Source organism: Streptomyces sp. LaBMicrA B280 (assembly GCF_049222185.1).
Classification (GTDB): Bacteria; Actinomycetota; Actinomycetes; order Streptomycetales; family Streptomycetaceae; genus Streptomyces; species Streptomyces murinus.
The window spans coordinates 109,001-164,983 of sequence record NZ_JBMJCT010000007.1; the positions used below are offsets into that span (position 1 = coordinate 109,001).

Consider the following 55,983-nt stretch of genomic DNA (forward strand, 5'->3'; position numbering starts at 1 on the left):
AGCTGTGCGTGGCCGAGCCCGCCGTGCCGGTGACGGTCAGCGGGTAGGTGCCCGGTGCCGTGGAGGCGGCCGTCTGCACGGTGAGGGTGGAGCTGCCGCCCGCGGTGACCGAGGTGGGGCTCAGCGTCGCCGTCACCCCGCTCGGCGCGCCGCTGACCGCGAGGCCGACGGACTGGGCGCTGCCCGAGGTCACCGACGTCTTCACGGTCGCCGTGGTGGAGGCGCCCGGGTCGACGGCGGCGGTGCCGGGGGAGAGGGAGACCGAGAAGTCGTTGGCCGGCGGGGTGGTCGTACCGCCCGAGAACGGCGCGAAGGTGTGCGTGAAGTACCAGGTGTCCTGGCTGATGCCGGAGCAGCTGTCGGAGCCGCCGGTGCCGGGGCAGCCGCCGTTGTCGCGCTGGAGCGCCCAGAAGGAGAGGGTGTTCAGGCCCTTGGAGACCGCCCAGTCGTACACCGATGTGGCGTCGGCGGTGGTGAAGGTCTCGGCCGCGCCGTAGTCGTCGATGCCGGGCATCTCGGTGACGCCGATCATGTTCCACAGCTGGCTGTCCGACAGGTTCGGGTACAGCGAGGCGAGCTGGTCGTGCAGCCCGGTCGCGGCCGTCTGGGTGTCGGTGGCCATGTGGTGGGTGGCGCCGTCGTAGTAGTCGAACGTCATGAGGTTGACGACGTCGACCTTGGCGCCCGCGCTCTTGGCGCTGCGCAGCACCGCGAGCCCGCTGTCGGCGAGCCCGCTGGTGGTGGTGGGCAGGGTGTACGAGAACTGCACCGAACGCCCGTTGGCGGCGGCCCAGTCCTGGACCTTCTTGATCGCCTGGTTGCGGCGGTCGATGCCGGCCTGGTTGGTCAGCGAGTTGTCCTCGACGTCCATGTCGAGCCGGGAGACGTCGTACGTGGTGATGATCTTCTCGTACGCGGCGGCGATGGAGTCGACGTTGGTGCAGCTGTCGGCGATCTCGGTGCCGCCGTCGTCGGCGGCGTACCCGCCGAGCGAGGGGATGACGTCGCCGCCGCGCGAGCGGATGGTGCTGAAGTCGGAGCCGTAGACCGAGGAGGTGATGGGGGTGCTGGTGTCACCGTCCCAGTAGGGCGTGCAGGAGCCCTTCTTCTCGGTCTGTATGAAGGCCATGGTGAGGTACTTGGCGCCGGAGGACTGGGCGAGCGCGGCGGGGCTGTCGCCGTTGTATGCCTCGAAATAGGGGGCGAAGACATGCGCGGGCAGCGGGGTCGCCGCGTGCGCGGTGCCCCCGATCCCCAGGGCCAGCCCCGCGGACGCGGCCAGGGTGGCCACGCCGGTGAGCAGGGCGCGTACGGATCTCGGACGTGTCATCGGGTACTCCCGGTTGGCGAACGACAGTCGATCGAGCGGGGGTGGCGCACGGTAGGGCCCGGCCGGGGCTACTGGTCTAGGCCATAATTGGTCTGGACCAAACCCCGGTCAAGGTGCGGGAGCCGCCTTTTTGCGTGTTCATGAAAGAATCAACTGTTCGTTCGGGCACCGGAACTGACCATGGGTCAGGTCGCGCGGGTGCCGCCACCTCGGCGGATACGGCCCAGCAGATCCCGGTGATAGGCGGCGAGCCGCCCCTCGGGGACGGGCGCCGGACTGCCGGTGAGGGTGTACCAGGTGTCACCGCCGAAGTGCTGGACGGCGACCCGCGCGCTGCGGCCGTCCGACCGCAGGATCGTGGCCACGGTGAGATCGCCGGTGATGACGCCCGCCTCGTCCGTCATCGCCCCGCCGGGTCCCGCGGTGACCCGGTCGACATAGCTGTTCACGCTCGGAGGGTTGCTCATGGGCCGCAGGGTTCCATCACGGCGGGCGCCACACCCGGACCGGCCCGTACCCGCGCGTGTCCGGTTTCCGGCTCACACCCGGCTGGAGGTCGCGGTGTCCGCCGACAGCCGCTGCGCGAGATAGATCGGCACCGCCGACAGCAGCACCAGGACGGCGGCCACCACATTGACCACCGGCGCCTGCCGGGGCCGCGTCATGTTGTCGAAGATCCAGATCGGCAGGGTCTCGATGCCGGGCCCCGCCGTGAACGTGGTGACCACGATCTCGTCGAAGGACAGCGCGAACGACAGCAGCGCCCCGGCCAGCAGCGCCGAACGCGTCAGCGGGAACGTGACGTCCAGGAAGGCGCGGAAGGTGGTCGCGCCGAGGTCCATGGCCGCCTCCTCGTACGACCCCGTCGTCCGCCGCAGCCGCGCCACCACGTTGTTGAACACCACGACGACGCAGAACGTGGCGTGCCCGACGATCACCGTGAACAGCCCGAGCCCCACCCCGAGCGGCCGAAGCACCGTGCTGAACGCCGAGTTGAGGGCGATGCCCGTGACGATGCCGGGCAGCGCGATGGGCAGCACCACCACGAACGACACCGTGTCCCGGCCGAAGAAGCGGTGCCGGGCCACCGCGAACGCGATCAGCGTCCCGAGGACCAGCGCGATCGCGGTCGCGCCGAGCCCCGCCCGCACCGACACCCACAGCGCGTGCCGGGCGCCCGAGTCGCGCAGGGCCGCCGACCACCAGCGCCCGGTCAGCCCCGGCGGCGGCCAGCTCGCGCTGCGGTCCGGGTTCAGGGAGTTGACGAGGACCAGCAGCAACGGGACGTAGATCAGCGCGAATCCGAGCCCGGCGCCGACGCGCAGGGCGATGCGTGCACTGCGGGTGAGATGCAACTCGCTCCTCCTCCACGGGAGTCGGTCACAGACTGTGCAGGGCGCCGGTGCGGCGGATCGCCAGCAGGTACAGGACGATCACGAGCACCGGGACGGTGCCGAGGGCGGCGGCCATGGGCAGGTTCAACTCGATGTTGGCGTACACGAGATTGCCGATCAGCTGCGTCTTGCCGCCGACGATCTGCACCGTGATGTAGTCGCCGAGGCTCAGCGAGAAGGTGAACACCGAGCCCGCCGCCACCGACGGCAGCACCATCGGCAGCACCACCGAGCGAAAGGTGCGCCCCGCGCGGGCCCCGAGGTCCGCCGACGCGTCGAGCAGCTGCGCCGGGAGCTGTTCGAGCGCGGTGTGGATCGGCAGGATCATGTACGGCAGCCACAGGTACGTCAGCGTAAGCACCGTGGCCGGCAGCCCGAAGCCGGGGCCACCGAGCCCCAGCGGCGCGAGCAGCCAGTCGGCGAGTCCGCCCCGGGACAGGATGAGCCGCCAGGCGTACACCTTGACCAGGTAACTCGCCCACAGCGGGGTGAGGATGGCCACCACCAGCAGGGGGCGCCGGCGCGGCGGGGCCACCCGGGCGGTGTAGAAGGCGACCGGGAAGGCGATCAGCGCGCACAGCACGGTCACCGCCAGCGCGACGCCCACACTGCGCACGATCACCTCGCGGAACACCGGTGTCGTCACCAGCTGGTGGAAGTTGTCCGTCGACCAGACCTTCACCACCTGGGAGGTGAAGGAGTCGGTGGTCCAGAACGCGGAGGCGAACAGCACCGCCAGCGAGCCGAGATACAGGACGATCAGCCACAGGAGCGGCGCGGTGAGCAGCAGGGCGAGGCGCAGCCGGGGCCGGCGGTGCAGGGCCCCGGCGAGCCGCCGTACCCCGAAGGCCCTCGGCGCGGTGGTCGCTTCGCTCGCCATGGATCAGCCCTTGATCTCGGTCCAGGCCTGCACCCACTTGGCGTAGGGCACGCACTTCACGTCCTTGCGGCCGTCCAGGCACTGCTCGATCGGCGTGTTCCAGAAGGCGATCCGCTTCCAGTAGTTCTCGTCGGCCGCGTGGTAGACCGCGCAGAAGTTCTTGTCCGAAGTCTCGGCGCACGCCTTGGAGTTGGCGGGGGCCTCGCCGAAGTACTCGGCGACCTGGGCGTTGACCTTGGGGGAGACGATCCAGTTCAGCCATTTGTAGGCGCAGTTGGGGTGCTTGGCCTTGCTGGAGACCATCCAGGTGTCCGACCAGCCGGTCGAACCCTCCTTCGGCACCAGCGCCTTGACCTCGGCGCCCTCGGAGGCCGCGAGATTGGCGATCACCTGCCAGGTGGTCCCGACGACCGAGTCACCGCTCTTGAAGGCGGAGACCTCCTTGAGGTAGTCGCCCCAGTACTCGCCGATGTCCGCGTTCTGCTTCTTCAGCAGGGCCACGGCCGCGTCGAACTGCTTCTGGTCCAGCGCGTACGGGTCCTCGATCTTCAACTCCGGCCTGGTGGCCTTGAGATAGAGCGCCGCGTCGGCGATGTAGATCGGCGAGTCGTACGCGGTGACATGGCCCTTGTACTTCGAGGCGCCCTCGAAGACCGCGGACCAGGAGGTGGGCGCGGGCCGCACCTTCCGCGTGTTGTACATCAGCAGATTGGCGCCCCGCCCGTGCGGGATGCCGTACATCCTGCCGTTCACCGAGTTCCAGGCGCCGTTCTTCAACCCGCTGAAGACGTCCTTGTAGTTGGGTACGAGGTCGGTGTTGACGGGGGCCGCGTCACCGGAGGCGATCAGGCGCAGGGAGGCGTCGCCGGAAGCCGAGACGGCGTCGTACTCGCCGGTCTTCATCAGCTTGACCATCTCGTCCGAGCTGGCCGCGACCTTGGAGTGGACCTGGCAGCCCGTCTGCTTCTCGAAGTCGCCGACCCAGTTGACCCTGGGGTCGTCGGAGCCGTCCTCGACATACCCGGCCCAGGCGATCAGATCGACCTGCCCCTCCGTCTTTCCGAGCTTCGTCGGGGCCTTCAGATCGGGCGGGTTCAGGCCGGTGGCGGAGGTGGAGCCGGAGGAGTCGCAGGCGGCGGCGAGCAGCAGCGCGGCGCCGGCACAGGCGGCGGTGCGCAGGGTTCGGGTGAGACGCACGGCGTTTCTCCAAGGGGTGGGGGGTCAGGAGGGGAGGCGGACGGCGTGGCGGCGGTGCCACGTCAGGCGGACCCGGGTGCCGCGGTAGGCGGCGACGTCCTCGGCGGAGTTCTCCAGGTTCTGCTGCACCGCGGTGAGCCGGCCGCCGCCGTCGAGGTCGACGAGGAGCCGGGTGGTGTCGCCGAGGTAGACGACCTCGGCGACCGTGCCGGTGGCGTCGGTGTGTTCGGGCTCGTCCGCCGCCGCGGACTCCTTCAGGACGCGGATCTTCTCCGGGCGGATGTTGTACGTGCCGGGGGCGCCGACGAGCTGCCGGGCCACCTCCCCGTCGAGCAGGTTGGAGGTGCCGACGAAGGAGGCGACGAAAGGCGTCGCCGGGCGTTCGTAGATCTCCGCGGGGGTGCCGACCTGGGCGACGCGGCCCCGGTCGAAGACGGCGATCCGGTCGCTCATCGTCAGCGCCTCCTGCTGGTCGTGGGTGACGAACACGAAGGTGATCCCCACCTCCCGCTGGATCGCCTTGAGTTCGCCCTGCATCTGCTCGCGCAGCTTCAGGTCGAGAGCGCCGAGCGGCTCGTCCAGGAGCAGCACGCGGGGGCGGCCGACGAGGGCGCGGGCGAGCGCGACACGCTGCCGCTGGCCGCCGGACAACTGGGCGGGCCGCCGGGCGCCGTAGCCCTGAAGGCGTACCTCCGCGAGCGCCTCGCGGGCGCGGGCGAGGCGCTGGGCCTTGGGCACCTTGCGGATCTTCAGCGCGTACGCCACGTTCTGTTCGACCGTCATGTGCGGGAAGAGCGCGTAGTCCTGGAAGACGGTGTGCACATCCCGCTCGAACGGGGCGAGCCCGGTGACCTCCTGTCCGGCCAGCTCGATCCGGCCCGCGTCGGGCGTCTCGAACCCGGCGACGAGCCGCAGCACCGTGGTCTTCCCGGAGCCGGACGGGCCGAGCATCGAGAAGAACTCGCCGTCCCGTATCTCCAGATCGACCCCCGCCACGGCGGCCGTCTCCCCGAAGGACTTGCGCAGGTCGTGCAGCCGGATCGCAACTCCCTGCATGGGGGAACCTTTCTGGCGCGCGGTACGTTGACCGCAAACATATGAAGTCATAGTTCTCAACTCAAGAGCCCGTTGGGGTAAAGCTTGAGTCAACGCACGAGGTGATGCCCGTGAGGCAGGATCAGATCGACGGCGGCGCCCGCAGGGCCGTGTTCAGCCCGGTGGACAACCGGGCCCGGGTGGACACCGTCGTCCGCCGCCTCGGCGACGCCATAGAGCTGGGCCTTCTCGCCGACGGCGAGCAGTTGCCGGGCGAGAGCGAGCTCGCCGGGCAACTGGGCGTCTCCACCGTCACCTTGCGGGAGGCCCTCATGGCCCTGCGGCAACAGGGCCTGCTGATCACCCGCCGGGGGCGCGGCGGCGGCAGCTTCGTCTCCCTGCCCGAACTCCCCGCCGAGGAACGGCTCATAACCCGGCTGCACGGCTGGAGCACCGAGGAACTGCGCGACCTCGGCGACCACTGGGCCGCCCTGTCCGGCGCCGCCGCCCGGCTCGCCGCCCAGCGCACCGAAGCCGATGACCTGATCCAACTGCGCCGCACCGCAGCTGAGTTGATACGGGCCGAGGGCGCGGCGGCGCGCGGCAGGCTGTACGGCCGTTTCCAGGTCGAACTCGCGGCCGCCGCCCAGTCCGCCCGGCTCACCCGGGAACAGCTCGCGCTCCAGGGCGAGGTGGGCGCGCTGCTGTGCCTCGTGCTCGCCGACGACTCCTGTCGTGAAGAAGTTGCGGACCGGCAGCGCGGGTTGATCTCCGCCGTGCAGGATGGGGACCACGCAACGGCCGGCACGCTGGCCGAGCGGTGCGTCAGGGAACCGGTGGCCCGGCTCGTCGCCGTACGCCTCACCCTCTGACCGTGCCGCGTCCGGTTCCCGTCCGCTGGAGGACACGATGGGCGTCAGCCCGGGGCTCGCCGCCCCCGGCACGGAGACGGAGCTGTTGGTGGCCGCGCAGGTGGGCGGCGTCCTGGAGGCCGTCTTCGGCGCGGTCGCCGCGACCCACGCCGATACGACGGCGCTGCTCACCCGGGTGAGTGCCGAGGGGCGCCCGTTCGTCAGCGCCGACCTCGCCGCCCTCCGCCCCGGACTCCATCAGCGCCTCGTGCGCGGGGAGTTGGTCTCCGGCGCCGGTTTCGTCGCCGCCCCGGGGCTGCTCGCGGATGTGCCCGCCTGGCTGGAGTGGTGGCAGTGCGGCACCGAGGGCGACGTACGTCCGCTGCTGCTCGACCTCGACCCCGGTCGGTCGGCGTACTCCGACTACACCCACTGGGACTGGTTCGCGGGGCCCCGCGGCACCGGGCGCCGGGCGGTGGCCGGACCGTACGTCGACTACCTCTGCTCCGACGAGTACAGCCTCACACTCTCCGAACCGGTCTACGTTCAGGGAGAGTTCGCCGGAGTGGCTGCGGCCGATGTGTATCTGCGCCACTTCGAGGCCGCCGTCCTCCCGCTGCTGCGGCGCCTCGCGCGCCCCGCCCACCTGGTGAACGCCCGCGGCCGGGTCGCCGCCTCCGCCGACCCCGCGCACCTGGCCGGATCCCTCACCAGGGGACCGGACTTCGGTGAACTGCTGCTCGGGCCTAACCGGATCGGCGCCCACGAGGGCATGCGGCTGGTGCCGTGCCGGAGGATCCCGCTGGTGCTCGTACTGGCCTGATCCGCACGGGCGTCGGGACCGCCGTGCCTCAGTCGACCGGCCAGGTGTGGACCGGCGCGTTGAGATGCATGTAGTCGATGTACAGCTCGGTCATGCGCCGCAGCGCCTCGTGCCGGGAGCAGTGGGTGGTGTCGATGAGATGGTGGAACATCTCCTTCTGCCACAGGGCGCCGTTGCGGGCCGCCACACAGCGCTGCTCGACGATGCCGAGCAGCGGCTCCCGCCAGGCCGCGTCCATCCCGGAGCGCTCCAGGCCGCGGTGGGCGAGCGGCAGCAGCCTGCGCAGCACCAGTTCGGGCGCGGTGACCTCGCCCGCGCCGGGCCAGTACAGCAGCGCCTCCATGCCGTACCGGGCGGCGCTGTGCAGATTCTCCTCGGCGGCCTTGAAGGACATCCGCGACCACACCGGCCGGTCCTCCTCGACCAGCGCGCGGGTGAGCCCGTAGTAGAAGGCGCCGTTGGCGAGGGTGTCGGCGACGGTCGGACCGGCGGGCAGCACCCGGTTCTCCACGCGGATGTGCGGCCGGTCCCGGGAGACGGCGTAGACGGGACGGTTCCAGCGGTAGATCGTGCCGTTGTGCAGGGTGAGTTCACCGAGTTCGGGCACGTCGCCGCGGTCCAGGGTCTCCGCCGGGTCCTGGTCGTCGCACAGCGGGAGCAGGGCGGGGAAGTAGCGCACATTCTCCTCGAACAGATCGAAGACGCTGTTGATCCAGCGTTCCCCGAACCACACCCGGGGCCGTACCCCCTGCACCTTGATCTCCTGCGGGCGGGTGTCCGTGGCCTGCTCGAACAGCGGGATCCGGGTCTCGTGCCACAGCTCCTTGCCGAACAGGAAGGGCGCGTTCGCCGCCAGCGCCACCTGGACGCCGGCGATGGCCTGCGCCGCGTTCCAGTAGTCGGCGAACTCCTCGGGGGAGACCTGGAGATGGAACTGGGTGCTGGTGCAGGCGGCCTCCGGGGTGATGCTGTCCGCGTAGGTGCGCAGCCGGTCCACGCCGTCCACCTCGATCCGCAGGTCCTCGCCCCGGGCCGCGAAGACCTGGTCGTTGAGCAGCCGGTAGCGGGGGTTCTCGGAGAGCGTCTCCTCGCCGATGTCCTCCTGCCGCAGCGTGGGCAGGATCCCGACCGTGATCAGCCGGGCGCCGACCGTGCGGGCCCGCTCGTCGGCGTGGTCGAGCGCGGCCCGGATCTCCGACTCCCAGGCGTCCGGACCACCCGCCGTCAGCCGCCTCGGCGGCACATTGATCTCCAGATTGAACCGGCCCAGCTCCGTGGACCACGCCGGGTCGGAGATCGCGTCCAGCACATCGCTGTTGCGCATGGCGGGCTCGGCGGCGTCGTCCACCAGATTCAGCTCTATCTCCAGGCCGACCTGCGGCCGCTCGGAGTCGAACCGTGCCTCCCGGAGCATCTTCGCGAACGCGTCCAGGCACTCCTGCATCTTGACCCGGTACCGGCGGCGGTCCTCGCGGGTGAACACGAGCGCCGGGACGTCACGCCCCATCGCGCCTCCAGGATTACCCCTCGCCGGACAGTCTCATCCCAATGTCGCACCATCGGTGGGGGGCCACCATGCGGCTGCGTACCGCGGTCGCGGCTCGGCCGTCACCCGCTCCCGGAAGACCGGGGCGTCACCCGGTCGGTCCGTCTCCGTTGGCCGTCGGGCGGGCGGCGACGCAAGGTCTGAACGAGATCTTCGATCGCCGCGGTCCGCCTCAGCGCGTCGCGGTACGCCTCAGCACGCCCGCGGCACGCCCCCTGGGTGCCGCGGCGCCCCAGACCGGCCCCCGCCCCATCGCCGAGATATCGGCGATGTATCGGCGGTGGGTCGACCCGGGGCGGGGAACGTTTAATCCAATGCGCTCGGGTAGTTCCCCGCCCCGTCCTGCTTCTCCCCCCGTCGCGGCGTCTCGGCCACGCCCGTCGACGCGAGGGGCCGACTGCCCTCGATGCTCGGCCGGACCGCGCGCATGGCCTGGATGGTGGACCGTACCGGCGTCGTCCTGCTGCTCGTGTGCCGGCTCGTCACCGAGGTCGCCGTCGCCCTCGTCCTGACCGCCACCGCGCGGGCCATGACCCACATTTTCGGCCCGGGCTCGTCCGGTCCGGCAGATACTCCCTGGACAGCGGGCGACCGATCGCTTAGCCTCATTGTCCAGAAATGGATTTTAAGACCAAGAGGTTTCGGGGAGGGCTCGGCGGATGGACGGCGGGGCGGCGGACGAGCATCTTGTCCAGGAGGCCGAGAAGATCGCCGTCGCCCTCGGGCGGATGTTCCCGGGCCTGTGCGAGGTGGTCCTGCACGACCTGCGGGACCCGGACCGCTCGATCCGGGCCATCGAGAACAACCTGTCGACCCGTCAGGTCGGCGATCCCGCGACCGAGTTGGGGCTGAGCCGCATCGCCGACCCCGCCTTCCCCGATGTCGTCCAGAACTACCCCAACCGCTTCCCCGACGGCCGCCCGGCCAAGAGCACCTCCATCGGCATCAAGAACGCCGAGGGGCGGTACATCGCCGCGCTCTGCCTCAACCTCGACGTCTCCGTCCTGTCCCCCGTGGCGCTCACCCTGGCGAACCTCGTGGCCACCGACCGCGGACACGGCGACACCCCCCTGGAGACACTGCGCGACCGCCACGCACGCGAACTGCGCCGGGCGGTCGAGGAGTTCTCCGCCGAGCGCGGCGCCCCGCCCCGGTCGCTGAGCCGGCCGGACAAGAAGGCGCTCGTGCAACAGCTCAACCGGGACGGCTACTTCGAGTCCCGCGACGCCGCGCAGACCATCGCCGACCTCCTCGGGGTGTCCCGGGCGACCATCTACAACTACGCGAAACCGCCGTCGGATCCATGAGGAGCCCGGCCGTAGCAGCAGCGTACGAACTCCCGTCACAGAAAGAGGACTTCGCCATGTCCGGCGCCGCCGACCTGCCCGTGACCCTCGACGACATCCGCGCGGCCGCCGCGCGCATCGAGGGCTTCACCCACCGCACCCCGGTCCTCACCTCGCGCACCCTCGACGCGCGGGTCGGCGCGCGGGTGTTCATCAAGTGCGAGAACTTCCAGCGGATGGGCGCCTTCAAGATCCGCGGCGCCTACAACGCCATCGCCGCGCTCGCGCCCGGGGAACGGGCCAAGGGCGTCGCCGCGTTCTCCTCCGGCAACCACGCCCAGGCCACCGCCCTCGCCGCCCGCGAACTGGGCACCAGCGCCGTCATCCTGATGCCCGAGGACGCCCCGCGCTCCAAGATGGAGGCCACCGCCGGGTACGGCGCCGAGATCGTCACCTACGACCGCTACACCGAGGACCGTGTCGCGCTCGGCACGGCCCTCGCGAAGGAGCGGGGCCTGACCCTGATCCCGCCGTACGACCACCCGGACGTCATCGCGGGCCAGGGTACGGCCGCCCTCGAACTCCTCGAAGAGACGGGCCCGTTGGACGCGCTGCTGGTGCCGGTCGGCGGCGGCGGGCTGGTCGCTGGAAGCGCCGTCGCGGCCAAGGGGCTGCACCGGGACATCCGGGTCATCGGGGTGGAGCCGGAGGGCAGCGACGACACCAAGCGTTCCCTGGAGAGCGGTACCCGGGTGGCCGTCCCCGTGCCCCGCACCATCGCCGACGGCCAGGCGGTCGCCGTCCCGGGAGAGTTGACCTTCGCCGTCAACCGGCGTCTGGTCGACTCCGTCGCGCTGGTCGGCGACACGGAGATCCTCGACGCCATGCGCTTCGCCTTCGACCGGCTGAGGACCGTCTTCGAACCCAGCGGCGCCACCGGTCTGGCCGCCCTCCTCGCCGGGCGCGTCGGCGACCTCCCGCCCCGCGTCGGCGTCATCGCCTCGGGCGGCAACATCGACACCCGCAGGTTCGCGGAACTCCTCGGCGGCTGAGCGGTGCGGGCGCCTCGCCGTCCGGGTCGATTGTCAGTGCCCCCGCCTACGGTGTGATCAGTGAGGACCTGCGGGACGGCCGGGGTCCGCTGTGGGGAGGGGTGTGCCATGTCTGCGGTGTCCGCGACGGAGACGACGTATCTGGAGCTGTCGCAGGAGAGCGGGGGCGCGCACAAGTTCTACGAGGTGAGCGTCGACGGACCGGTGGTGACGGTGCGGTACGGCCGGATCGGCGCCGGTGGCCAGACCCAGACCAGCACGTTCCCGACCGTGGAGAAGGCGCGGGCAGCCGCGGCGAAGAAGGTGGGCGAGAAGGTCCGCAAGGGGTACGCACCGGCGGTGCCGGGCGGCCGCGCCCCGCGTCCGGTGACCCGGCGCCAGGTCAGCTCGGCCCCCTCCACCGCCCGCGCCGTGGCGCCGGTGCTGTGGCGGTTCCGTACCGGCTCGGCGGCGTTCGGCATCCATGTGGACGACGACCACTGCTGGGTCGGCAACCAGTCGGGCGATGTCTACACCCTGGACCACGAGGGCGCCGTACTGGCCCGCTTCGGGCTGCCGGACGGCGTGAAGTGCCTGGTCGCCGACGACTTCTGGATCTACGCGGGCTGCGACGACGGCAAGGTGTACGACCTGTCCTCCAAACTGCCCTTCGCCGCGTACGACATCAACGCCGACGTCGACATCTTCTGGCTGGACATCCACGAGGGCGTGCTCAACGTCTCCGACCGCGAGGGCCGGCTCACCGTCATCGACCACGAGGACGAGCACCAGTGGGCCCGCCGCAGCCAGGGCGAGCACGCCTGGATGGTGCGTGCCGACGACCGCGCCGTCTATCACGGCCACCACCAGGGCGTCACCGCCTACCGGCCCGACGGCGGCGGCGAGTTGTGGCACACCCGCACCCGCGGCGGGGTGCTGTTCGGCTGGCAGGAGGACGACGCGGTGTACGCGGGCACCGGGCACCGGGTGGTGCAGCGGCTGTCGAAGGCGACCGGCGCGATCGAGGCGACGTACGCCTGCGACAGCGCGGTGTACTCCTGCGCCACCTCGCCGGGCGGCCGGTTCGTGTTCGCCGGGGACTCGGCCTCGTCCGTCTACTGCTTCGACCGCGACGGCACCCGGCTGTGGAAGCTCGGCACGGGCAGCGGCTCGGCGCTGTCGATGCAGTACCGCGACGAGCGGCTGTACCTGGTGACCACGGACGGTTCCCTGGTGTGCGTGGACGCGAGCGAGACCGCCATCGGCGCGGCCCAGCAGGGCTCGGTGCCGGTCGTCCGCGACGTCAAACTCGCCGCCGCCCTGCCCGCGTACGCCCCGGCCACCGCCGTCGAGGCCGTCGCCACCGTGGCCCAGGCCCCGACCGGCTCGATCGTCGTCGAGTGTGTCCAGGAATCCGGCCGCCTCCGGGTCCACGTCGTCTCCGGCGGCTACGACACCTCCTGGAACGTCCAGTTCCCCCGCGCGATACGCGTCCCCGGCGCCCGCTACGTCGTGGACGCCCTGCACCCGGCGGCGGGAGGCTTCTACCGGGTGCGGGGGGACATCCGGCGGCTGGTGTGACGTTTCCCCTCAGTCCGCCACCTCCCCCTCAGCCCAATGCCCCCTCCGCCACCGCCTCCCGTGCCACCGCCAGCGCCGCCTGCCGGTCCTCGGGGACGAGGCCGATGCGGGTGCGGCGGTCCAGGAGGTCGGACTCGTCCAGGGCGCCCTCGTGCCGGGCCGCCCACACGAGTTCGGCGCGGGTGACCGGATGGCCGGGCAGCACGGGCGCGGCCAGGGAGGGATCCTCGGCGGTGAGGGCGTGGACCGCGAGGGCCTCCGTGCCGTAGCGGCGGACCAGACGGCCGGGCACCGGCAGGGCCCGCAGCCGCTCGGGCGCGGCGGCGCCGACCAGCGGCAGATCCGCGGTGGGGGAGGGGGGCACGGTGAGCCCCTTGGCCGCGGCGGCCGCGTCCACCGCGTCCTGGGCCATCCGGCGGTACGTGGTGAGCTTGCCGCCGACCACCGTGGTCACCCCGTCCGGCGAGGTCAGCACCGCGTGCCGGCGCGAGATGTCGGAGGTGCGGGTCCCCGCGTCGCCGCCCGACATGTCCAGCAGGGGCCGCAGCCCGGCGAACGCGCCGACGACCTCGTCCCGGGCCACCGGCACGTCCAGCGCGGAGCCGAGCACGTCCAGCAGGAAGCCGATGTCCGTCTCGGGCACCTCCGGCACATCGGGGATGCCCCCTTCGACGGGCTCGTCGGTGAGACCGACATACACCCGGCCGTCCCCCTGGGGCAGCACCAGTACAAAGCGGTTGGTCTCGCCCGGGATCGGGATGTGCAGACCGGCCGGCAGCTCCCCGAGCCGCTCCGAGCGCAGCACCAGATGCGTGCCGCGTGAGGGCCGGATCCGGATCCCGTCGACCAGGCCGCCCGCCCACACCCCGGCGGCGTTGATCACCACGCGGGCCCTGATCTCGCCCTCCTCACCGGTGAGTTCGTCACGGACCCGGGCGCCGCCACCGGTCAGCTCCAGCACCCGGACCCGGGTCAGCACCCGCGCCCCGCGCGCCGCCGCCGTACGGGCCAGCGCGGTCACCAGCCGGGCGTCGTCGGTGACCCGCCCGTCCCAGGACAGCAGCCCACCGCGCAGCCCGGCCCCGCGCACCGCAGGTGCCAGGTGCCGTGCCTCGGTCGCCGACAGCCGGCGCGGCGCGGGCAGCACCTGGCGCGGGGTGCGCGCGGCCAGCCGCAGCATGTCACCGGCCCGCAACCCGGCCCAGGCGATGGACGCCTGAGCCGTCGACACCATCGGCGTCAGCGGCAGCACGAACGGCTGCGCGGAGACCAGATGCGGGGCGGTACGGGTCATCAGCACCCCCCGCTCCACCGCGCTCTCGTGCGCCACCTCGAACTGCGCGGACGCCAGATAGCGCAGCCCGCCGTGGATCAGCTTGGAGCTCCAGCGCGAGGTGCCGAAGGCCAGGTCGTGGGCGTCCACCGCGACGACGTCCAGACCGCGGGCCGCCGCGTCCAGGGCGACCCCGGCCCCGGTGGCGCCGAGCCCGACGACCAGCACATCGGCCACCCGCCCCTGCGTCGCGTCGGACAGTTCCCGGGTACGCCGGGCCGCGCTGAGGGACGAGCCGGGTATCGCCTGGGTGTGGCTCATGGCCTGAGGATCCTCTCCAGGAGGGTGCGCAGCTCGCCGAGGAAGGCGGCGGAGTCCAGCTCCGGATCGTCCTTGTCGGTCATGGTGCGCAGGGACAGGGTGAAGGACTGCACCGTCAGCAGCAGGGCACGCGCCTGCCGTTCGGTGTGCGCGCGACGCACGGAGCCGTCCTCGTGGCCCTCGCGCAGGCTCTCGGTCAGCAGCGCGAGCAGTGCCAGCTGGCTCGCCCCGCGCCGGTCGAGCACATAGGGGAGCAGCAGCTCCGGATCGACGTCGACGATCTTGTGGAACAGCGGGTGCGCCCGGAACGCCTCGACGCCCGCCACCAGCCCCTCCACCATCCTGGTGCGCGTGTCGAGTCCTGGCGCGGGTGCGGGGATCGCCCGGGTGGCCACGTCGATCCACTCACGGGTCATCAGATCGCCCACCAGCGTCCGCAGATCCGGCCAGCGCCGGTACAGGGTCATCCGGGAGACTCCGGCGCGGCGGGCCACGTCGGCCAGGGTCGTGCGGCGGACCCCGACGGCCAGCACGCAGTCGCGCACCGCGTCGAGGATCGGATCGCTCTCCGTGTCTTCCGCACCGTTGTGACGAATAGGCGTCATGTGTAACAGTGTAACGCCCCGGGCCGGACGGCAACCAGCGGACCGTCGCCGTGCGGGAGCCGTACGGCCAGTCGCACGGCCAGTCGTACGGCCGGCCGCACGGCGCCACCCGACACCGCCCGGACCGAGCCACCGACCTGTGAGGACGACCGTTCAATGGACATGCTGTGGAACGGCTGGGGCGACCCGGCCAAGGCGGCACCGCTGCCCGACTCGGTGACCGGGCTGCTGCGCGACCTGCTCGGCGTCAAGCCGCGCAGCACCCCCGCGCTCGCCCTGGACGACCTCGACCTGCCCGCCCCCACGGCCGGCCCCGCCGCCCTCGCGGCGCTCGCCGAGGCCGTCGGCGGCGCCGAGCATGTGCGCACCGACGCCGAGAGCCGTGCCCGGCACATCCGCGGCAAGTCCACCCCCGACCTGCTGCGCATCCGCACCGGCGATGTCAGCGACGTCCCGCAGGCCGTGGTCCTGCCCGCCACCCACGACGAGGTCCTCGCCGTACTGCGCGCCTGCGCGGACCACGCCCTGGCCGCCGTCCCGTTCGGCGGCGGCACCTCCGTCGTCGGCGGACTCGCCCCCGAGCGCGACGCGTTCGTCGCCCTCGACCTGCGCCGAATGGACGCCCTGCTCGACCTCGACCCCGTCTCGCGCACCGCCGTCCTCCAGCCCGGCCTGCGCGCCCCCGCGGCCGAGGCGCTCCTCGCCGAACAGGGCTTCACCCTCGGCCACTTCCCGCAGTCCTTCGAGTGGGCCAGCATCGGCGGCTTCGCCGCGGCCCGCTCCAGCGGCCAGGCGTCCGCCGGGTACGGCCGCTTCGACGAGATGGTCCTCGGCCTCACCCTCGCCACCCCCGAGGGCACCGTCGAGACCGGCCGCGCCCCCCGCTCCGCCGCGGGCCCCGACCTGCGCCAGCTGATCCTCGGCTCCGAGGGCGCCTTCGGCGTCATCACCTCCGTCACCGTGCGGGTGCGCCCGCTGCCCGAGACGAAGGTCTACGAGGGCTGGCGCTTCGACTCCTTCGAGGCGGGCGCCGCCGCGCTGCGCAAACTCGCCCAGGACGGACCGCGCCCGACCGTGCTGCGGCTGTCCGACGAGACCGAGACCCTCATCGGCCTCGCCTCGCCCGACAAGATCGGCGCCGGCCTCGGGCAGAGCGACGCCGGCTGCCTCGCCATCACCGGCTACGAGGGCACGCCCGAGGAGACCGCGTACCGGCGCGAGCGGGCCGCCGCCGTCCTCGCCGCCTGCGGCGGCACCCCGCTCGGCACCGAGTCCGGCGAGCGCTGGGCGCACGGCCGCTTCTCCGCGCCGTACCTGCGCGACGCCCTCCTCGACGTCGGCGCCTTCGCCGAGACCCTGGAGACCGCCGCCTTCTGGTCCCGCATCCCCGAGCTGTACGCGGCCGTGCGCACCGCGCTCACCGACACCCTCACCGAGGCGGGCACCCCACCGCTGGTGATGTGCCACATCTCCCATGTGTACGAGAACGGCGCCTCGCTGTACTTCACCGTCGTCAGCGCCCAGGGCGAGGACCCGGTGGCGCACTGGACGCCCGCCAAGCACGCGGCCAACGAGGCGATCGGCGCCGCCGGCGGCACCATCTCGCACCACCACGGGGTGGGCACCGACCACCGCGACTGGTATGTCAGGGAGACCGGAGAGCTGGCCGTCGAGGCACTGCGCGCCGTCAAGCGCCGCCTGGACCCCGACGGGCTGCTCAACCCCGGCGTCCTGCTGCCCACCGACTGACCCCACCCCACCGCCTGCCCCGGAGGCACTCCCGATGCGCCAGTTCACCGCCGTCGTCAACCCGACCGCGGGCGGCTCCACCGCGGCGGCCACGCTGCTCCAGGTGGCCCGCCTGCTCAGGGAGGCCGGGGCCGGTCTGGAGACCGAGTACAGCCACAGCCTGGCCCATGCCCAGGACATCGCCCGAAAGGCCGGCGAGCGGGGCCGGATCGTGCTCGCCGTCGGCGGCGACGGCATCACCGGCGGCATCGGGGGCGCCCTGAGCGGCACCGGAACCGTGTTCGGCATCGTCCCGGCCGGACGCGGCAACGACTTCGCCCGCGCCCTCGATCTGCCGGCCGACCCGGCCGCGCTCGCCGAGGTCCTGCTGCACGCTGAGCCCCGGCCCGTCGACACCATCGAGGTGGACTCCGCCGTGCACCGGCGCACCGTGGTCCTCGGCAGTGTGTACGCCGGGGTCGACGCGCTGGCCAACCGGCACGCCAATCAGACCCGGCTGCTGCGCGGCGCCGCCGCCTACTACGCGGGCGGCCTGCGCGCGGTGACCACCTGGCGGCCCGCCGACTACCGCGTCACGGTCGACGGCGAGGAGCACACCCACCGCGGCTACACGGTCGTCGCCGCCAACTCCCCTTATTACGGCTCCGGCCGGCAGATCGCCCCCGGTGCCCGGGTCGACGACGGCCTGCTGCACATCGTGATGATCAAGGAGGCCCCGCGCCGGCTCTTCTTCACCCTGATGAACGAACTGAAGACCGGAACCCACATACGCCGCCCCGAGGTACGCGTCCTGCGCGCCAAGGAGCTGCGCATCGAGTCCACCGGCCCGGTCCCCTACGGCGCCGACGGCGAGGTGGAGGCCACCCTGCCGGTGACCGTCCGGGTGCGGCCCGGGGACCTGCCGGTGCTGTACCGGCCCGCGGACAGCGCCTGACCCGTGTGCGGGGCGGCCCGCCTGGGTAGGCGAGCCCCGAGCGGGGGAGCGGCGGACAAGGGGGAGGAAGCACATGGAGAACGCCGTACAGGCCGTCGTCGTGTACGACGGCCGGCTGCTGCTGGTCCGGGCGGCGGACGGCTGGGGGCTGCCGTCGGGCACCGGGCAACCGGCCGAGACGGCGGAGGCCACCGCCGCACGTGTCGTCTACGAACTCACCGGCTATCTGGCCGACGGCTCCGCGGCGCTGGACGGCGGCCCGGCCGTGCTGTGCCAACTCCTCAGCGAGGACCCCTCGGACGGCGCCCGGCTCGCCCCCGAGGACATCCGCTGGACGCCGAACGACGAGACCGCGGACATCGCACTGCCCGAGGCCGTGCGCGACTATCTGGCGGGGCACACCCCCGTGTGACCCGGATCAGGGGCCCCCTTCGAGGACCCGCCGCCGGACCACGACCGCACGGTCGATCACGCCCTCCGCACCCGGCGGCCCGCCCGCGCCGACGACCCGCACCGCGAGGGTGAGCGGCCATGCACTCGCCCGGGCCGTCACCTCGGCCCGGCCGCCGACGTGCGTCGCGCGCAGCCGCCGCACCCGTACAGCGGTCCCCACGGTGATCTCGTCCGGACCGGTGAACGGCGCTGCGGTCTGCCCACGCCAAGGCGTCGCGCGGCTCTCCGACCTGCCGAGCCCGCGGGGCCGGGCCATGCTGGAACGGTCCGGCTCCGTCCCGTACGAGGAGGCAGGTCCCCGTGCCCGAGTCGCAGCCCGTCGTCGTCCCGCCCGCCAGGGCCGCCGTGTTCCTCGTCGTCACCATCGACCAGGGCGGTGAGGACACCGTCCGGGACCTGTTGCAGGACGTGTCCGCCCTGCGCCGTTCGGTCGCCTTCCGCGCCCCGCCCGAGGAACTGAGCTGTGTCGTCGGCATCGGCTCCGCCGCCTGGAGCCGGCTGTTCAGCGGGCCGCGCCCGCGCGACCTGCACCCGTTCAAGAACCTGGACGGCCCCCGCCACCAGGCCCCGGGCACCCCCGGTGACATCCTCTTCCATGTCCGGTGCCGCCGCATGGACCTCTGCTTCGAACTGGCCCGCCTGTTCGCCGAGCGGCTGGCGGGCGCCGCCACAGTGGTGGACGAGGTGCACGGCTTCAAGTTCTTCGACGAGCGCGATCTGCTCGGCTTCGTGGACGGCAGCGAGAACCCCGAGGGCGAGATCGCGGACGACGCGGTGTTCATCGGCGACGAGGACCCCGACTTCCGCGGCGGCAGCTATGTGATCGTGCAGAAGTACCTGCACAACATGCGGGGCTGGAACGCCCTGTCCGTCGAGGAGCAGGAGAAGACCATCGGGCGCACCCGGCTCGCCAACATCGAACTCCCCGACGACGTGAAACCCGCCGACTCCCACGTGGCCCTCAACACCGTCACCGACGAGCACGGCAGAGAACGCAAGATCGTGCGCGAGAACATGCCCTTCGGGAACATCGCGCAGGGCGAGTTCGGCACCTACTTCATCGGCTACGCCCGCACACCCGAGGTCACGGAGTCCATGCTGCGCAATATGTTCCTCGGCCGGGACCCCGCCACGCACGACCGGATCCTCGACTTCTCCGTGCCGGTCACGGGCTGTCTCTTCCATGTGCCGACCATCGCCTTCCTCGACGATCCCCCCGCCCGGCCTCCGCTTGCGGGCCACTCGGCGCCGGGGTTCAGTGAGAACTGACCCCTTGCGCACCAGGAGTTCTCATGTCGATGTCGTTCGGCGCCCCCTTCGGTTCCCAGGACCCGTTCAGCGAACTGCTGAATCGTTTCTTCGGAATGTCGCCGGCGTCCTCGCCGCCCGCCGTGCAGCGGGTGCCGATCGGGCGGCTGCTGACGGAGTCGTCGCAGGAACTTCTCAACCTGGCCGCGCGGCGGGCCGTCGAGGACGGCACCTCCGACCTGGACACCGACCATCTGCTGTGGGCGGCCACCAAGGTCGAGCCCTCGCGCAGGCTGCTGCTCCAGGTGGACGTGGACCCCGACGTCCTCGCGGGTGAGATCGCCAAGGTCCTGCCGCACGAGTCCGGCCAGCCCTCCGCGCAACCCGGGCTCACCCCCGCCGCCAAGCGCACCCTCGGCGCCGCCTACGCCCAGTCCCAGGCGGCCGGGGTGTCCTACATCGGCCCCGAGCACATCCTCGCCGCGCTGCTCGGCGACAGCGACACCGGTGCCGCCCGGCTGCTGCGGGCCGAGGGCATGGACACCCAGAAGCTCTCGGGCCTCGCCGAACAGGCCGCCCGCTCCGAGAACGCGCCGGCCGAGCGTAAGCAGCCGGCCACCACCCTGGATGAGTACGGCCGCGACCTGACCGACGAGGCCAAGGCCGGCAAGCTGGACCCGGTGGTGGGGCGCGCCGAGGAGATCGAGCAGACCGTGGAGATCCTGTCCCGGCGCTCGAAGAACAACCCGGTGCTGATCGGCGAACCCGGCGTCGGCAAGACCGCCATCGTGGAGGGCCTCGCCCAGCGCATCGTGGCCGGTGAGGTCCCCGACACCCTGAAGGACAAGCGGGTCGTCGCGCTCGACCTGTCGGGCATGGTGGCGGGCGCCCAGTACCGGGGCCAGTTCGAGGAGCGGCTGAAGAAGGTCATCGAGGACGTCCAGGCCGCGAGCGGCAGCGTCATCCTCTTCATCGACGAGCTGCACACGGTCGTCGGCGCCGGTGCCACCGGCGAGGGCGCCATGGACGCGGGGAACATGCTCAAACCCGCCCTCGCGCGCGGTGAGTTGCACGTGGTCGGCGCCACCACCATCGACGAGTACCGCAAGTACGTCGAGAAGGACGCCGCCCTGGAGCGCCGGTTCCAGCCGGTGATGGTCCCCGAGCCGACCGTCGAGGAGACGGTGCAGATCCTCGAAGGGCTGCGGGACGCCTACGAGGCGCACCACCAGGTCCGCTTCGACGACGGCGCGTTGGCCGCCGCCGCGGAGATGTCCGACCGGTACATCACCGACCGCTTCCTGCCCGACAAGGCCATCGACGTCATGGACCAGGCGGGCGCCCGGGTACGGCTGCGCAGCGCCAGCCGCTCCACCGAGGTCGTCAGCCGCGAGGACCGGATCGCCAAGCTGCGCCGCGAGCTCGAACAGGCCGTCTCCGCCGAGGACTTCGAGCGGGCCTCCGACCTGAAGCGGCAGCTCGCCGAGCTGGAGGCCGAACTCGCCGGCATCGAGGAGCGCCGCGCGGGCGTCGTCTCCGTCACCGCCTCCGACATCGCCGACATCGTCTCCCGGCGCACCGGCATCCCCGTCTCCCAGCTCACCGCCGGTGAGAAGGAGAAACTCCTCAAGCTGGAGGAGGAGATGCACGCCCGCATCGTCGGCCAGGACGAGGCCGTCACCGCGGTCTCCCAGGCGGTACGGCGCAATCGGGCCGGCATGGGCGACCCCGACCGGCCCGTCGGTTCCTTCCTGTTCCTCGGCCCGACCGGTGTCGGCAAGACCGAACTGGCCAAGACGCTCGCCGAGTTGCTGTTCGGCGAGGAGGACCGCATGGTCCGCTTCGACATGAGCGAGTTCCAGGAGAAGCACACCGTCGCCCGGCTCGTCGGCGCCCCGCCCGGATACGTCGGCTACGAGGAGGCGGGCCAGCTCACCGAGAAGGTGCGCAGGCAGCCGTACAGCGTCGTGCTGTTCGACGAGGTGGAGAAGGCGCACCCCGACGTCTTCAACACCCTGCTCCAGATCCTGGACGACGGCCGCCTCACCGACTCCCAGGGCCGTACCGTCGACTTCCGGCACTGCGTCATCATCATGACGTCCAACATCGGCGCGCACCGCATCCTCGACCACAAGGGCGATGTGTCCGATCTGAAGGACGAGTTGATGGACGACCTGCGGGGCCGCTTCCTGCCGGAGTTCCTCAACCGCATCGACGACATCATCATCTTCCACGGGCTCACCGAGGACGATCTGTCGCGGATCGTGGACCATCTGCTGGACCGGAGTAAGCACCGGGTGCACGCCCAGGGCATGGAGCTGGAGGTCACACAGGCGGCGAAGAAACTCCTCATCGCCCATGGCCATCAGCCGGAGTTCGGCGCCCGCCCGCTGCGCCGCACCATCCAGACGGAGCTGGACAACCGCGTCGCCACGCTGCTGCTCAGCGGCGAGGCCGAGCCCGGGGACACGATCGTCGCCGACGTGGTGAAGGACACGCTGCACTGCTCGGTCAGCAAGCCCGAGGTCAGCGAGCCCGAGGTCGGCAAGCCCGAGAGCTGACGCGCCCTCCAGGTGTCTTCTACGGCTACGACGCTCCGCCGATCGACTCCACCACCGCGCTCGCGGGCCCGTCCGGGGTGTCGTACCGCACGCTGTCCCCGGCCCGGCGCCCGAGCAGCGCCCGGCCGAGCGGGCTGTCCTCGGTGACCAGGTTCTGGTCCAGGGCCTCGGCCCCCTCGCCGATGGACAGCGTCTCCACCGAGCCGTTCGCGAACCGCACGGTGACCGTGCTGCCCACCCCGACCACATCGGTGCGCGCGGGCCCCGCCTGGTCCGCCTCGCGCAGCCGCTCGCCGATGTCCGCGATCCGCCGCTCCAGCCGGTCGAGCTGGTCCACCCGCTGCAACTCGTCCGCCTGATCGGCCTGGTCGCCCACGTCGGGAGTGCCCTTCAGCGTCCCGGCGACCATCCGCCGTTCCTCCCGCAGATCCGCCAGCTCCTGCTCCAGCGCACTGCGCGCCTCGGCACTGATCGGTTCGGGGCCATCGGTCATCGCTGCTCCAGTCGACGGGGAACGAGACGGAAGAGAAGGGGGCGAAGCGTGACAAAGGGATTCGCTTCCGCATCGTAAGCGGTGGACCGGCGGGGGACCGTGCCCCGGCTCGCTAGGGATGGAGCTTTTTCCCCTCGGCGAGCATGGCGACGAACTTCGCGATGCGCGCCGCCCTGGTCCCGGGCTTCTTCGCCTCCTCGATCCGGTGCAGGACGGAGTAGCGGTTGCGGCTGTCCAGGGTGGTGAAGAACGCGGCTGCCTCCGGTACGGCGTCCAGGGCCGCCCGGAGGTCGTCGGGCACGGTGGCCGCGCGCGGACCGGCGTACGCCGCAGCCCAGCGGCCGTCCGCGCGGGCCCGCTCCACCTCGCGCAGCCCGGCGGGCCGCATCCGGCCCTCCTCGATGAGCCGTGTCGCCTTCTCCCGGTTGACCTGGGACCACCTGCTGGTGGGCCGCCGCGGGGTGAAGCGCTGGAGCCAGTGCTGTTCGTCCAGCTTCCGCTTCTGGCCGTCGATCCAGCCGAAGCAGAGCGCCGATTCCAGGGCGCTCCGGTAGTCGACGCCGTCGGGCCCCGCGACGCTCTTGCGGGCGAGCTTCAGCCAGATCCCCGTGGCATCCGCGTGGTGGTCCTCCAGCCACTTCTCCCACTCCTTCGGGGTGGCGAAGAAGAGCACCGGATCGGTCGCGTGGGATGAGCCGCCAGACATGGTCCTCATGAAATCCCGTCGGCCCGCGGCCGGTCAACCGGGAAGGGGACGGCGTCAGTTCGGGTGCAGTGCCCGGTGCAGGGTGCGGGTCGCCAGCTCGATGGCCGTACGGGCCGCGTGGGTGTCGCGCAGGGCGTTGAGCATGACGAAGTCGTGGATGATGCCCTGGAACCGTACGGCGGTCACCGGGACGCCGGCCGCGCGCAGCTTGGTCGCGTACGCCTCGCCCTCGTCGCGCAGCACATCCGCCTCGCCGGTGATGACCAGCGCCGGCGGCAGACCGCTGAGCTGCTCGGTGGTGGCGCGCAGCGGCGAGGCGGTGATCTGGGCGCGGTCGGTCGCGTCGGTCGTGTACTGGTCCCAGAACCACTGCATGCCGTCGCGGCGCAGGAAGTAGCCGGTGGCGAACTGGTGGTACGACGGCGTGTCGAAGTTCGCGTCGGTGACCGGGTAGAACAGCACCTGCTGGACCAGCTCGGGACCGCCGCGCTCCTTGGCCATCAGGGTGAGGGCGGCGCTCATGTTGCCGCCGACCGAGTCCCCGGCCACCGCCACCCGGGAGCCGTCCAGGTCCTTGGTCGCGCCCTGCTCCACCACCCACTGGGCGACCGTGTAGTTCTGCTCGATGGCGACGGGGTAGCGGGCCTCGGGGGAGAGGTCGTACTCGGGGAAGACCACCGCGGCCCGCGCCCCGACGGCGAGTTCGCGCACCAGCCGGTCATGGGTGTGGGCGTTGCCGAACACCCAGCCCGCGCCGTGCAGATAGAGGATGACCGGCAGGCTGCCCGAGGCTCCCGGGGGCCGCACGATCCGCGCCCGGACGCTGCCCGTGGGCCCGCCCGAGACGGTGATCCACTCCTCGTCGACCGCCGGTTTCCCGATGTCCCCGGACTGCACCTCGTCGACCGCCTTGCGGCCCTCCGCGGGCGGCAGGTCGAACAGGAACGGCGGCTTCGCGGTCGCCGCCGCGAACTCGGCCGCCGCGGGCTCCAGTACCGGCTGCGGGGGCGCTGTGGCATCGGACATCGGTTCTCCTCGAAACATCTCCGGGCCGCCGGACCGGCGGGCGGACGGCCGACGTCTCCCACCCTGCACGGTTTCTCCGGGTGGCGCACGCGGAGCAACCGGGGGGTGTCCCGCGCCGCCCGGGCACCGGGGACACCCGGCGCGGGAAAAAGGGTGTGATCCGGTGGCGCGGGGCGCGGGAGAGTGCGCGCATGGAATTCCTCTGCCACCACCGCGACCGTCCCGACTCCCTGGCGCTCCGCATGGAGTTGCTCCAGGAGCACTGGGCCTACATGGACCGGTTCGCCGAGGAGATGATCGCCCGCGGGCCGACGCTCGTGGGGGACGGCGAGACGCCCACCGGCAGCGTGCACATCCTGGACCTGCCGGACGCCGCGACGGCCCGTGCGTTCGCCTTCGACGAGCCCGGCTATCAGGCGGGCGTCTACCGGGACGTGCTGCTGCGGCGCTGGCGCGATCTGCTCGGGCGCACCATGTGGGAATTTCCCGGCGGCCCCACCGACGGCGACCGCTTCCTGGTGCTCGGCCTCGGCGCGGGCGAGGCCGCCGACCTCACGGTCCCGGCCGGGCGCGGCGACGATCTGATCGCCTACGGCCCCCTGCTCTCCGACGACGCCACCGCCTGGCTCGGCACCGCGGCCCTGCTCCGGGCCCCCGGCCCCGCCGCCGCCCGCGCCCTGCTGACCGAGGACCGGTACGCCGGGATCGAGGTCCACGCCTGGCAGTTCGGCGGCCGCTCGCAGTGAGGTGTCCTTGAGTCTCGCAGTGATGTGTCCTTGAGTGATGTGCCCTAGGCGTCGGCCGGGGCGGGCTTCGGGCGGCGGCTCGACCGCAGCCGGCCGACGAGGAGGGCGGTCACCGCGGCGAGGACGATCAGCGGCATCTGGTTGTACGCGTCGCGGCCGAGCAGCAGGACGGCCAGGACGCAGCTGGTGAGCGGCTGCCCGGTGACGACGGTCGCCGCCGCCGAGATGCCCAGCGCGAACGCGGGGGCGGTCCCGAGCCCCGGCAGGCCCGCGCAGGCCAGCCCGGTCGCCACCCCGAGCAGCACGGCCGGGAAGATCGGGCCGCCGCGCAGCGCGCCCAGGCTGATGCCCCAGGCGAGCGCCTTGCACAGGACCAGCGCCAGCAGCGCGAGCACGGACCACCCGTGCGGGTTCTCGGCCAGCTGTCCGAGCGTCGTCTGCCCCGACAGGGCCGCCTCCTCGGGCGAGCGGCCGGTCAGCAGGGCGTACACCGTCAGACAGACCCCGGCGGCCACGGCGCACACCACGGTGCGCGTCGCCGTGGCGCGGGCGGAGGTCCAGCGGTGGGTGCGCTCGCCGAGCCCGTGGGCCACCGAGACGATGACGGCGATCAGCGCGGCCGCGGGCAGCCCCCACAGGAAGTCGCCCGCGTCCGGGACGGTGTCCGGCGGCACCTTCGGCAGCGCGAGGGCGCCGATCGACAGGCCGGTCCAGTGGCCGAACCCGGTGAACACCAGCGCGCCCGCCCCACTCGCGGCCAGGCAGGGCAGCAACAGCATGGCGAGCCGGGGCCCGGCGAGACCGGCGGCCTCCATGACCATGATGGCGGCCACCACGGGACCGCCCAGGATGGTGGAGATGGCAGCCGTGGAGCCCGCGGTGGCCACGACCGTCGCCGAGGCGGCGTCCGCCGGGTGACGGCGCAGCGCGCGCACCCCGAGCAGGGCCAGGGCGGAGCCGACGGCCATCAGGGGCGCCTCGGGGCCGAGGGTCACGCCCAGCGGAAGGGTGAGGACGGCGGCCAGCACCACGCCCGGCAGGGCGCGGGGGCCGATGGGATCCCCGCCCAGACCGTGCACCGGGACATGCCCCCCGGCACCGGGCAGCCGGGTGATGATCGGGGCCAGGATCAGTCCGGCCAGCGTCAGCGCGGGCAGCGGCCACCACCAGGGGGCGTGCCCGAGCCCGAGCGCGTGCGGCAGCTCCTGCCACACCTGGTGCTGGAGCCAGTGCTGGAGGCTGACGAAGAAGAAGCTGGCGAGCGCGATGGGCACGCCGAGGCCGAGGGAGAGCGCCAGCAGCCGGAGATAGCCACGGCTCAGCAGGGTCCGCGCCGGGTCGTCGGTCCCGGGGGACCGTCCGCCCTCGGTCCCGGGGGACCGTCCGCCGTCGCCCGCATGCGACCGCCCGTCGTCGGCCGCGGAGGGCTGCCCGACCGTGCCGCTCACGCCCGCTCCACCTCCACCGCCCACGGCGCCCTCGGACGGCGTTCGGCAACGCACCGGGCGGGCTTCAGTTAACGACCGGCCGCCCCGCCTCGCATCTCGGCGGGCGCCTGATCAGCCCAAGGACCCGGGCGCGGCGGCTTCGTCGAGGGCCAGCCGCATGAGCGTCAGATCGAGTCGGCGGCCGAACTTGATCCCGGCCTCCCGGACCGTCCCGGCGTGCTCGAACCCGAAGCGCTCATGGAGCCTGACCGAGGCGCCGTTGCCGGATTCGATCCCGGCGATCATGAGGTGATGGCCCGCCGCGCGCGCCGCCGTGATGAGCGTGGTCAGCAGGGTGGAGCCGATGCCGAGCCCGTGCCGGCCCTCGCGGACGTAGACCGAGTCCTCCACCGTGTGCCGGTAGCCCTCCAGGTCACGCCACGGCGCGAACACGGCGAACCCCGCCACCTCGCCGCCCGCCTCGGCCACGAACGCCGAACCGCGCTCCAGATGCCGCGCCAGCCAGGCCGCGCCCTCGGCGGGTGACTGCGGGACCTCCGTCCACAGGGCCGTCGAGTGCTCGATCGCGTGGTTGCGGATCGCACGCACCGCCTCCGCATCACCGGCGCACGCCGGGCGGACGGTCACCGCACGATCTTTCTCATATATTGGAAGCATGTCCAACATAGTAGATCCCCTGGTGGGCCGGATCGCGGCCCGGATCCGTGCGGAGCGGGAGAAGCGCGGCTGGACCCTGGCCCGGCTGGCGGAGGCGTCCGGGGTCTCCCGCGCCATGATCAACCGGATCGAGCGCGGCGAGAGCAGCCCCACCGCCGTCGTGCTCGGCAAGCTGTCCGCCGCCTTCCAGCTGAGCGTCGCCTCGCTGCTCGCCCTCGCGGAGGGCACCGCGCCGGGGGCCGCCGAGGAGGCGGGCGTGCGCCGTCGTACCGAGGCGTCCGAATGGCAGGACCCCGCCACCGGCTACCGGCGCCGCCAGATCACCGGCGCGCACTTCCCCGTGGAGGTCGCCGAGATCCGGCTGCCCGCCGGGGCCCGGGTGCCGTACCCGGCCGCGGCCTTCGCCTTCGTACACCAGGTCGTCTGGGTCCTCGACGGCCGGCTGACCTTCCAGGACGGCGCGGAGATCCATGAGCTCGGCCCGGGTGACACCCTCGAACTCGGCGACCCCGCCCCACGCGTCTTCGCCAACACCACCGGCGCCGAGTGCCGCTACGCCGTCATCCTGACCCGGGGCACCCGGCCCTGACCGGCGCCGGTCAGCCCGTGCGGGGCCGGGGCAGCCCGTGCGGGTCAGTCCTCGCCGTGCTGGCGGCGGATCCGGGAAGCCACCTCGTTCTGCTCCGTCTCCCACCAGGGCCGTACCCGTACGGCCTCGGCCCCGTCGGACGCGGCCTCCGCCCGGCCGGGCGCGGACACCGGGGAGGCGACCGGCGTGAGGTCCCGGTCCAGCCGCCGGTCGAGGGCCGCGGCCTGCACTCGCTCGGCGCGCGCCCACTGCACCAGGATCGCCAGCAGGAAGGGCAGCGCGACCAGCTCGGCGATGCTCAGCATGGCGCCGCCGCCGATCTGCTGGTCGTGCTGGACGTCCGGCGACCAGGTGGGCGCGTGGTGCAGATACCAGGCCCCGGCGATCAGCGTGCCATGGGTCATCACCACCAGACCGGGCACCGCGTCGATGATGCCGTCCAGGAACACCAGCGCCGCGCGCACCGGATGGGTGCACCACGTGGGCAGCGCCTCCTCCCGGGTGAGCACCGGTACGACGAACAGGCAGCCGGCCGCCAGCAGATGCAGATACATCACCTCGTGCAGCCAGCCGACGCGCAGGGCGGTGGCGAAGTACGGCGTGAAGTAGACCGTCAGCTCGGTCCCCAGCACCAGCGCCGTGCTGACCAGAGGGAAGGTGAGCAGCCGTACGACCCGGCCGCTCATCACCCTCTGCAGCCGCCCGGCGCCCTCGCCCGGCAGCGCCTCGATGGCGAGCCGCAGTGGATCACCCAGGGCCAGGCCCAGCGGGGTGATGAGGTCCAGCAGCACGTTCTGCACCGCGGCCGGCCAGAACAGCACATGGTCGTAGACCGCGAGACTCGACATGGTGGCCACCGCGAGCCCGCCGAGGCCCAGCAGCGTGAACGCGAGGGTCCGGCCCGGCGACCAGGCCCCGCCCGCCCGGCGCACCCGGAGCACGCCCCAGCCGTACAGGCCGCCCAGGACCGCGATCAGGATCAGCGCGGGCACATCGAGCTGCCAGGACCCCAGCGCGCGTGCGGGTGTCAGCTCCGGCAGGCTGCCGACCGCTACGACGGCCGTCGCGTGACCAGACATGGAAAAGCTTCCTCCACCTGCCTATAGGGAGCACACCGGACGACAGGTGACAGTAGCCGCTGACGGCACGCGCCCGCTCGGCAGGGTCGGCCTCAGTGGGCCAGCCGGCCGGACGTGCTGAAGCGGGCCGCGCGGCGCCGCAGATGGCGGTGGCCGACCTCGGCACGCGGACCGGCCGCGCCGGGCCGGGTCCGGTAGAAGAGGCGCTTGGCCACCTCCACCAGGGCGAGATAGCACAGCACCATCCCGGCCAGCGCGGCGAAGTAGCCGAGGGGGAGCCGCTGGAAGCCGAGGGTGGGCGCGAGCGGGGTGATCGGCAGCAGGGCACCCACCACGACCACCGTCAAGGTGGTCAGCACCAGCGGGAGACTCGCCCGGCTGCGCCAGAACGGGCTGCGCCTGGTCCGGATCGCGAAGATGACCAGTGTCTGGGTGGCGAGGGACTCCACGAACCAGCCGGTGCGGAACTGCGCGGGCCCGGCATGGAAGACCCACAGCATCACGCCGAAGGTGGCGAAGTCGAACACCGAGCTGATCGGGCCGAAGCACAGCATGAACCGGCGGATGAACGCGATGTCCCAGTGCGCCGGGCGGCGCACCTGCTCCTCGTCCACCTCGTCGGTGGGAATGGCCAGCTGGCTGGTGTCGTACAGCAGGTTGTTCAGCAGGATCTGCGAGGGCAGCATCGGCAGGAAGCTCAGGAAGAGCGAGGCACCGGCGGCGCTGAACATGTTGCCGAAATTGCTGGACGTCCCCATCAGCACGTACTTGATCGTGTTCGCGAAGATGCGCCGCCCCTCGGCGACCCCGTCCGCGAGGACGCCGAGGCTCTTCTCCAGCAGGATGATGTCCGCCGCGTCCTTGGCGACATCGGTGGCCGAGTCCACCGAGATGCCCACATCGGCCGCGTGCAGGGCGAGCGCGTCGTTGACGCCGTCACCCAGAAAGGCGACATCGCTGCCGGTCCCCCGCTGCAACCGGACGATCCGCGCCTTCTGCTCGGGGCTCACCCGCGCGAACACGGTCGTGCGCGCGATCGCCGCGGTCAGCCCGGCGTCGTCCATGCCGTCCAGGTCCGCCCCGGTGAGCGCGGCGACCTCGCCGAGTCCCAGATCGCGGCAGACCTTCACCGCCACCGCCGCGTTGTCGCCGGTCACGATCTTCACGCCGATCCCGAGCCCGGCCAGCCGCTCCAGCGCGGCCCCGGCGTCGGGCTTGGGCGGGTCGAGGAAGACCAGCAGTCCGGCGAGGCGCAGCCCCCGCTCGTCCCCGGCGGTGGGCGCCGCGGCGGCCGACAGGACCCGGGTGGCGACGGCCACCACCCGGTTGCCCGCCGCGAACTCCGCCGCCAGCCGCCGCCGCGCCTCCTCCGGCACCTGGGCACAGCGCTCCAGTACGGCCTCGGGGGCGCCCTTGGTCACCAGCAGCGCCGTGCCCGAGTCGTCGATCACGGTCACGGAGACCAGCCGCCGCTCATGGTCGAACGGCAGCAGCCCCACCTTGGCGCACCCGGCCACCGCGGCGCGCTGTGCGTCGGCCGCGGGGGAGTTCCACAGCGCCGCGTCCAGCGGGTTGCCGCCCACCGCCCGGCCCTGGTCGAACTCCGTCTCCGTGCACAGCAGGCCCCACCGCAGCACCTCCTGCGCGGAGGCGTCGCCCAGCGGCACCGAGCGCATGAACTCGATGCGCCCGAGGGTCAGCGTGCCGGTCTTGTCGGTGAACAGGATGTCCACGTCTCCCAGGTCCTCGATGCACACCAGCCGCTTGACCAGCACCTTCAGTCGGCTCAGCCGCCGAGATCCGGCCGCGAGAGACGTGGAGACCACCGCCGGGAGCAGCTGCGGGGTGATGCCGACCGCGATCGCCAGGGAGAACAGCAGCGCGTCGATGAGCGGTCTGTGCAGCACCACGTTGATCACGAAGATCGTCGTGGTGAGCGCCCCGGCGACGTACACCAGCAGCATGGAGAACCGCCGCAGCCCCACCTGGAACTCGGTCTCCAGCTGATGCTCGCCGAGCCCCGCCGCGATCGCCCCGAACTCGGTACGCGGCCCCGTCGCGACCACCACCCCGCGCCCGCTGCCCGCGTGCACCACGCTGCCCATCAGCGCACACCCGGTCAGCTCCGCCAGCGCGGACCCGGCGGGCACGGTCGCCGGGTCCTTGGCGACCGGCAGGGACTCGCCGGTCAGCGCCGACTCGTCGCAGCTCAGCTCCGTCACCGACAGCAGCCGTAGATCCGCGGGCACCACATCGCCGAGCCGCAGCTCCACCACATCACCCGGCACCAGTCCGGTGACGTCCACCTCGCGCGGCCGGCCGTCGCGCAGCACCAGCACCTGGTGCCGGATGCGGGCGTGCAGCGACTCGGCGGTCTTCTCCGCCCGGTACTCGTTGACGAAGCCGAGGCCCACCGAGAGCGCCACGATCACCGCGATGATCACGGCGTCGTTGCGCTCGCCCACGAAGTACGACACGACGGCGGCGGCCAGCAGCAGGCCGAGCAGCGGGGAGCGCACCTGGTGCCAGAGGACCAGCAGCCCGCGCGCCCGGTGCGAGCGGACCGCGTTCGGCCCCCAGCGCTCCAGCCGCCGTGCCGCCTCCTGCTCGGTCAGCCCGGCCGGTGCCGCCTCCAGCTCGCGCAGCACGTCCTCGCCGGGCCGCCCGGCCGCCGCGCCGATCGTGCTCGCGGCGCCGGGTCCGGCGCCCACGGCCGTGGTCACCACGACCGGCCGCCGAAGTCGCTGCCGCTGGGTTGCCGCATGACGAGAACGCTCCTGCCCGACGGGACGCCGGCCTTCCGGCCGCTCGGTCACCAGTCTCCGCGTCCGCCCCGCGATCGCCACGGGGCCGTTCGGTCCACCTCCGGGCGGCTGAACGACCCCGCCGCGGATCCGGTCTACGGCAGGATGGGGCTCGTGCCGACCAAGCCGAGCGAAACGGACCCGACAGACCGGGCGGACCGGATAGCGCTGACCGAGGACGAGCTGCGGGAGATCACGGCCTTCGCGGCCGACTGCGCCGACCGGGTCCTGCACCTGTTCGAAGAGAACCTTCCCGACGACCCGCGCCCCCGCGAGGCCATCGAGGCGGCCCGCGCCTTCGCGGGCGGCGGCCGCCGCACCCAGGCGCTGCGGATGAGCGGCTTCGCGGCGTTCCGCGCGGCACGCGAACCCCCGCACCGGCGGCCGCCGACGCCGCCCGCGCGGCGAGCCACGCGGCGGGCGCCGCGTTCCTCCACCCCCTCGCCGACGCCCACCAGGTCAAACACATCCTCGGCGCGGCGGCCCACGCCGCCCGCGCGGAGGAACTGGCGGCCGACGGGGATCCGGCCGTCGCAGCCGACACCCTCGCCTGGGCACGGCGGCACGCCCCGGCCGCCGTCACCACCGTCCTCGGCCGCCTGCCCGCGGCTCCCGCCGGGGGCGGGCGCGTGGGGGAGTACCTGCGGGGCTTGGACGATGCGCTGCGCGCCTGAGCGATACCACCGTCACCCAATGCTCCGGCACTCAGTGCTGCGTCACCCAATGCTCCGGCGCCCAGTGCTGCGTCACGCAGTCCTCCCTCGCTCAGCCGGCCTCGCGGTGCAGCACACGGCGCGCCGCCTCGGCCTCGGCCGCCGGTGGGGACAGTTCGTCCAGGGTGTCCAGCTCGTCGTCGGCCTCCAGTTCCCGCTCCCAGGCCGCGGCCAGCTGCTGCTGTTCGGCGTGTGGTTTCGCGCCGATGGCCGCCCGCTGGTCGGGGTCCAGAGCCGCCATGAATCGTCCGATCGCGTCCATCGGCATGCCGTGCTCCTTGTCGCGCAGAACTGCCGGTCTCAGCCCAGCATGGCCAATCGGCCCGGCGCCCGCCTCTCGGCGGCCGGTCAGCCGGTCAGCTCCGTGCGCGCGGGTGCCGTGGTGGCGAGATCGTGCCGGATGAACCACTCCGTGCCCATCACCCGCTTCCACTCCGGTACGGACAGACGCGCGAGCAGACCCGGTACGGCCCCGCGCTCCACCTCGGAGCGGTGCGCCAGCACGGCGGCGATCTTCTGCTCCAGCCAGGGCCCGACGTCGACCGCCGCCGTCACCTGGTCGTCCGGCACGCTGTAGGTCGTCTTGAGCGCCCCGACCACCGCCCGCAGCGCCGGCACCGCCGAGTGCGGATGGGTCGCCAGGTATAGGGCGCGCGGCCGCCAGGGAGCACCGGCGTCCGGATGGAACCGCGCAAGCCCGGCCGCCTGGGCGGCGAGCATCGTCACCCGGTGGGTGTGCACATGATCCGGATGCCCCGTCACCCCGCCGTACGCGTCATGCGTGACGACGATCTCCGGACGGAACGCGCGGATGTGCGCCACCAGGTGCCGTACCGCCTCGTCCAACAGCGCATCGCAGAACCGCGCGCGGCCCGGCGCCGACCACGGCACCCGCGCGTCGGCGTACCCCAGCAACCGGGGCTCCCCCGCGCCGAGGATCCGCAGTGCCTCGGCCAGCTCGGCGGCGCGCCCGGTGCCCGCGGCCCATGTCGAGGTGACGACGCCGGTACGGGCGCCCGCGGCCGCGTGCCGGGCCAGCACCCCGCCCGCCGAAAGGGACTCGTCGTCCGGATGCGCGAACACCGCGAGCAGACTCGGTACGGACACGCAAGGACCACCTTCGTGACGGGGATCTGGCGGACGGCTCATAGCGGTCCCGCGTACGCCGTCCGCCCGCCACCATACGGACGGCGCACGGTCAGGCCGCTCACCTCGAACGACATCTCGTTCGTCGCCGGCTCCGGCGGCGGGTGGTAGCGCCCGGCGCACACCGAGAGGGCGACGATGAGATGGGCCCGCCAGGCCTGCCCCACGCCCCGGTGGTCGGCGAAGACCGAGGCGCCGTTCAGCGACCAGATCACACAGCGCGGCCCGAACTCGGTGCGCAGATCCACCCAGGCACCGGGGCGGACCGCTTCGTCATGGAGGTAGCAACTGGCGCTGCGCACACGGTTGGTGAACTCCAGATGGTCGGGGTTGTCCACGTGGTACTCGAACATGTCCACCCCCTGGCCGCCGTCCCGCCAGGTCCTGATCGCCGGCCAGGCGCCGGTCTCCCGGGGCAGCCGCACCCGCGCCTCCAGCACATCGCCCGGCTGCACGGTGAACCCCTCCCGGCTGCCCTCCGTCGTCAGCAGCCCCGTGTCCCAACGGCCGTCCGCCCGGCGGGTGGCCCGGAAGACCCCCGAGCGGCAGTAGCCGGGATCGGGCACCAGCCGGTCCAGCCGGTCCTCGTCCGGATGGGCCGGGCCACCGCCCGGGAACGCCCGCGAACGGCCCGCGACCCACTGGGCCGTGGAGGCGAAGTCCGCCGTGAACACCACCTCGGTCGCGGCCGGAAAACGCGGCGCGCCCGATAACGGGTCGCCCCGCGCCGGTTCGTCCATGTTCATCTCCATGACCGATGTCTCACCGCCTGGGAGCCGGTCATGCGCCCGCGCCATGACTCTTGGCCGGATGCACCCATCCGGGTGAACGGCCGGTATGCCATGCCCGAGGGAAGCGGCCTTCCGGGCAGGCACTCCCCCATAAAGGGAGGCGGTGAACTCGGGCCGCCCGTAAGGCTATTGCTCCGCCGTCTCGTCCTGCTCGGCCAGTCCCTCCGGGCGCCGTCCCCGGGGCTGCTGCGGCTCCGGGCGCACCGGCGAGGGCGGGACCGGGCGGTCCTGCGGCGCGTCGGTGGCCACGGTGACCGGGTCGCCGTAGTGGAGGATCGTCAGCGGGTCGCCCTCCACCAGCCGGTAGCGCACCTGCTTCGGACCGATGTCCACCTTCAGCCGGCGCCCGCGCACCTGCACCGTGAACACCACCCGGGACAGCGCCTCGGGCAGCCGCGGCGCGAAGCCGAGCACATCCGGCCGCTCGTCCTTGCCGAGATGCCAGCGCAGGCCCCCGAAACCGCCGACGACGGCGATCCACGTCCCGGCGAGGGAGGCGATGTGCAGACCGTCGCGGGTGTTGTGCTCCAGGTCGTCCAGGTCCATCAGCGCGGCCTCGGCGAGATAGGCGTACGCCAGCCGGAGGTGCCCGGTCTCGGCGGCGAGCACCGCCTGGCAGCATGCCGACAGGGAGGAGTCGCGCACCGTCAGCGCCTCGTAGTAGGCGAAGTTGCGCGCCTTCTCCTCCTCGGTGAACGCGTACGGGCACTCCATCATCGCCAGCACCACGTCCGCCTGCTTCACCACCTGCTTGCGATACAGGTCGAAGTAGGGGTAGTTGAGCAGCAGCGGGTAGTTCTCCGGCGGGGTCCCCTCGAAGTCCCAGCGCTGGAAGTGCGTGTACCCGGCGGACTGTTCGTGCACGCCCAGGGCCTCGTTGTACGGGATCGCCATCCGGGCCGCCGCGTCCCGCCAGGCCGCGGCCTCCTCGTCGTCCACACCGAGTTCGTCGGCCCGGTCCGGGTGGCGGATGGCCACATCGGCGGCCGCCAGCAGATTCTGCCGGGCCATCAGGTTGGTGTAAAGGTTGTCCCGGGCGATCGCGCTGTACTCGTCGGGCCCGGTGACCCCGTCGATGTGGAAGACGCCCTCCGGATCGTGATGGCCGACGGAGCGCCACAGCCGGGCGGTGTCCACCAGGATGTCGAAGCCCGCCCCGCGCTCGAACTCCTCGTCCCCGGTCGCCGCGATGTACCGGACGGTGGCCAGCGCGATGTCCGCGTTGATGTGGAACGCGGCGGTCCCGGCCGGCCAGTAGGCGGAGCACTCGGCGCCGTCGATGGTCCGCCAGGGGAACACCGCGCCCTCCAGGCCCAGTTGACGGGCGCGTTCGCGGGCCGCGGGCAGCGTGCTGTGCCGCCAGCGCAGGGCCGACGCCACGGTCTCCGGCGCGGTGAACGTCAGCACCGGCATCACATACGCCTCGGTGTCCCAGAAGGAGTGCCCGTCGTACCCGGTCCCGGTCAGCCCCTTCGCGGGGATCGCCCGGTTCTCGCCGCGAGCCGCCGCCTGAAGCACATGGAAGAGGGCGAACCGCACCGCCTGCTGGATCTGCGCGTCCCCCTCCACCTCGACGTCCGCACCCGCCCAGAACTCGTCCAGATACGCCCGCTGTTCGGCGACCAGGCCGTCCCAGCCGGTGCTGACGGCGACCGCCACCGCCCCGTCCACCTGGTCGTGCATGCTCGGCAGCGAACGCTCCCCGGACCAGCCGTAGGCCACGAACTTGACCAGCCGCAACGGCTGTCCGGGCGTCAGATCCGCGGTCACCGTCAACCGGCTGACGTCGGGCTCGCACTGCGCCGACCAGCGGGTGTTGTCGGGCCCCTCCACCAGATGGTCGGCCGCCGCGCCCACCCGCAGCCCGCTGCGGTCGGTGTGGTGCACCAGCCGCAGCCGGGTCTCCTCCGCGTAGTGCTCCTCGGCCGTCAGCGGGGACTCGGTCGCGGCCGCGACCCGGGGATCGCCCTCCACATGGGGGAGTTGCTCATTGGCGACCAGCTCGGACTGGATGGCCACCGAGGCCGGGCCGTCCTCCGGCTCCACCTCGTAGACGACGGCGGCCACCGCGCGCTGGGTGAAGGACACCAGCCGCCGTGAGGTGATGCGGACCGTGCGCCCGCCCGGCGAGGTCCAGCGGGCGGTGCGGCTGAGCACACCGGTACGGAAGTCCAGGACCCGCTCGTGGGACAGCAGTCGGCCGTAGCGCAGATCGCAGGGGTGGTCGTCCACCAGCAGCCGGATGACCTTGCCGTCGGTGACGTTGATCGCGGTCTGACCGGACTCGGGATAGCCGTAACCGGCCTCCGCGTACGGCAGCGGATGCCGCTCGTGGACCCCGTTGAGATAGGCGCCGGGCAGCCCGTGCGGCTCGCCCTCGTCCAGGTTGCCGCGCCAGCCGACATGCCCGTTGGACAGCGCGAACACCGACTCGCTCTGCGCGAGCACATCCAGGTTCAGCTCGGTCTCGCGCAGGGACCAGGGCTCGACGGTGTAACTGGGATGCGTGATCACGGCGACTCCAGAAGTTCCGCCAGGTCGCGTACGACGATGTCGGCGCCGTGCGCCCGGAGCTGTTCCGCCTGCCCCACCCGGTCCACCCCCACGACCAGTCCGAACCGTCCCGCCCGCCCGGCCTCGACACCGGCCAGCGCGTCCTCGAACACGGCCGCCGCGGCGGGCTCCACGGACAGTTCCCGTGCCGCCTCCAGATAGGTGTCCGGCGCGGGCTTGCCGCGCAATCGCCGCTCGCGGGTCACCACCCCGTCGACCCGCTCGTCGAACAGGTCCGCGATACCGGCGGCGGCCAGCACGTCCCGGGCGTTCGCGCTGGACGACACCACCGCGCAGGCCAGACCCGCCGCGCGGACCTCGTGCAGAAGGCGCACCGAGCCCTCGTACGGCTCCACGCCGTCCTCCCGGATCCGGCGCAGCACCAGCTCGTTCTTGCGGGCTCCCAGCGCCTGGACCGTCTCGGCGTCCGGCGGATCCTGCGGCGACCCCTCGGGCAACCGCACCCCGCGCGCCGCGAGGAACGTCCGCACCCCGTCCTCCCTGGGCCGCCCGTCCACATACTCGTCGTAGTCCCGCACCGCGTCGAAGGGCACGAACTCCGTGCCCTCGCGCCGCGCGCGCTCTCGCAGAAAGGCGTCGAACATCTCCTTCCAGGCCGCCGCGTGCACCTTGGCGGTCTGGGTGAGCACCCCGTCGAGATCGAACAGACAGGCGCGTACATGTGCGGGAAGCCGGGGCATGCTCCGAGGCTAGGAGCCACCGGTCACCGACGGCGAGGGGACACCGGCCCGGCGCGCCGGAAGGCACCCGCTCGGTGGAGGCGCGCGCCGAGGCGCATGACAGGATGCGCGGATCATGAGTGCTGACTGGTACATCCTCATCGAGGAAGACATACAGGACACAAAACATCTGCAGGCCGTCGAGTTCAGGCTGCATCACTGGAAGCTGGCGGCCGCGCACCGCGTCAAGGGGGACGAGGCCAGGATCGCCGCCGTGGCCGAGGACGCGGCGCTGCACCACCTGCCGACCACCCTGACCCGCTACGCCAAACCGGGGGACCGGCCCGCGCGGCACGCCTTTCTCGCCCAGGACGGCTCATGGGTGGTGCTCGTCGGACTGCGAGGACACCAGTGCCACATACGGGTGAGCACCGCTCGGCTCATGCATGTGCACGAGGAGAAGGAGACCCCGCCGAAGACCCTCAAGGAGATGCTTCGCGGCGCGTGGCAGGGGCCGCCGCCCCCGGAGCAGCCCTGGTCCCCACCGGCGGAGGACGAGGGCGGGGACCGGAGTCGGACCGTACTGGCGGAGAGGGCAGGATTTGAACCTGCGTGGACCCTGTAAGGATCCGACCTCGAGGCGAGCTCGCCGGTCCCCGATAAACCACTCCGGGCACCTCTCCCTGTTCCCGGTCCGGGGCGGTGCCCCGTTCCGTTCACAAGAAGAGGATGGCAGCGGCCCCTGACAGGGTGCTGATGTGTCCCTGACGCGTCAGGGGCGGCCCCGGGGACAGGAGATGTCCGTGGCCGGCAGTCGGCCGGTCGCGAGGTAGGCGTTCACCGCGTTGTCCACGCACGCGCTGCCGAAGATGCCGAACACCGCGTGCTGGTCGGCGTCGTGCAGGGTTATCAGACGGGAGCTGGGCCAGCCCCGGTGGACCGTCTCGGCGCCGGAGTAGAGGGTGCGCGGGTCGCCGGTGGCGTTCACCAGCAGCGCCGGGAGATCGGTGCGGATGGTGGTGGGCCGTTCGCGCGGGGGACCCCAGAACGCGCAGGCGTTGATGTTGTTCGTGACGGGCGCGAACAGCCGGTCCCGGGGGTCGGCCCGCCGCAGATCGCGCCAGTACGTCTCCGGATCGCGGGGCGCGGTCCCGTCGGCGCACAGGATCGCCGTCTGCGCGCTGCCGTAGGCGGAGTCGTGTCCCGTCAGCAGGAACTGGAGCAGGTCGGCCAGCCAGGGGGACGGGGACACCGGGCGCCCCTCGGCGGCGCGCCGCAGCTCCCGCACACCCTGGGCGAAGTCGCCGAAGGCCGAGGGGTAGTCCTGGGAGAGGCCGTTGAAGATGATGGTGGGGACGATCTGGTCGTCCACCCGGTAGTCGCCCACCCGCAGCGGAGCCCGCTCGGCGGCCGACCGGATCGCCTCCACCGTGGCGAGGACCGCGCTCCCGGTACGGCCCAGGCCGTAGTCCTTGTCGTGTGCGGCGGCCCAGTCCGCCCAGTCGCTCAGGGCGTGTTCCCCGGCGGCTTCCGTGCCCCGCAGCAGCCGGGGGCCGTAGCGGGCGGGGTCGATCACCCCGTCAAGCACCACGCGGTCGGTGCGGCCGGGGAACATCGTGGTGTACACCTCGCCGAGGTAACTGCCGTACGAGTAGCCGAGATAGGAGATCCGGCGCTCGCCCAGCGCGGCCCGGATCACGTCCATGTCGCGGGCGCTGTCGCGGGTGCTCGCGTACGGCACCAGGTCGCCCGCGCGGGTGCGGCAGCGGTGGGCCAGGTCGGCGGAGAAGGACACCATGCGGTCGAACCCGGCACGGTCCGTGCCCGCCCCGCGGATCATGCTGCCGGTCGGCCAGCCGCAGTCCAGCGCGGTGCTGCGGCCCACGAAGCGGGGATCCACCCCCACCACGTCGTACCGCCCGCCGACGTCCTGCATCGCCTTGCGCACCCACGGCGGATCACCGATGGTCTGCCCGCCGGGACCGCCGCTGTTGAGCACGAGCGCGCCGACGCGGTGCGCGGAGTCGGTGGCCCGGATCCGGGAGAGCGCGACGGTGATCGTACGGCCGTCGGGGTGTGCGTAGTCCAACGGCACGGTGACATCGGTGCATCGGGCGCCCGCCTGCTCCAGTTCCTTGCCGGTCTCGTCGTCCGGGCCGAGCAGGCAGCTCTTCCAGGTGAGGTGCTGGTGGTGGTAGCGGGCCAGGGGGTCGGCGGGGGCCGCCGGAGCGGCGGGGGCGGCGCTCAGGGTGAGCGCTCCGGCCAGGCACAGCGCGGCCACCGGTCCTGTCCGTGCCAGGAGCCCGGGTAAGCGGCGTCCGCGGCGCCGGTCGGCTGCGCGGGAGGTGGTCATGCGATGGTCCTTCCGTTGGGGGAGCCTTCGTCGCAGAAGGCCTTGTCCACGACGTCGAGGAAGTCCAGTTCGGCCTGGAGGGTCGCGGGTATTTCGTTCAGCGCGACGGCGACATCGCGCCCACCCGGTCCCACGGCCACCAGCGCCCGGTGCCCGCCCGGTACCGTCCCGGCATGCCCCCACCAGGCGCCGCCGCAGGACAGCGGGGTCGTGATCAGACCGAGTCCGTAGCGCGCACCGGGCCAGAGCCGGTCGGGGTCGGCGGCCACCGTGTGCCGCATCTCGGCGAACTGGGCCGCCGGCAGCAGCCGTCCGCCGAACAGCGCGGCGGCGAATCGCGTCAGGTCCTCCGGCGTGGACACCAGGGCGCCGCCGACGTCCCCGAAGGTCATGTTCCAGTCGGTGCCGTCGACCCGGTGGCCCTCGGCGTTCGTGAAGTAGCTGTGGGAATGGGGGCCTTTGATGCGGGTGTCGTCGCCCGGCCAGTAGGTGTCGCGCAGCCCGAGCGGCACGAGGACACGGCGGGTGATCTCCGCCTCGGGCGAGTGCCCGGTGACCGCCCGGACGATCAGTCCGGCGACGACGTAGTTGGTGGTCGCGTAGTGCCAGGTCTGTGCCGGGCGCGGCAACCGGAGCGCACGGGCTATGAGTTCGCGCGGTTCGAAGTGGCGACGCCGCAGCGCCCCCGGATTCGCCCACTCGGGTGCTTCGAGGTAGTCGGGCAGACCGCTGGTGTGCCGCAGGAGCTGTCGGACGGTGATCCGGCGGCCGTCGTAGCCATGCCCCTGGATCAGACCGGGCAGATAGCGCTCGACCGGTGCGTCCAGGGACAGCCGGTGCTCGGCGGCGAGTTGCAGGACCACGGTGGCGGTGAAGGTCTTGGTGACACTGCCGATCCGCAGCCGGTCCGTGGTGTTCATCGGGCGGCCGGTGCGCAGGTCGGCCACTCCGTCCGTGACGGACCAGCGCGCGCAACCCGGCGCCGCCGCACGTCCGTTGACAAGGACCGCGGCTCCGGCGATCCGGTCCGCGGTGACCAGCCGGTGCACCGACCGCCGTACCGCCTCATGCGTGCCGCACGCCCGGGACGCCGCCGGTGCCCGGGCGGCGGCCAGTGGCGCTGCGAGCAGCACCAAGGCGACGGCCCCGGCCATGAGCGCCGTACCTCTGCGAAGCGCGGCTGAAAGTAAAGGAATTGCCATGCGCACCACGGTAGAGATCGCCCACGGCACGATCACTCCGGCAGGCAGCCGGACCGGCAGGGGGGCCAGCCCCACCTCGCGAGCGGTGGAAAACCGGAAGTCCCTGCGGTCGGCTACCCCGCGACGAGCGCCTTGCCGTACACCGTGGAACTGCGCCGCACCGTCATCCCGATCCGCTCGTACAGCGCCAGCGCCCCCGTGTCCGAATGCGTCCACAGGACACAGCTCCGCCTGCCCCCGAGGTAGAAGGCGCGGAACGCCTCTCGCAGCAGCAGCCGGGCGATACCCCGGTCGCGCCGGTCGCGGCGGACGGCGACCCGCTCGACGTAGCCCTCGCCGCCGTCCACGTCCCCCGGGTCCAACGACAGCACCGCTCCGACCAGCCGGTCGCCCTCGAAGGCGAGCGGTGACGCCGACGGGGCGAACGTCGCCCGCCCGACCGTGAGCCGCGCCCACTCGGCGTACGGCTTCCGCCGCCGCTGCCACTCGTCGAACGCGTCCTCGGTGAGCCGGTACGCGGCCTCCTCGTCGCCCGCGCGAAACGCCCGCACCGTGATCCCCGCGGGCGGCTCCGGCACCACCGGTTCGCCGGGCATCGGCATCTCCAGCAGCCACTCGGTGACCACCCTGACGTACCCGCCCGAGCGCAGCAGTGCCGCGGCCGCGAGATCACTGTCGGAGACCGTCTGGGCCAGCCGGTCGCCGCCCAGTTCCCGGGCCCGTGCCTCGGACCAGGCGAGCAGGGCGCTGCCGAGCCCGCGCCCCCGGTGACCGGGGTGCACATGGACGGTGGCCCGCCGCCCCCGCACCCACCCCCATGCGGCCGGGTCCCCGGCGGGACCGGTGACCAGCACCGTGTCGCACGCGGCGGCGTCCCCGGCCATGCCGAGATCGGCCGCGATGCGATCGGCGTCGGTCGTGGCCAGGCCGTGCAGCGCGCGCTCGCCCGCGCCGACCAGGCGGTGCACCGCGTCGGTGTCGGCGGTGGTGGCGGGGCGGACTCGATAGCCGGCCGGCCATGCTCCCGCGGAAGGATCAGCCATGGAGGAACCCTGCACCGGCACACCCCACCGGAAACAGGGAGAAGGCCCCCGGCCGGCGCTGACACCGCCCAGGGGCCCCTTCCTGCCCGGTCGGGTACGTCAGCCGTCGTTCTCCGACGACGGGATGTACGCGCCCGGGACGTCGTTCGGCGCGTACAGCTTCTTCTCACCGGGATAAGGCTTGGCCCAGTTGTGGGTCTGGTACCACGTGTAGTGGTTCATCTGGGCCGGGTTGGCGTAGTCGGGCACCGCGTTCGGGCCGGTCAGCCGCTGCTTGGACTTCCAGCTGTCCCACTGCGCCGCGAGCGGCTTCTCGGCCGCCGGCACCTTCGTGGCGGGCACCGCGGCGGCCTTCGGGTCCTGCGGCGCCGGGGTGTCCACACCGCAGGACGGCGGGGTGCTCAGACCGTCGGTCAGCGAGGTCCGGTTGGGCAGCGCCGTGAACGGCGTGTAGTCCGGGTGCCCGGTGAACGCCCCGGTCATCGGGGTGGCCGCGCTGTCCTTCTGGTTCATCGGGTGGATCCCGAGGATCTGCTCGATGGTGCGGATCACCGTGATCTGCGAGTAGTAGTGGCTGTCGACCTCGCCGTGCTGCGACCAGGGGCTGATGATCTGGATCGGGGCGCGGTGGCCGTCGACGTGGTCGAGACCCGCCTGGGAGTCGTCCTCGACGACGAAGATCGCCGAGTCCTTCCAGTACGGGCTGTGCGAGATCTGGTCCACGATCTTGCCGGTGGCCAGGTCGTTGTCCGCGACCTGCGCGCTCGCGCTCGCCGGACCGCCGGTGTGGTCGCTGGAGAGCCAGAACATGTTCAGGTTCGCCGGACCGTTCTTCTCGAAGTCCTGCTTCCAGACCTGCTCCCGGTAGACGTCCGGCACGCTGGTGTCGAACTTCGCGAAGCCGTGCACCGACACATCGTTCAGGGACGGGATCGGCGAGGACGAGTTCAGGGTGTAGGCGGAACCCTGGCCCGTCGCGTCCATGTTCTTGGCGTCGCAGTACAGGTTCTGCCAGCTGGAGCCCGACGGCTTGGTCAGGAACTGCTGGAACTCGCCGAAGTCCCGCACCGACTTGCCCGCCGCCTGCGCACCGGTCCACAGGAACCCGGACTTCTGGTGGCCGAGAGCGTCGTCCTCGGTGTCGTAACTGCGCGCGTACTCACCGGCGGAGGACTCGGTGTACTCCGGATTGTCCGCCTGCATCAGCCAGTTGTGGCCCTCGGCGGAGTTGGTGCCGATGTCGTACGTGTTGTCGTACAGGCCGAACTGCGAGGCCATCGCGTGCTGGTTGGGCGTGACGTTCTCGCCGAACTGCGTCAGCGACGGGTCGCCGTTGCCCTCGGGCATGTCGCCGAGCACCTGGTCGTAGGTGCGGTTCTCCTTGACGATCAGGAAGACGTGCTTGATCGTCGACGGGTCGCCGAGGCGCGCCGGGACCGGCACCGGCCGGGCGTGGCCCTTCCCCTTGGCGAACTTCACCGAGCCGGCGGTCCAGCCGTTCTGCCGGAACACCTTGGACGTCTGGGCCCGGATCACGCTGTCGTCGGGCAGTGTGAAGCGCTGCACGCTCGACGTGGTGTCGTGGGTGCCGTGCCCGGCGCTGGTGGTGGGCCGCAGCGCGTCGATGCCGCGGGTGTTGGAGACCACCACCTGCCTGCCGACGCTCGCGATCTCCGAGGGGAAGTAGTCCGTCGGCAGCAGACCGACGTAACTCACCGGCTCCAGCGGGCTGTTGTAGCGGTAGACGGCGACCGCGTTCGCCCGGCCGAGCGTCACCAGCAGATGCCCGTCGTCGGTGAGGGTCACCGCGTCGGGTTCGTAGCCCACCGCCGCCTCGGGCCACGGCTGGGTGGAGATCCTCTGCACGACCTTGTCCTTGGCCGTGTCGATGACCGACACGTCGTTGCTCGCCGTGTCGGTGACGAACAGCGCGCCCTTCTTGGCGTACAGGGCGGTCGGGTGCAGCCCGACGTCGATACTGCTCGCGGCGTCGGCCGGGTGCGCCAGGTCGATGACGCTGACCGTGCCGGTGGTGGTGGCGCCGGTCTTCGGGTCGGCCGGCACCTGGGTGCCGTACGAGTTGATGGTGGTGTCGCCGGGCTTCGCCGGGCGCCCGCCCTCGTTGCTCACGTACAGCTTGTCGCCGACCTGCGCCAGGTCGCGCGGGGCGTTGCCGACGGGCCAGCTCTGCCTGATGCTCCCGGTCGCCGTGTCGATGGCGACCACCCGGTTCTGGCCGTTGACCGCCGAGTACACGGTGGAGCCGTCGGCCGAGAACACCGCGGCGCCCACCAGCGCGTGCTTGGTGCCCTCCGCCGGGATGGTGATGTACGTCGGGTCGGCGACCGTGCCGTCCGCGTTCACGGTGAAGCGGGTGTAGCCGTCGGTCTGGCCGAGCCACAGCTGCTTGCCGTCGGGGGAGTAGGTGGGGCCCTCCTGGCCGACGTCGTTGCCCTTGATGCGCGGGCTGGACGAGGCGGCGTTGCCGACGATCTGCTGCACCTGCCAGCCGTTGAGGTCCACGACGGCCAGCGCGCCGTTGCCGTCGGTGATCGAGGCGGCCAGGTGGGTGCCGTCTGGGCTGACGGTGGACGACATGATCTTGCCGTTGTTCACGACCAGGTGCCTGCCGTACGGCGCGAGGTACTGGTCACTGGAGATGACCTGGCCCCTGTGGGTTCTCTGGCCGACCTGCTCGGTGCCGAACTGGTGGGTCCCCGCGAAGGCGGCACCGGCGGCGACGAGCGCGAGCGCGGAGGTCCCAGCGGTCACCAGCGGTATCCGGCGGCCGAAGCGTCTGGACAGAAAGCCCGGGCGCTCCTTCCGGACACGCCTGCGGCGGCGTGTTACCTGCATGGGTCATCCCTTCGAAGTGGGGAGCAGCTCGACGTTGCCGTCGAACTGCCATAGCGGGTTCGGCGCGTCCCCCTCGGGGGTGCGCACCAGGAAGTAGCCGTTCACTTCCTTCGGGCCGTCGCCGTCGGCGACGAACCGCCCGTCCGAGGTGACGTCGAGCTGGTAGACGGCCGTACCCGTGGCCTCGACGCCGGGCAGATGCCAGGACACGACACAGCGCCAGTCGTTGCCCGGCCCCCGGGCGGCGACCCTGTCGCTGCCCTTGTCGCACGCCGCCGTGGCCCTCAACTGCGCCTCGGTGACGGCCGGTCGGTGGAGCTGCTCGGTCTGCATCCGGTACAGATGGGCGAAGGCGGTGGCGAGCGAGCGCTGTACCTTGTCCTGCTCGATGCCGGAGCCCGAGACCCCGGTCGCCGGTGCGATCACGGCCGCCGACACGGCGAGCAGCCCTGCGAGCGGCAGGAGTCCCGCCGTCACCGCGCGCCTGCCCGAGCCGTCGTAGCCCAGATCGGTGAAGTCCCGCCGCAGGAACAGCACATGGGCCAGCACGGTCGCGGTGAGGGCCCAGGCGAGGCTCACCGCGACGCCGATGAGCAGCGGGCCGACCTGCCCCGGGCTGGTGAACAGGCCGTTCCAGGCGATGAAGGCGTACCCGGGCAGCGCGAGGCGTACGACGAGGGGCAGCGGCAGCATCTGGGCGAGCTGCATCGCGAGCGCCACGACCGCGGGCAGCAGCAGCCCCATCGGGGAGCGGCCGAGGGTCACGGAGCCGAGCAGCCCGATTCCGGCGAGCGCCAGCGTCGGCGCGAGCACGGCGACCCAGGCCAGCAGGACCTTGACGGCGGCGTCCGAGGGCGCGAGCAGATGGCCGTCGAGGCCGACCAGCGGCTGGTCGCCGACCGCCAGCAGTCCGCCGACCGCGCCGGAGACGGCCAGCCCGGCCACGAGCAGCAGGATGACGGTCAGGCTCGCCAGGGTCTTCGCGACGAAGATGCGCCGGGCCGACCGTACGACCACGAGCAGATGCCGCCAGGTGCCCAGCCGGTCCTCGGCCGCGAACACATCACCGGCGACCACCGAGGTGAGCAGCGGCAGCGCCCAGGTGCCCGCGAATCCGAGCACCACCAGCGGTCCGGCCCAGCCGGTGGCGTGCATCCAGCGCCCGAACAGGGTGTCGGAGGGCAGGGTGCTCTGCACGCTCACCCCGGCGACGAACAGCGCGGGCACGATCCAGCAGGCGAGCACCAGCAGCCGGATCCGCCACTGCGACACCAGCTTGACCAGTTCGAAGCGGTAGGCGCGCGGCACGGAGACCGGGCGGGCGGGGGCGGGGCGCTCCGCCGCCAGGGTCGCGGTCATCGGCCGGCCTCCTGCTTTCCCTGCTGGGCCCGCTGCTCGGCCTGATCCCGCTGTTCCCGCTGTTCGGTGAGCGCGAGGAACGCGGCCTCCAACGGGGAGACCACGGGCGCCAGTTCGCGCACCGCGATGTCCGACCGCACCACCTGGGACACCAGTCGGTCGAGCGCGGGCACCGGCGCCCGTACGACGAGCACCTCGTCGCTGTGGCGCGTCCCGCCGTCCTCGACGACCCGGACGCCCTCCGCCCCGGCCGCCAGCCGGCGTGCGGACGCGGGGTCGGAGGTGAGCAACCGGTACTCCAACTCCTGGTCCTCGGCGGCCAGTTTGCCGAGCGGACCGGAGAAGACGACCCGGCCGGTGGCGAGGATGGTCACCTCGGAGCACAGCGCCTCGACGTCGTCCATCCGGTGGCTGGAGAGCACCACGCTCGTGCCGTCCGCCACGAGCCGGTTCAGGACCCGGTGCACATGCCGCTTGCCCGAGGGGTCGAGGCCGTTGGACGGCTCGTCCAGGACGAGCAGCCGGGGCCGGGTGAGCAGGGCGGCGGCGAGCCCGAGGCGCTGCCGCATGCCGAGCGAGAAGCCGCGCACCCGGTCGTCGGCGACATCGCGCAGACCGACCTCGGTGAGCACCTCCCCGATCCCCGCGGTGCGCGCGTCGCGTCCGCGCAGCGAGACCAGCGCGGCCAGGTTCTGCCGGGCGGTCAACGACGGGTACAGGCCCGGCCCGTCGACGAAACCGGCCACTCCGTCAACGGCCGAAAGAGCGCGCCCCACCGGCACGCCGAGGATCTCCAGAGCGCCCCCGTCGGCGACGGCGAGCCCGAGCAGCAGGCCGAGCAACGTGGTCTTCCCGGCACCGTTCGGCCCGACCAGGCCATGGATCTGACCCTCAGTCACCTCCAGGTCGACACCGTCGAGCGCGACCACATCACCGAAGCACTTCGTGATCCCGCGCGCCCGCACCGCGAGCACTACGTCCATGAACTCCTCCTTCGAGACCGCAAGGACCGTAGGCGGGCGCCGAACAACCCTGGCAGGGAGGTGAGTTGAACGTTCCGGGAACGCGGGACAACAGATGTTCGACACATCGCGCGCTCCCCGCACCCGGCCCGACCCGGACCGCGTGGCACCCCCCGCCCCCACCCGCGCGTGCGCGTCCGGCGCCTCCCCTGTCCCACGGGTGCGGCGCCGCAGCGGTCACCCTAGAGCGCGATCCGCCCGGCAGGGGGGCCGTACCGCGATGCCCGGCCAGCGGCGCTCGCGGTCGGGGCACACAGCCTGGCCGGGTACCCTGCTCCCCCCACCGCGCCGGCCGTCGTATTGCCGAAGCGTGACCGGACACTGGCGTACAGGTGGCGTCGGCCAGGCCCTACACTCACTTGGTAGCCGCAAGCAACGGAATGTGAGTGATGATCGGCACAGAGAGCCGCAGAGGCCATGAGGGCGCCGTACGGACGGACGACGCGCGGACGGACGACACGCCGTCCGCCGGGGCGACGTACACCGCGGCCGTGACCACGACCGTGCTCGCGGAGGCCATGAGCGCCGAGGCCGCCGCGATCGCGGAGACCGTGAGCGCCGAGGCCGCCGCGTCGGGCCTGGGCGCCGAGATGGTCCGCCTCATGCGGCTCTTCGCCGCCTGGACCCAGCGCGCCGGATTCGAGTGCGGGGCCGCCGACCGTGTGCTGCTCGCCCGGCTGGTGACCTGCGGCCGGCGCCGCGCGACCGATCTGGCGGGGGACGTCTTCCTCGACCTGTCGACGGTCAGCCGGCAGGTGCGCTCGCTGGTGGACCGGGGACTGGTGGAACGCCACCCGGACCCGGAGGACCGGCGCGGCTCGCTGCTCAGCGCGACCGAGGCCGGTCGCACCGCGTACCGGAGCGCCGTACGCCGCCGCGAGGCGGAACTGACCCGGCTCCTCGAACCGTGGCCGGCCGAGGACCGCGCCCTTCTCACCCGTCTGCTGAAGCGCCTCAACGACGACCTGGTGGACAGCACGTACACGAGCCTCGGAACCGGGCAGCACCCGGTGGGCGAGGCGAGGCAAGGAGATCTGCACGCATGACCATGTCCGCGTCCCCGGCCCGCGGGGGAACATCAGCGATATCCGCGCCGCCACCACCGGCCGGCCGGCTGACGCACCGCCAGATCATGACGATCCTCAGCGGTCTCATGCTGGGCATGTTCCTCGCCGCCCTCGACCAGACCATCGTCAGCACCTCGATCCGCACCATCGCGGACGATCTGCACGGACTCAGCGCGCAGGCGTGGGTCACCACCGCCTACCTGATCACGTCGACCATCAGCACCCCGCTGTACGGCAAGCTCTCCGACCTCTACGGCCGCAAACCGTTCTTCCTCGCGGCCATCACGATCTTCATCGTCGGCTCGGCGGCCTGTTCCTTCGCCACCTCGATGAACGAGCTGTCGGCCTTCCGTGCCTTCCAGGGCATCGGCGCCGGCGGTCTGATGTCGCTGGCGCTCGCGATCATCGGTGACATCGTGCCGCCCCGCGAGCGCGCCCGCTACCAGGGCTACATGCTCGCCATGTTCGGCTCCTCCAGCGTCCTCGGCCCGCTGATCGGCGGCTTCCTGGCCGGTCGCAGCAGCATCCTGGCCATCGCGGGCTGGCGCTGGGTGTTCCTTGTCAACGTCCCGGTCGGCATCATCGCGCTCTTCGTCGTCGCCAAGGTGCTGAACCTCCCGCACACCCGGCGCGAGCACCGCATCGACTGGTGGGGCGCGCTCACCATCGCCATCGGCGTGGTGCCGCTGCTGCTGGTGGCCGAGCAGGGCCAGACCTGGGGCTGGACCTCCACCAAGTCGTACGTCTGCTACGCCGTCGGCGTGGTCGGCCTGATCGCCTGGGTCTTCGTGGAGCGGGCCATGGGCGACGAGGCGCTGATCCCGATGCGCCTGTTCCGCAGCTCCGTGTTCAGCAAGATGAGCCTGCTGTCCGTGCTCATCGGCATGGGCATGTTCGGCGGGATGATGATGGTCCCGCTGTACCTCCAGATCGTGAAGGGCGTCAGCCCCACCAAGTCCGGCCTGCTGATGCTGCCGCTGATGGTGGGCATGATCGCCGGAACCATGGTGGTCGGCCGCATCATCTCCAAGACCGGCAAGTACAAGATCTTCCCGATCATCGGCACGGTCCTGCTGGTCGCCGCCATGCTGCTGTTCCACTACCGGGTCCAGTGGGACAGCCCGCTGCCGGAGACCATGGCCTACATGGCGCTGTTCGGCCTCGGCCTCAGTGGCTGCATGCAGATCCTGACCCTGGCCGTGCAGAACTCCGTCGAGCCCAAGGACATGGGCGTCGCCACCGCGTCGGCCACCTTCTTCCGGCAGATGGGCGGCACCGCCGGTACGGCGATCTTCCTGTCCGTGCTGTTCAGCACCGTCGGCGACAAGATCAGCTCCGCGTTCCGGTCGGCCGCCCAGACGCCCGCGTTCCAGGCCGCCCTGCACGATCCGGCCGTGCGCGCCAACCCGGCGAACGCCCCCGTGCTGGACATGCTCAAGCACCCCGCGGCGAGCGGCGGCGGCTCGGGGGTGCTGGACGACTCCTCCTTCATCCAGCAGCTCGACCCGCGGCTGGCCCAGCCCTTCAAGGAGGGCTTCACCGACGCGATGCACGTGGTGTTCCTGTGCGCCGCGGCCATCATGGTGCTCGGCTTCCTGGTCGCGGTGTGGACCAAGGAGGTGCCGCTGCGCAAGGTCTCCGGCCTGGAGGCACGCGCCGCCGAGGCGAACGGCACGCAGGCCGAGGCCGCCGATGTGAAGGACGCCCAGGTGAACGCCGTGGCGGCCGACAGCGGCCAGGCGCCCGCCGTCCCGCTCGTCGAGGACGCCCCGGTGGCCGTCGGATCCGGGCCCGCCACGGGTCAGCTCGTCCGCGGCCGGGTCCTCGACGGCGCGGACGCCCCGGTCGCGCAGGCGGCGGTCACCCTGATCGACGTCCGCGGCCGGCAGCTCGACCGCGCGGTCAGCGCCGTGGACGGCACCTATGCGGTGTCGGTGCCCGGCGCCGGTACCTATGTGCTGATCGGCGCCGCCGGTGCCCGTCAGCCGCAGGCCGTCACCGTGCTGGTCGGTGACGAGCCGGTGGTCTGCGACCTCGTCCTCGGCGGCAGCGGCGCCGCGCTCGCCGGATCCGTCCGGGACGCGGTCCAGGGCAACCCGCTGCCGGGCGCCCTGCTGGTCGCGACCGATCTGCGCGGTGAGGTCGTGACCTCCGCGACCTCCGCCGCCGACGGTGGCTTCTCGCTGGCGGACCTCGTCCCGGGCAGCTACACCCTCGCCGTGAACGCGCCGGGCTACCGTCCGGCCGCCGTCCCCGTCGAGGTCACCCCGGGCGCGGCCGAGCCCTGCGAGATCCGTCTCGAAGCCGGTGCCCAGCTGCACGGCGTCATCAGCGCCGCCATCGGCGGGCCGCTCGGCGACGCCAAGGTGACGCTGCTGGACGCGGCCGGCAATGTGCTCGGCACCGCGACCACCGGCGCCGACGGCGCCTACGGGTTCACCGACCTCGACCTCGGTGAGTACACCGTCATCGCCAGCGGGTACGCCCCGGTCGCCTCCTCCGTCCGGGTGGACGCCGGTGGCACCACGGACTTCGACCTTGAACTGTCCCACGAGGACAGCGCCAAGTAGCGAGTGCGGAGCGCCCCCGGGGGCGCTCGATCAGGGCCCGCGATCCACCGGATCGCGGGCCCTGACGTCATGTGCGGGCCCCCGTAGGGGTCGCGCCCGGGTCCCTCGGAAGAGGCCGTCGACCGATCAGTCCGCGTCGTCCGGCGGCAGACTCGGTACATCGGCGCGGAAGAGGCTGATCAGCAGCCCGTACGGTGCCCCGTGCGCCGGGTCCGCCGGATGCGGGCCCTCGGCCAGCGCGCGCACCCGCTCCTCCAGCGCGTGTGCCTCGGCGTCGCTGAGCCAGAGATGACGCAGCACCGTGTCCGACGCCTGTCCCGGCGCGCTCGGCACCATCTCGTCGAGCGCGGCCCTGATCAGGAACTCGGCCCCGCCGGTACCCTCCGGATCCATCGTGAAGGTGCGGCTGACCAGCGCGAAGTACTGCTCGGTGCCGCCGCGCACCTGACGGGTCTCGGTGAGCCGCACCAGCCCGGCCGTACGCAGCACCCGTACGTGGTAGCCGATGGTGCCCTTGCTCATCCCCAGCGCGTCGGCGAGCTGCCGCAGCGTCGCGGGGCGCTGGCGCAGCAGGTTGACCATGCGATGCCGTATCGGGTGCCCGAGGGCTTTGAACTGCGCGGCCGAGTGCAGCACCAGATGGCCCTGCTCGTCGTGGGTGGTCTCGGGGGCGTCGTCGGGTGGCTGTTGCGCTGCCATGAGGGGAAGTGTCTATGAAACTAAATGCTTTTGACAACTTCGCCGCGGGGCCGCAGAATCCTGCGTCAGGAAGTGGCGAGAAAAGTCGCCACTTAACCGGGACGGTCGTTCATCACGCCAAGGAGTTCCATGCCCCTCTCCACAGCCCAGGTCGCCACCGCGCGCTCCGCCCGCTACATCAAGCAACTCGTCTCGCACATGGGCCACAAGGCCACCGCCACCCTCACCCCCGACGGCCGCGGCACCATCACGGTGACCGCCGGCACCTGCACCCTCACGCCCACCCCGGACCGGCTTGAGCTGACCGCCAGCGCGCCCGACGCGGAGCGACTGGCCCGGGTCGAGGACGTGATGGCCCGCCATCTGGTGCGCTTCGCCCCCCAGGAGCGGCTCACGGTCGAGTGGACGGCCCCGCTGTGCGGCGGCGACCTGGACCCCACCCATCCCCTCGTCGGCGAGTACCTGCTCGACCATCACACCCCGGCCGACGACGTCCTCGGGGAACTGGCCGCCGCCACCCGCGAGGCCGCGGCCGACGCCGCGCACATGCAGGTCTCCGCCGACGAGGGCGCCCTGCTCACCCTGCTGACCCGGCTGACGGATGCCCGTCTGGCGGTCGAGGTCGGCGTCTTCACCGGCTACTCGTCTCTGTGCATCGCTCGCGGCCTGGCCGCCGGGGGACGGCTGCTGGCCTGCGACGTCAGTGAGGAGTGGGCGGCCGTCGGGCGGCCGTACTGGGAACGCGCGGGTGTCGCCGACCGGATCGATCTGCGTATCGCCCCGGCGCTTCAGACGCTGCGCGCGCTGGCTCCCGAACCGGCCGTCGACATCGCCTTCATCGACGCGGACAAGGAGAACTACCCGTTCTACTACGAGGAGTTGGTGTCCCGACTGCGTCCCGGCGGCCTGGTGGTGCTGGACAACGTGTTCCTCGGCGGGCGGGTCCTCGACCCGGCGTACCAGGAGGAACGGTATGTGACGATGCGGCGGCTCAACGACCTGATCGCGGCGGACGAGCGGGTGGACGCGGTGATGCTGCCGGTGCGGGACGGGGTGACGGTCGCGCGGCGGCGTTGAGTCGGTGCGGTCGGATGCCGCGGTCACCAATTGGTGTGGGCGGTGATCCAGTCGGCCAGGGCCTGATCGTCGGTGGTGGCTCGTCCGCCCGTAAGGGTGCCTTCGACGGCGGGCGGCAGGCCCGGGGCGCAGGAGAGAGGGGTGGCGGAGAGCCGGAGGTGGGTGAGGTGGCCGTAGGGGCCCTCGTCGGCGGACGGGCCGAGGATCAGGGCGTGGGTGGGGGTGCGCCAGACACGGTGCGTCAGGGCCGGACCGTGGGCCGTGGTGTGCGCGGAGACCAGGGCCCGTTCCGGGGCCGCGCCGAGCACCTCGGTGACCGCCCCCGCGGCCTGGGCGAGGACGGCCTCGCAGTCCTGATCGGTGGCGGGCCGTATGCCGCGCCAGCCGGGCAGCCGCTCCCACCCCTCCATGTACCCGTTCAGCCAGGTGCCGTTGACCATTCCCTCGTCGTCCGGGTCCACGGGGTACATCTCCCCGAAGACGAGGAAGGCGCGCGCGGTCAGCTCACCGAACGGGCTGAAGACATCGCTGCACAGCACATGCCCGTGCCCGGTGCGGAACGACTCGCACACCAGGTCCTCCCGCTGCCAGCCGCGCCGCCGTAGCTCCGCCTCGACGGAGTCGTCGTCCTCGTCGTCCTTGTCGACGGGGGACACGTACGGCAGGGCGACCAGTTCGGCGACGGCCTCCGCGGTCAACGGCCGTTGGGTGAGGGCGTGGACGGGTATCGGCATGGCGATCACCCTAAGGCTCTGGGCAGTTGCAGTCGTGACCGATGGGGGGCGTCCGGGAGGGGCCGCCCGGGGTGCGCGCGGACGACGGCTCAGTGTGCCTCTTGACTTGGAGAGCACTCCAATTCGTAGCGTTCGGGCATGAGTACCGCACAGCACAAGATCGGATCCGGATTCGGCGCCACCAGCACCGCCGACGAGGTTCTGCGGGGCATCGACCTCAGCGGGGGACTGGCCCTGGTCACCGGGGGATACTCGGGGATCGGGCTGGAGACCACGCGCGCGCTGGTCAAGGCCGGCGCCCGGGTCGTCGTACCGGCGCGTCGTCCGCGGACTGCGGAGCAGGCGCTGGCCGGGCTGCCCGGTGTCGAGGTGGACGAGCTGGATCTCGGGGACCTGGAGAGCGTGCGCCGGTTCGCCGAACGGTTCCTCGCCTCCGGGCGGGGCCTGGACATCGTGATCGACAGCGCCGGGATCATGGCCTGCCCCGAGACGCGGGTGGGCGACGGCTGGGAGGCGCAGTTCGCCACCAACCACCTCGGCCACTTCGCCCTCGTCAACCGGCTGTGGCCCGCGATCGCGCCGGGCGGCGCCCGGGTCGTCTCCGTGTCCTCGCTCGGCCACCACACCGCCGGCATCCGCTGGGACGACATCCACTGGCGGCAGGGCTACGACAAGTGGGAGGCGTACGGGCAGGCCAAGACCGCCAATGTCCTGTTCGCCGTCCAGCTCGACAAGCTCGGCCGCGACGCCGGGGTCCGCGCCTTCGCGCTGCACCCCGGGGGCATCCTCACGCCGCTCCAACGGCACCTGGCCCAGGAGGAGATGATCGAGCGCGGCTGGATCGACGAGCACGGCAACCTGCTGCACCCCGAGGTGTTCAAGACCCCGCAGCAGGGCGCGGCCACCCAGGTCTGGGCGGCGACCTCCCCGCAGCTCGACGGTCTCGGCGGCCTCTACCTGGAGGACTGCGACATCGCCGAGCCCGCCCCGGACACCGGCGACCGCGAGGGTGTCAAGGACTGGGCGATCGACCCGGAGCAGGCGGCCCGGCTGTGGACGCTGTCGGCCGAGCTGACCGGGGTGGACGCGTTCGCGTCCTGACCGGCTCGCGCGATCGGACGGGTGCGGCGCCCCCCCGCCGTCACCCGTCCGGCGCACCGGACTGCGCCGGGGGCCTTCCGTGGCCCGGGATTCCCTACGATGGCGCACCATACTGGCCTGAACGGGGCATAACGCGCGCCTGGCTCGCGGAGGTCCCAGGATGCGCGAGGACGTCGAGAACGACGACGGGTCCGTCGAGGAATCCGAGCCGTACGACGAGGATGAGTACGAGTACGAGGAACGGTACGCGTACGAGGCGGACCCCGTTGCCTTCCTCCTGGACGGCGGGCCCGTGTCTCGCTCCAGGCCGAGGTCCTGGACCTGCTGAAGCCGAACGTGGGTGCCGATGTCGCCCTCGGGCGGGTGCACCTGGGGATCTCGGGGGAGGAGCTGGCGCGCGGCGTCGGCTCGGTGGTGCGGGACGTCGGCCGAGGCGCCGGGTCCGCCGTGCGGGACGTCGGCGAGGGCGCGGAGGGAGCCGTCGAGGGCGTGGGTGGGATGGTGCGGGAGACCCGTCGGGCGGCGGGGCGCACCGTGAAGAAGGCGGGAGACGCCGCGGGCGAGGCGGTCGATGGGGCGGCGGGGTCGGCCGACGCCCGGGGAGAGGCCGTCGGCGTCGAGGGGAAGGCGGCCGAGCGCAGCGCCGCTCGGCGAACGGCGCGGTCGGCCAAGAGGGCCGTCGGCACAAGCGGGGAGACCGAACGCGGGCGGACCGTCAGGACGCGACGTTCCCGCGAGAAGGACGACAAGGGCGGGGACGACGGTGAGCGGCGTCGAGGAGACGACCGTGGTGGCGAGGACGAGCGGCCGGACCGTCCGGCACGGCGCCGTGCCCGCAAGGCGCGGGACGAGCCGCCGTGAACGGAGGCCCGCCGGGGATCCGGTGGATCCCCGGAACCGGACATCTCGTTCGAGGTGACGGTCAGCGGTGACCGCCTTCGCTTCGCGCGGCGGCCCCGCACCGCTGGCGGCTTCCCCGGGTTGCCCCCGGCCGGGGATACCGCGACGTCTCCGTCGCCTACCGCCTCGCGACCCGTCTTCTCTCGGCTACCACCGGTACCAACGCCCCCGGCGGCCACCGCTACCGGAGGGCCGGACGAGGAAGCCCAGCAGCCACAGCACGAGCACGATCACCGCGATCCACCACAGCGCGTTCAGCGCGAAGCCCGCGCCGAAGAGGATCAGGGCCAGCAGAAGAACCAGAATCAGGGGAACCATCGTTATCAACCTCCTGGCCACCGAATGCCCTTGCTTCGTTTCCGCAAGCACACAAAAGACCGGTTACTTCCACGGAACGAAGGGAAAGGGCACACGTTCGGATGGTTTGCTCTGCTGGGTGGGGCGATCCGGTTCCCGGTACCGTCCGGGCAG

Annotated in this window: 50 protein-coding genes and 2 pseudogenes (1 of these 52 running past the window's edge); 19 read left to right on the forward strand and 33 right to left on the reverse strand. The window is 72.3% G+C overall.

The window, feature by feature from the left end:
- The 6 genes from ACLF5H_RS07200 to ACLF5H_RS07225 form a co-directional block, all read right to left on the reverse strand.
- Window positions 1–1,330, reverse strand: the 5' portion of a protein-coding gene (locus ACLF5H_RS07200) for a carbohydrate binding domain-containing protein (protein WP_421675219.1). 425 nt of this gene lie to the left of the window's left edge; only the first 1,330 of its 1,755 coding nucleotides appear in the window; its start codon is at window positions 1,328–1,330; its stop codon lies beyond the left edge, outside the window.
- 185 nt (window positions 1,331–1,515) lie between these two features.
- Window positions 1,516–1,797 (reverse strand): hypothetical protein, encoded by a 282-nt coding sequence (locus tag ACLF5H_RS07205; RefSeq protein ID WP_037653943.1) that lies wholly within the window; start codon window positions 1,795–1,797, stop codon window positions 1,516–1,518.
- A 72-nt stretch (window positions 1,798–1,869) separates the two neighbouring features.
- The gene (locus ACLF5H_RS07210; protein ID WP_421675220.1) at window positions 1,870–2,685 is read right to left on the reverse strand and encodes an ABC transporter permease; all 816 of its coding nucleotides are present in this window, start codon (window positions 2,683–2,685) and stop codon (window positions 1,870–1,872) included.
- 25 nt (window positions 2,686–2,710) lie between these two features.
- Window positions 2,711–3,604, reverse strand: a complete 894-nt coding sequence (locus ACLF5H_RS07215; protein WP_421675221.1) for an ABC transporter permease — start codon at window positions 3,602–3,604, stop codon at window positions 2,711–2,713.
- A gap of 3 nt (window positions 3,605–3,607) precedes the next feature.
- On the reverse strand, window positions 3,608–4,801 hold the full coding sequence (locus ACLF5H_RS07220; RefSeq protein WP_421675222.1) for an ABC transporter substrate-binding protein: 1,194 nt from the start codon (window positions 4,799–4,801) through the stop codon (window positions 3,608–3,610).
- A 24-nt stretch (window positions 4,802–4,825) separates the two neighbouring features.
- Window positions 4,826–5,857, reverse strand: coding sequence for an ABC transporter ATP-binding protein (locus ACLF5H_RS07225; RefSeq protein ID WP_421675223.1), 1,032 nt, complete (start codon window positions 5,855–5,857; stop codon window positions 4,826–4,828).
- A 104-nt stretch (window positions 5,858–5,961) separates the two neighbouring features.
- Between ACLF5H_RS07225 and ACLF5H_RS07230 the strand changes: the two genes are divergently transcribed.
- Window positions 5,962–6,708 (forward strand): FadR/GntR family transcriptional regulator, encoded by a 747-nt coding sequence (locus ACLF5H_RS07230; protein WP_421675224.1) that lies wholly within the window; start codon window positions 5,962–5,964, stop codon window positions 6,706–6,708.
- 37 nt (window positions 6,709–6,745) lie between these two features.
- The gene (locus ACLF5H_RS07235; RefSeq protein ID WP_421675225.1) at window positions 6,746–7,510 is read left to right on the forward strand and encodes a cache domain-containing protein; all 765 of its coding nucleotides are present in this window, start codon (window positions 6,746–6,748) and stop codon (window positions 7,508–7,510) included.
- 28 nt (window positions 7,511–7,538) lie between these two features.
- Here the strand turns inward: ACLF5H_RS07235 and ACLF5H_RS07240 are convergent, their stop codons facing one another.
- Together ACLF5H_RS07240 and ACLF5H_RS07245 are read right to left on the reverse strand one after the other, a co-directional pair.
- Window positions 7,539–9,017 carry a glutamate--cysteine ligase gene (locus ACLF5H_RS07240; protein ID WP_421675226.1) on the reverse strand — a complete coding sequence of 493 codons (1,479 nt, stop codon included), beginning with the start codon at window positions 9,015–9,017 and terminating at the stop codon, window positions 7,539–7,541.
- 345 nt (window positions 9,018–9,362) lie between these two features.
- Window positions 9,363–9,587: a hypothetical protein gene (locus ACLF5H_RS07245; protein ID WP_421675227.1), complete on the reverse strand. Its 225-nt coding sequence runs from the start codon at window positions 9,585–9,587 to the stop codon at window positions 9,363–9,365.
- Window positions 9,588–9,715: 128 nt separating this feature from the next.
- On the opposite strand from ACLF5H_RS07245, the gene ACLF5H_RS07250 reads away from it, so the two are divergent.
- The 3 genes from ACLF5H_RS07250 (at window position 9,716) to ACLF5H_RS07260 (ending at window position 12,954) form a co-directional block, all read left to right on the forward strand.
- Window positions 9,716–10,363, forward strand: a complete 648-nt coding sequence (locus ACLF5H_RS07250) for a helix-turn-helix transcriptional regulator (RefSeq protein WP_421675228.1) — start codon at window positions 9,716–9,718, stop codon at window positions 10,361–10,363.
- Between the two features lie 56 nt (window positions 10,364–10,419).
- Window positions 10,420–11,394 carry a pyridoxal-phosphate dependent enzyme gene (locus ACLF5H_RS07255; RefSeq protein ID WP_421675229.1) on the forward strand — a complete coding sequence of 325 codons (975 nt, stop codon included), beginning with the start codon at window positions 10,420–10,422 and terminating at the stop codon, window positions 11,392–11,394.
- 108 nt (window positions 11,395–11,502) lie between these two features.
- A complete protein-coding gene (locus ACLF5H_RS07260) occupies window positions 11,503–12,954 on the forward strand; it encodes a WGR domain-containing protein (protein ID WP_421675230.1) in 1,452 nt (483 codons plus the stop codon).
- A 28-nt stretch (window positions 12,955–12,982) separates the two neighbouring features.
- Here the strand turns inward: ACLF5H_RS07260 and ACLF5H_RS07265 are convergent, their stop codons facing one another.
- Together ACLF5H_RS07265 and ACLF5H_RS07270 are read right to left on the reverse strand one after the other, a co-directional pair.
- Window positions 12,983–14,548 (reverse strand): glycerol-3-phosphate dehydrogenase/oxidase, encoded by a 1,566-nt coding sequence (locus ACLF5H_RS07265; protein ID WP_421675231.1) that lies wholly within the window; start codon window positions 14,546–14,548, stop codon window positions 12,983–12,985.
- Complete coding sequence (locus ACLF5H_RS07270) at window positions 14,545–15,153, reverse strand: TetR/AcrR family transcriptional regulator (protein WP_421675232.1); 609 nt, start codon at window positions 15,151–15,153, stop codon at window positions 14,545–14,547. The genes ACLF5H_RS07265 and ACLF5H_RS07270 overlap by 4 nt, the downstream gene beginning before the upstream one ends.
- Before the next feature lie 156 nt (window positions 15,154–15,309).
- Here ACLF5H_RS07270 and ACLF5H_RS07275 point away from each other — a divergent pair, with 156 nt between their 5' ends.
- The 3 genes from ACLF5H_RS07275 (at window position 15,310) to ACLF5H_RS07285 (ending at window position 18,248) form a co-directional block, all read left to right on the forward strand.
- On the forward strand, window positions 15,310–16,902 hold the full coding sequence (locus ACLF5H_RS07275; RefSeq protein WP_421675233.1) for an FAD-binding oxidoreductase: 1,593 nt from the start codon (window positions 15,310–15,312) through the stop codon (window positions 16,900–16,902).
- Between the two features lie 34 nt (window positions 16,903–16,936).
- The gene (locus ACLF5H_RS07280) at window positions 16,937–17,836 is read left to right on the forward strand and encodes a diacylglycerol/lipid kinase family protein (protein ID WP_421675234.1); all 900 of its coding nucleotides are present in this window, start codon (window positions 16,937–16,939) and stop codon (window positions 17,834–17,836) included.
- Window positions 17,837–17,909: 73 nt separating this feature from the next.
- Window positions 17,910–18,248 carry an NUDIX domain-containing protein gene (locus tag ACLF5H_RS07285; protein WP_421675235.1) on the forward strand — a complete coding sequence of 113 codons (339 nt, stop codon included), beginning with the start codon at window positions 17,910–17,912 and terminating at the stop codon, window positions 18,246–18,248.
- Window positions 18,249–18,254: 6 nt separating this feature from the next.
- Here ACLF5H_RS07285 and ACLF5H_RS07290 read toward each other — a convergent pair whose 3' ends face one another.
- Entirely contained in the window at window positions 18,255–18,545 is a 291-nt protein-coding gene (locus ACLF5H_RS07290; RefSeq protein WP_421675236.1) for a hypothetical protein, read from the reverse strand.
- Between the two features lie 44 nt (window positions 18,546–18,589).
- On the opposite strand from ACLF5H_RS07290, the gene ACLF5H_RS07295 reads away from it, so the two are divergent.
- The gene (locus ACLF5H_RS07295) at window positions 18,590–19,558 is read left to right on the forward strand and encodes a Dyp-type peroxidase (protein ID WP_421675237.1); all 969 of its coding nucleotides are present in this window, start codon (window positions 18,590–18,592) and stop codon (window positions 19,556–19,558) included.
- Window positions 19,559–19,581: 23 nt separating this feature from the next.
- Window positions 19,582–22,098 (forward strand): ATP-dependent Clp protease ATP-binding subunit, encoded by a 2,517-nt coding sequence (locus ACLF5H_RS07300; RefSeq protein WP_421675238.1) that lies wholly within the window; start codon window positions 19,582–19,584, stop codon window positions 22,096–22,098.
- 25 nt (window positions 22,099–22,123) lie between these two features.
- Here ACLF5H_RS07300 and ACLF5H_RS07305 read toward each other — a convergent pair whose 3' ends face one another.
- The 3 genes from ACLF5H_RS07305 to ACLF5H_RS07315 all read right to left on the reverse strand — a co-directional run bounded on the left by ACLF5H_RS07305 (window position 22,124) and on the right by ACLF5H_RS07315 (window position 24,323).
- The gene (locus ACLF5H_RS07305; RefSeq protein ID WP_421675239.1) at window positions 22,124–22,591 is read right to left on the reverse strand and encodes a GreA/GreB family elongation factor; all 468 of its coding nucleotides are present in this window, start codon (window positions 22,589–22,591) and stop codon (window positions 22,124–22,126) included.
- A 112-nt stretch (window positions 22,592–22,703) separates the two neighbouring features.
- Window positions 22,704–23,306, reverse strand: a complete 603-nt coding sequence (locus tag ACLF5H_RS07310; protein WP_421675240.1) for a YdeI/OmpD-associated family protein — start codon at window positions 23,304–23,306, stop codon at window positions 22,704–22,706.
- Window positions 23,307–23,351: 45 nt separating this feature from the next.
- Complete coding sequence (locus tag ACLF5H_RS07315) at window positions 23,352–24,323, reverse strand: alpha/beta hydrolase (protein WP_421675241.1); 972 nt, start codon at window positions 24,321–24,323, stop codon at window positions 23,352–23,354.
- Window positions 24,324–24,514: 191 nt separating this feature from the next.
- Here ACLF5H_RS07315 and ACLF5H_RS07320 point away from each other — a divergent pair, with 191 nt between their 5' ends.
- Window positions 24,515–25,069 (forward strand): YciI family protein, encoded by a 555-nt coding sequence (locus ACLF5H_RS07320; protein WP_421675242.1) that lies wholly within the window; start codon window positions 24,515–24,517, stop codon window positions 25,067–25,069.
- Between the two features lie 44 nt (window positions 25,070–25,113).
- Here ACLF5H_RS07320 and ACLF5H_RS07325 read toward each other — a convergent pair whose 3' ends face one another.
- Window positions 25,114–26,517 carry a chloride channel protein gene (locus ACLF5H_RS07325; protein ID WP_421675243.1) on the reverse strand — a complete coding sequence of 468 codons (1,404 nt, stop codon included), beginning with the start codon at window positions 26,515–26,517 and terminating at the stop codon, window positions 25,114–25,116.
- A 111-nt stretch (window positions 26,518–26,628) separates the two neighbouring features.
- Entirely contained in the window at window positions 26,629–27,144 is a 516-nt protein-coding gene (locus ACLF5H_RS07330; RefSeq protein WP_421675244.1) for a GNAT family N-acetyltransferase, read from the reverse strand.
- A 28-nt stretch (window positions 27,145–27,172) separates the two neighbouring features.
- On the opposite strand from ACLF5H_RS07330, the gene ACLF5H_RS07335 reads away from it, so the two are divergent.
- Entirely contained in the window at window positions 27,173–27,763 is a 591-nt protein-coding gene (locus ACLF5H_RS07335; RefSeq protein WP_421675245.1) for a helix-turn-helix domain-containing protein, read from the forward strand.
- Window positions 27,764–27,807: 44 nt separating this feature from the next.
- Here ACLF5H_RS07335 and ACLF5H_RS07340 read toward each other — a convergent pair whose 3' ends face one another.
- Together ACLF5H_RS07340 and mgtA are read right to left on the reverse strand one after the other, a co-directional pair.
- Entirely contained in the window at window positions 27,808–28,842 is a 1,035-nt protein-coding gene (locus ACLF5H_RS07340) for a cytochrome c oxidase assembly protein (RefSeq protein ID WP_421675246.1), read from the reverse strand.
- Between the two features lie 92 nt (window positions 28,843–28,934).
- Entirely contained in the window at window positions 28,935–31,568 is a 2,634-nt protein-coding gene (gene mgtA / locus ACLF5H_RS07345; protein WP_421675247.1) for a magnesium-translocating P-type ATPase, read from the reverse strand.
- A 183-nt stretch (window positions 31,569–31,751) separates the two neighbouring features.
- On the opposite strand from mgtA, the pseudogene ACLF5H_RS07350 reads away from it, so the two are divergent.
- A pseudogene (locus ACLF5H_RS07350) lies at window positions 31,752–31,955 on the forward strand (putative immunity protein); the annotation flags it as partial.
- A gap of 456 nt (window positions 31,956–32,411) precedes the next feature.
- On the opposite strand, the gene ACLF5H_RS07355 reads toward ACLF5H_RS07350, so the two are convergent.
- The 12 genes and pseudogenes from ACLF5H_RS07355 to ACLF5H_RS07410 all read right to left on the reverse strand — a co-directional run bounded on the left by ACLF5H_RS07355 (window position 32,412) and on the right by ACLF5H_RS07410 (window position 47,325).
- On the reverse strand, window positions 32,412–32,627 hold the full coding sequence (locus tag ACLF5H_RS07355) for a hypothetical protein (protein ID WP_365192709.1): 216 nt from the start codon (window positions 32,625–32,627) through the stop codon (window positions 32,412–32,414).
- Between the two features lie 80 nt (window positions 32,628–32,707).
- Window positions 32,708–33,466 carry a PIG-L deacetylase family protein gene (locus ACLF5H_RS07360; RefSeq protein WP_421675248.1) on the reverse strand — a complete coding sequence of 253 codons (759 nt, stop codon included), beginning with the start codon at window positions 33,464–33,466 and terminating at the stop codon, window positions 32,708–32,710.
- Between the two features lie 38 nt (window positions 33,467–33,504).
- Complete coding sequence (locus ACLF5H_RS07365) at window positions 33,505–34,245, reverse strand: beta-glucanase (protein WP_421675249.1); 741 nt, start codon at window positions 34,243–34,245, stop codon at window positions 33,505–33,507.
- A gap of 177 nt (window positions 34,246–34,422) precedes the next feature.
- Window positions 34,423–36,810 (reverse strand): glycoside hydrolase family 65 protein, encoded by a 2,388-nt coding sequence (locus tag ACLF5H_RS07370; protein WP_421675250.1) that lies wholly within the window; start codon window positions 36,808–36,810, stop codon window positions 34,423–34,425.
- Window positions 36,807–37,550, reverse strand: a complete 744-nt coding sequence (locus ACLF5H_RS07375) for an HAD family hydrolase (protein ID WP_421675251.1) — start codon at window positions 37,548–37,550, stop codon at window positions 36,807–36,809. The genes ACLF5H_RS07370 and ACLF5H_RS07375 overlap by 4 nt, the downstream gene beginning before the upstream one ends.
- Before the next feature lie 563 nt (window positions 37,551–38,113).
- Window positions 38,114–38,212 (reverse strand): annotated as a pseudogene (locus tag ACLF5H_RS07380).
- 89 nt (window positions 38,213–38,301) lie between these two features.
- A complete protein-coding gene (locus ACLF5H_RS07385; RefSeq protein ID WP_421675252.1) occupies window positions 38,302–39,882 on the reverse strand; it encodes an alpha/beta hydrolase in 1,581 nt (526 codons plus the stop codon).
- Window positions 39,879–41,036, reverse strand: coding sequence for a serine hydrolase domain-containing protein (locus tag ACLF5H_RS07390; protein ID WP_421675253.1), 1,158 nt, complete (start codon window positions 41,034–41,036; stop codon window positions 39,879–39,881). The genes ACLF5H_RS07385 and ACLF5H_RS07390 overlap by 4 nt, the downstream gene beginning before the upstream one ends.
- 161 nt (window positions 41,037–41,197) lie before the next feature.
- Entirely contained in the window at window positions 41,198–42,127 is a 930-nt protein-coding gene (locus ACLF5H_RS07395) for a GNAT family N-acetyltransferase (RefSeq protein ID WP_421675254.1), read from the reverse strand.
- A 99-nt stretch (window positions 42,128–42,226) separates the two neighbouring features.
- On the reverse strand, window positions 42,227–44,983 hold the full coding sequence (locus ACLF5H_RS07400) for an alkaline phosphatase family protein (protein WP_421675255.1): 2,757 nt from the start codon (window positions 44,981–44,983) through the stop codon (window positions 42,227–42,229).
- 3 nt (window positions 44,984–44,986) lie between these two features.
- Entirely contained in the window at window positions 44,987–46,342 is a 1,356-nt protein-coding gene (locus ACLF5H_RS07405; protein WP_421675256.1) for an ABC transporter permease, read from the reverse strand.
- The gene (locus tag ACLF5H_RS07410; protein WP_421675257.1) at window positions 46,339–47,325 is read right to left on the reverse strand and encodes an ABC transporter ATP-binding protein; all 987 of its coding nucleotides are present in this window, start codon (window positions 47,323–47,325) and stop codon (window positions 46,339–46,341) included. The genes ACLF5H_RS07405 and ACLF5H_RS07410 overlap by 4 nt, the downstream gene beginning before the upstream one ends.
- Window positions 47,326–47,753: 428 nt before the next feature.
- Between ACLF5H_RS07410 and ACLF5H_RS07415 the strand changes: the two genes are divergently transcribed.
- Window positions 47,754–48,410 carry a MarR family winged helix-turn-helix transcriptional regulator gene (locus ACLF5H_RS07415; protein WP_421675258.1) on the forward strand — a complete coding sequence of 219 codons (657 nt, stop codon included), beginning with the start codon at window positions 47,754–47,756 and terminating at the stop codon, window positions 48,408–48,410.
- Window positions 48,407–51,001 (forward strand): MFS transporter, encoded by a 2,595-nt coding sequence (locus ACLF5H_RS07420; protein ID WP_421675259.1) that lies wholly within the window; start codon window positions 48,407–48,409, stop codon window positions 50,999–51,001. Before ACLF5H_RS07415 ends, ACLF5H_RS07420 begins: the two co-directional genes overlap by 4 nt.
- A gap of 126 nt (window positions 51,002–51,127) precedes the next feature.
- Here ACLF5H_RS07420 and ACLF5H_RS07425 read toward each other — a convergent pair whose 3' ends face one another.
- Window positions 51,128–51,700 carry an ArsR/SmtB family transcription factor gene (locus ACLF5H_RS07425; protein WP_421675260.1) on the reverse strand — a complete coding sequence of 191 codons (573 nt, stop codon included), beginning with the start codon at window positions 51,698–51,700 and terminating at the stop codon, window positions 51,128–51,130.
- Window positions 51,701–51,829: 129 nt separating this feature from the next.
- Here ACLF5H_RS07425 and ACLF5H_RS07430 point away from each other — a divergent pair, with 129 nt between their 5' ends.
- Window positions 51,830–52,777 (forward strand): DUF2218 domain-containing protein, encoded by a 948-nt coding sequence (locus ACLF5H_RS07430; protein ID WP_421675261.1) that lies wholly within the window; start codon window positions 51,830–51,832, stop codon window positions 52,775–52,777.
- 23 nt (window positions 52,778–52,800) lie between these two features.
- Here ACLF5H_RS07430 and ACLF5H_RS07435 read toward each other — a convergent pair whose 3' ends face one another.
- The gene (locus ACLF5H_RS07435) at window positions 52,801–53,511 is read right to left on the reverse strand and encodes a hypothetical protein (protein WP_421675262.1); all 711 of its coding nucleotides are present in this window, start codon (window positions 53,509–53,511) and stop codon (window positions 52,801–52,803) included.
- A 138-nt stretch (window positions 53,512–53,649) separates the two neighbouring features.
- On the opposite strand from ACLF5H_RS07435, the gene ACLF5H_RS07440 reads away from it, so the two are divergent.
- From ACLF5H_RS07440 to ACLF5H_RS07450, 3 genes are all read left to right on the forward strand, one after another.
- The gene (locus tag ACLF5H_RS07440; RefSeq protein ID WP_421675263.1) at window positions 53,650–54,612 is read left to right on the forward strand and encodes an SDR family NAD(P)-dependent oxidoreductase; all 963 of its coding nucleotides are present in this window, start codon (window positions 53,650–53,652) and stop codon (window positions 54,610–54,612) included.
- 160 nt (window positions 54,613–54,772) lie between these two features.
- Entirely contained in the window at window positions 54,773–54,940 is a 168-nt protein-coding gene (locus ACLF5H_RS07445; RefSeq protein WP_421675264.1) for a hypothetical protein, read from the forward strand.
- An 8-nt stretch (window positions 54,941–54,948) separates the two neighbouring features.
- Window positions 54,949–55,473 carry a hypothetical protein gene (locus tag ACLF5H_RS07450; protein ID WP_421675265.1) on the forward strand — a complete coding sequence of 175 codons (525 nt, stop codon included), beginning with the start codon at window positions 54,949–54,951 and terminating at the stop codon, window positions 55,471–55,473.
- A 186-nt stretch (window positions 55,474–55,659) separates the two neighbouring features.
- Here the strand turns inward: ACLF5H_RS07450 and ACLF5H_RS07455 are convergent, their stop codons facing one another.
- The gene (locus ACLF5H_RS07455) at window positions 55,660–55,830 is read right to left on the reverse strand and encodes a DUF5670 family protein (RefSeq protein WP_421675266.1); all 171 of its coding nucleotides are present in this window, start codon (window positions 55,828–55,830) and stop codon (window positions 55,660–55,662) included.
- Window positions 55,831–55,983: the final 153 nt, after the last annotated feature.

Coding starts and splice junctions, on each gene's coding strand:
- ACLF5H_RS07385 (WP_421675252.1), bottom strand. CDS start 39,882: ATGACCACCTCCCGCGCAGCCGACCGGCGCCGCGGACGCCGCTTACCC.
- ACLF5H_RS07265 (WP_421675231.1), bottom strand. CDS start 14,548: ATGAGCCACACCCAGGCGATACCCGGCTCGTCCCTCAGCGCGGCCCGG.
- ACLF5H_RS07305 (WP_421675239.1), bottom strand. CDS start 22,591: ATGACCGATGGCCCCGAACCGATCAGTGCCGAGGCGCGCAGTGCGCTG.
- ACLF5H_RS07240 (WP_421675226.1), bottom strand. CDS start 9,017: ATGGGGCGTGACGTCCCGGCGCTCGTGTTCACCCGCGAGGACCGCCGC.
- ACLF5H_RS07425 (WP_421675260.1), bottom strand. CDS start 51,700: ATGGCAGCGCAACAGCCACCCGACGACGCCCCCGAGACCACCCACGAC.
- ACLF5H_RS07430 (WP_421675261.1), top strand. CDS start 51,830: ATGCCCCTCTCCACAGCCCAGGTCGCCACCGCGCGCTCCGCCCGCTAC.
- ACLF5H_RS07255 (WP_421675229.1), top strand. CDS start 10,420: ATGTCCGGCGCCGCCGACCTGCCCGTGACCCTCGACGACATCCGCGCG.
- ACLF5H_RS07225 (WP_421675223.1), bottom strand. CDS start 5,857: ATGCAGGGAGTTGCGATCCGGCTGCACGACCTGCGCAAGTCCTTCGGG.
- ACLF5H_RS07420 (WP_421675259.1), top strand. CDS start 48,407: ATGACCATGTCCGCGTCCCCGGCCCGCGGGGGAACATCAGCGATATCC.
- ACLF5H_RS07320 (WP_421675242.1), top strand. CDS start 24,515: ATGGAATTCCTCTGCCACCACCGCGACCGTCCCGACTCCCTGGCGCTC.
- ACLF5H_RS07260 (WP_421675230.1), top strand. CDS start 11,503: ATGTCTGCGGTGTCCGCGACGGAGACGACGTATCTGGAGCTGTCGCAG.
- ACLF5H_RS07285 (WP_421675235.1), top strand. CDS start 17,910: ATGGAGAACGCCGTACAGGCCGTCGTCGTGTACGACGGCCGGCTGCTG.
- ACLF5H_RS07355 (WP_365192709.1), bottom strand. CDS start 32,627: ATGCCGATGGACGCGATCGGACGATTCATGGCGGCTCTGGACCCCGAC.
- ACLF5H_RS07405 (WP_421675256.1), bottom strand. CDS start 46,342: ATGACCGCGACCCTGGCGGCGGAGCGCCCCGCCCCCGCCCGCCCGGTC.
- ACLF5H_RS07375 (WP_421675251.1), bottom strand. CDS start 37,550: ATGCCCCGGCTTCCCGCACATGTACGCGCCTGTCTGTTCGATCTCGAC.
- ACLF5H_RS07290 (WP_421675236.1), bottom strand. CDS start 18,545: ATGGCCCGGCCCCGCGGGCTCGGCAGGTCGGAGAGCCGCGCGACGCCT.
- ACLF5H_RS07275 (WP_421675233.1), top strand. CDS start 15,310: ATGGACATGCTGTGGAACGGCTGGGGCGACCCGGCCAAGGCGGCACCG.
- ACLF5H_RS07365 (WP_421675249.1), bottom strand. CDS start 34,245: ATGGACGAACCGGCGCGGGGCGACCCGTTATCGGGCGCGCCGCGTTTT.
- ACLF5H_RS07435 (WP_421675262.1), bottom strand. CDS start 53,511: ATGCCGATACCCGTCCACGCCCTCACCCAACGGCCGTTGACCGCGGAG.
- ACLF5H_RS07300 (WP_421675238.1), top strand. CDS start 19,582: ATGTCGATGTCGTTCGGCGCCCCCTTCGGTTCCCAGGACCCGTTCAGC.
- ACLF5H_RS07230 (WP_421675224.1), top strand. CDS start 5,962: ATGCCCGTGAGGCAGGATCAGATCGACGGCGGCGCCCGCAGGGCCGTG.
- ACLF5H_RS07415 (WP_421675258.1), top strand. CDS start 47,754: ATGATCGGCACAGAGAGCCGCAGAGGCCATGAGGGCGCCGTACGGACG.
- ACLF5H_RS07250 (WP_421675228.1), top strand. CDS start 9,716: ATGGACGGCGGGGCGGCGGACGAGCATCTTGTCCAGGAGGCCGAGAAG.
- ACLF5H_RS07400 (WP_421675255.1), bottom strand. CDS start 44,983: ATGCAGGTAACACGCCGCCGCAGGCGTGTCCGGAAGGAGCGCCCGGGC.
- ACLF5H_RS07395 (WP_421675254.1), bottom strand. CDS start 42,127: ATGGCTGATCCTTCCGCGGGAGCATGGCCGGCCGGCTATCGAGTCCGC.
- ACLF5H_RS07335 (WP_421675245.1), top strand. CDS start 27,173: ATGTCCAACATAGTAGATCCCCTGGTGGGCCGGATCGCGGCCCGGATC.
- ACLF5H_RS07410 (WP_421675257.1), bottom strand. CDS start 47,325: ATGGACGTAGTGCTCGCGGTGCGGGCGCGCGGGATCACGAAGTGCTTC.
- ACLF5H_RS07235 (WP_421675225.1), top strand. CDS start 6,746: ATGGGCGTCAGCCCGGGGCTCGCCGCCCCCGGCACGGAGACGGAGCTG.
- ACLF5H_RS07215 (WP_421675221.1), bottom strand. CDS start 3,604: ATGGCGAGCGAAGCGACCACCGCGCCGAGGGCCTTCGGGGTACGGCGG.
- ACLF5H_RS07440 (WP_421675263.1), top strand. CDS start 53,650: ATGAGTACCGCACAGCACAAGATCGGATCCGGATTCGGCGCCACCAGC.
- ACLF5H_RS07315 (WP_421675241.1), bottom strand. CDS start 24,323: ATGTCCGATGCCACAGCGCCCCCGCAGCCGGTACTGGAGCCCGCGGCG.
- ACLF5H_RS07270 (WP_421675232.1), bottom strand. CDS start 15,153: ATGACGCCTATTCGTCACAACGGTGCGGAAGACACGGAGAGCGATCCG.
- ACLF5H_RS07310 (WP_421675240.1), bottom strand. CDS start 23,306: ATGAGGACCATGTCTGGCGGCTCATCCCACGCGACCGATCCGGTGCTC.
- ACLF5H_RS07340 (WP_421675246.1), bottom strand. CDS start 28,842: ATGTCTGGTCACGCGACGGCCGTCGTAGCGGTCGGCAGCCTGCCGGAG.
- ACLF5H_RS07455 (WP_421675266.1), bottom strand. CDS start 55,830: ATGGTTCCCCTGATTCTGGTTCTTCTGCTGGCCCTGATCCTCTTCGGC.
- ACLF5H_RS07445 (WP_421675264.1), top strand. CDS start 54,773: ATGCGCGAGGACGTCGAGAACGACGACGGGTCCGTCGAGGAATCCGAG.
- ACLF5H_RS07245 (WP_421675227.1), bottom strand. CDS start 9,587: ATGGCCCGCGCGGTGGCGGTCAGGACGAGGGCGACGGCGACCTCGGTG.
- ACLF5H_RS07205 (WP_037653943.1), bottom strand. CDS start 1,797: ATGAGCAACCCTCCGAGCGTGAACAGCTATGTCGACCGGGTCACCGCG.
- ACLF5H_RS07390 (WP_421675253.1), bottom strand. CDS start 41,036: ATGGCCGGGGCCGTCGCCTTGGTGCTGCTCGCAGCGCCACTGGCCGCC.
- ACLF5H_RS07280 (WP_421675234.1), top strand. CDS start 16,937: ATGCGCCAGTTCACCGCCGTCGTCAACCCGACCGCGGGCGGCTCCACC.